We start from the raw sequence: 55,258 nt of genomic DNA, 5'->3' as shown, positions 1-55,258 counted from the left end.
CCAGCGTGTGAGCGTTGGAATCCCCCGGCTTTAGCCGTGGGGAGGAAGTCAACGTACCGCAGGTGTTCTTCTCCGGCTTGTTTAACATCGACACGATGGCCACCTGGCTTAGGTGGTTGAGCAAAATCATGCCGCTGGAATCGTGCACGGGTATTGCCCATCTCACTGATACGGGAGTAAGGCAGAATGGCTGAAGACACGGAACAATGGCTGGCTTCCCTGCTTCGTCTCGGTGAAGAGGAGAAGATGACGGATAAGCAAATCAAAATCATCCAAGCGGCTGTGGAAATGTTTGCAGAAAAAGGGTATGCCGCGACGTCGACGAGCGAGATCGCCGAGAGAGCGGGTGTGGCGGAAGGCACTATCTTCCGACATTACAAGACTAAGAAAGACCTGCTCATCCCCATTGTGGCGCCCATCATGCCGAAATTAGTGGCGCCGTTTTTGCGAGATTTTCAGAAGGTGCTACACACGGATTATGAACATTTCGATGACTTTCTCCGGGCAGTCATGCGAAATCGGCTGGAGTTTGCGATGAGGCATGCGCCCGTGCTGAAAATTCTGCTGCACGAGATTCCGTTCCATCCCGAGTTACAGGCGCAGTTCAAGGCACAGATTTTTCCGCAGGTCGCTGACAGGCTGGTTCATATCATTTCTCATTTTCAGGCCAAAGGGGAGCTCGTGCAGATGCCCCCGTTGGCACTCCTGCGTCTCATCGTGACAACCGTTGCCGGCTATATCCTCCTGCGTACACTCGTCCTGCGCGAGTATGACTGGAATGATGAAGAAGAGATTGAGCGGACCATTCAGTTCATCATGCAGGGTTTGAGGCCGCCGGTTGGGTGATTAGCGATCATTTCCGACGGCCGTATTGGTGTCGCGAGAACTGACGGATCATGATGGATAACAAAACAAGGTCCTCTTTATAAAACATATCCTGGTAACTAAAACCATACATCATTAAGGGTCATTGATAGCCTCTCTCTGCGATACACTCTTGGTGGCACTGGTCGTGGTTGGGCGTGCGGAGGCCGGCAGGGCTTGCCGTCTTTAGTTCAAGCTGGCGATCCAGTCGTCCACCGTTAGGACATCGGCTTGGCGCGGGAACACCTTTTCCATGAGGACGCGGTGTACCTCCGCATCCGCATCAAGACAGGCGTCGGAGAGGACGGTCAGGGCATAGTCTTTATCTGCGGCTTCACGCACGGTGGATAGCACGACACCACTGGTGGCGATGCCGGTGAGAATCAAGCGATCAATCTGTTTGGCGCGCAGGATGCTCTCCAGGCTGCTCCCGGCAAACGCGCTGACGCGCACCTTGGTCACGATGGGTTCCTCCGGTTGCGGCTGGAGGGACGGGTGAATCTGGGTGGCTTCTTCGCTCTGCGTCATGCCGCCAGTCTTCGCGATGGCGGAGAAGGCTTTGTTGCGCGGACTGACTTCTGGGTACCCTTCGCGAAACGCCACGCGTACGAAGATGACCGGAATCTGGTGGCGACGAGCGGCTTCGATGGCCTTCTGAAAGGGGACAAGTGCGGTCTCGTTGTCAACGAAACGCCCCACAATGCCGTTTTGCAGGTCCATCACTAAAAGGGCTGCGTTTTCTCGATCCGTTTGCATACGGTTTGTCCACTCCTTGTTGGCTGTGCTAGGATATCCCTTCTCTCGAAAGGATAATCCGCTGCGGCACCGGCGTCCAGTCGACCCCGTACCGGATTCATGCGCCAAGTTTTTTGTCTTGTACGTTTGTCCGTTTCCGTTCCCAGCGATATCGCATGTACTAGGGGCATGAAGCGAGCAACCGCATAAACCGAGCGACTACATCGAGCAGCCACATCGAATCGCTACAAACCGAGCGATCCCGGCAATCGAGCGACTCCGTAATCAAACAGGGTGCCCTGACCCGACAGGGCACCCGACAACAAACGGATACAGCCTCGCGGAAACCGTCGTCGCTCGCCTTGGGGTGCGACAGGCAAACAACTTAAAACAGGTGTGGCGGGCAAGGGCAGCCGGGATCGACCATCATGTGTTTCTTAACGGGTTTGTAGTAATGCTTAGGCACGTTGACGACTTTGTGCTTGTGGACGTAGATAATCGGATGAACGACCGGGACCTCCCGGGGAACACAGTGTTCCTTCACGACGTAATGCGGGTCGCATACGACGGGCGGGCAACCGTACGGATGGTGAGCGACGTAAGGTGGATGATAGTACTTCTTGATCTTCTTCATGACTTTGTGGTGATGGACGACCCCATGAGGAACATATCCATAGCTGGGTGCCGGAGCGTAGTAAGCACCGTACCCATAATAGTAAGGAGATTCGTGGTCGTCATCGTACGACGGAGGCGAGTCGTGCTCCGGCTCAGACTCATGCCAGTATTCATCGCGGTCTTTTTCCATTTACATCCTCTTCTCCTTTCCGGAAGATACACCACATATATGACGCCCCCATAAGCGAGTGTCCTAGTCATTCGTCCATTTTTACCGCGGTCGGCTTGGGGAAGCCAGCTTTGCTTGCATAATGCGCCGCTCATAAATCGATTCCAAGTTGCGGACAACTTAAATATGAGCACTGAATCAGGAACCCGGGGGCTGCCATGAAACCCATTCGATTTCTCCTCCTGACGATTGGCCTTGGGCTGGGCCTCGTTGTTGGCGATCCGATCGCTGACGCCCAAACAGGACATTCACCCCACGTAATAGCAACAAGAAAAGTTTTCCTCAAAATCGATACGCGCACCCGTCAGATGGAAGTGTTTTTGAACGGGGTATTATGGAAGAAATACCCTGTTGCCGTGGGCAAGCCAGATACCCCATCGCCCGTGGGACAGTGGGTTATCATCGACAAACAGGAGAACTGGGGATCCGGTTTCGGCACCCGTTGGATGAGGCTGAACGTACCCTGGGGGATTTATGGGATTCACGGGACCAATAAGCCCGCCTCCATTGGATATTACACCAGCAACGGTTGCATTCGTATGCAAAACCACGACGTAGAGGAACTTTACGGGCGGGTGCCGATTGGAACCCGCGTCTACATTCTTGGGAATCCGCTTTATCGTTTGCGTACTTTGAAAGAGGGCCACATTGGGGCGGATGTACAACTTGTGCAAGCGCGTCTAAAGAAACTTGGTTTTTACAACGGCCCGGTGAACGGTCGATTCGATCCGCGCTTGGAACGTGCCCTCAAGGATTTCGAAAGGGCGCACGGCTTGCCCGTGAACGGGATTGTTACGCGAAAAGATTATCAGGCGCTCGGGCTCGTGAAGTAATCAGGGATCGCTCATGAATTGCCGACGGCATCGCCGTTTCCGCCATTCGCTGAGAATCGCATTCCAACCTCCCTGGTTACTATACATAAGTAACTTACTTTTTCGTTAATTAAGGTGGTACACTGGAGGAAAGAGCTCACACGGGAGGACTTCCAATGTTGGCGGGACGAAGGAACCGACGCGTGGGCTGTCGAATTCGATGCGTGGTTAGAACGCTATGTACGGCAGTGGGACCTCTCTTCGTTGTTCCAGTACCGGACGCTTGCCCCGAATGTCGACTTGGCGGTGCCTCGTTACGGAAATGAGCACTTCATCCCCCTGTTTTACGCGATGGGCGCGGCGGATGACACGCAGACAGCGACGCTGCTGCACCGCAGTTACCGATATGGGAACTTGAGTCAGAGTGTCTGGCAGTTTGGTTGAATCCCCACTTGGGCGGAAGCGAGGAGGACACGGATGAAGCCGTGGGGGTCTCGAGGGAGATTACTCTGTCCTAACCGCATGCCCTTTGCACTGCAAGTTTCAAGAGGTGATGTGCGTGTACGTTTTTGTCTACGGGACCCTGCGCAAAGATGCCGGAGATTCAGCTCGGGGATTGGCGCGTGGCGCGGGCGCTCAGGGACGCCACGTAGCTCGTGTTTGCGTACGGATCGGCCATGGACACGGAGCGCATGGAGCAAGCCGGGGTGGCGGTGGACGTGTTGGTGTTTCAGGAACATCAGGCGATGCAAGGGACATGCGAATGTGGGGGATAAGGTCGATGAACAAGTGGTTCTGGCTGCGTCTGGGGGTCTCGCTGCTGGCGAGCCTCATCAGCCTGTATTGGAGCTTGGGGCTCGGCTGGCTGCCGTGCGACTTATGCTGGTATGAGCGAATCTGTATGTATCCGATTGCCCTCATCAGCCTGGTGGCTTTTCTTTGCCGCATTCCGTCCCGCCCGTACACGCTCACTCTGGCTGCCGTGGGTTCTATCCTCTCCCTGTACCATTACCTCCTGCAGGTGGTGCCCCAACTGGGCGCCAGTGCCTCTTGCACATCCTACGTCTCGTGCGCAACACCCGAGTTTGTCATCTTCGGCTTCATCACACCGCCGCTTTTGGCCTTTGTGGCGTTTTTGGTCATCCTGGCGGCCGACATCGCGAGCCGGCAATCCGCGCGGTAGGCGCGTCGCACTCACACCGTCTTAGGGGCGTGTCCGGAAAGAAGGCCTGACCCCTCTCCGGACGACTTCTTATGGGACACGGCGGGACCGGGCTTTGTCCAACTGGTGCACGGCCGCCTGCAGGGAGTCGGCCAAAACGGCGAGCGCCGCCTGCAAGGTCGGGTGGTGACTGAGCTTGGGCGGGTGGGCGGACAGCTCATGCAGTTGCTTGGCGCGAGTCCGCGGCTGGGCCAGGTCCGCCAACTGTTTCAGCCATTCGTACGCCTTGTCGATCTCGTCCGTCTCCACCGCTCGCCGCCGGATTGGTTGATGCACGGCTGTGGCCATCAGGAGCAGCCCGAGCCGAGAGATGGCCACCACAACCGGCCACAGCGGTTCCCAGGCGGATCGCTGGCGCGGAAGTTCGTGGACCGCGCTGTCAAACAGGGATCGTGTATTGACTAACGCGGCCTGGACCTTGCGGGCCTGGCGGGAAAGGTCTGCGTCGTCGCAATCCGTATTTCCCGCCATCCGCATCAGCTCGGCTTCGTGGCGCAGCGTCCGTGCGATAGCCGGGCGCAAACGGGTTGAGGAAGCCTGGGACCAGAGCACGAGGGCAAACACCAAGCCCAAGGCGCAGCCGACCAGGGTGTCGAGCAGTCGGGCCTCAACCAACGCCCCGACTGTTCCGGGTCGGCCGGCCTCTGCCAGAATCAGTGCCATCGGGGTAATGAAGGTCGCCGCGATGGCGTAGTTGCGTGGGATAATCAGTTCCACCAGGCACTGCAGCGCCATGACGACAAAGGCCAGTGCGACCGGAGGCAGACCGCCCGCGAGAATGGCGCCGGCGATGCAGACGCCGACCGAGGTGCCGATGGCGCGCTGCAGGGTGCGGTGCACGATGGCCATGACGGTGGCTCCCTGCAGCACGGACGAGCAGGACAACGGCACCCAGTAGGGTCGCACGTCGCCGAGCAGGCGACCGATGAAGGTCGCAATAAAGACGGCAATCCCGTTGCGCAGGGCGGCCGGCCGAGCCAACGAGTTGCCGCTGAGGGCGCTGCTGAGCACCGACTTCACACTCGGCGCCGCCGGGGCCAGTACCTCGCTGCCGGCAGCGGGTGGGTGCTCAAGGGCAGTCTGCGCTTCGGCAATGGCCTCGACCAAGCGGCGGAGCGCCGGGTGTGTGCCTGCACGCGGTGTTGCGAAGGTGTGGCCCGACGATGCGGCTGCCGACTGGGCCGACTCGGTTGCCGACGGTACGGCCGCCGAAGCCGCCGGTTGGGTTGCCGACCGGATTGACCCCTGAGCCGCGTTTTGCGATCCGGACCTCTCTCCGCCTTCAATCTGGGTGGCCAGCCGCTTGACCTCGCCCACCCAATCCGCCGGCACCCGGACGCCTGCTTCACCCTCTAGGGTGGCGCCGGCGAGGAAGATGCGGGTGGCGTGGTGGTGCCCCCAGAGTAGGCGGTCAATGTCGATGCGGCCACGCCGCCAGGGACCGCGGGCATGCACCAGCATCTCCTCGGCCTGGGTGAGCGCGAGGGTGGCGTTGTGGCGCGCGCTGTCGAGACTCGGGGTGTCCAGAGCTGCCAGGTAGTTGGCCACGTTCTTATAGGCTCGGACCAGTGCCTGCGTTTCGGGTCCGTGCGGGCGGATGAGCCAACCGCCCATCGCCAACACCCAGGTAAAACATCCGCCCAAGAGCAAGAGCCCCACACGCAGCAGCGCTTCGCTGGGATGGACCGGTAAGCCGGTAGCGACGCAGCAAACGAGCATGAAAAAGTACCCGCCGGGCGGGGGCACTCGCCAGGCACGGGCGCACAGGGTGGACGCGAAGCTGACGAAGCCAAGCGCCAGCGCCATGGTCCACACGCTTACGGCGGCCAGTGTCCCCAGGCCCAGCGCCGCCGCCAGGCCGAGGAGCACCGCAAAGAGCTTTTTTGCGCGCTTCGGGTACGGATCGTCATGAATGTACAGGGCAACAAACCCACCCATGGAAGCCAGCAGCCCCTTGTCCATCTGTCCGAACAGAGCGCCCACGACAAACGGCACGCCGACGCCGAGGCCGGCAATCACCGCTTTTTCCCACGGGTACGGGGATTTGCGAATGTGAAACGCGGCACGCAGACCAGGTGGCTGCGGCGGGGATGGAATCGGCCGTGAGGTATGGTTGTGGGAATCTGTGTTGTTCTCCGGCATCGCCGAGACCAGCCCCCCTTTCTATGAGTCGAATCGGCGTATCAACTCCGGGTCATCGTGGCGTACGTTGCCGACGCGCGGGTGCACCGGATAGGCGGTCATCTCTTCATCCGTCGGTGTGAGGACCGAGGCGGCCGCTTCGGCGTCGCGTAGACCGGCGTCCAGCCACACGCGCAGTGCCGACTCGTCGAGGATGACCGGCATGCGGTTGTGGATAGGGGCCATGAAGTCGTTGGGCTGACAGGTGATGATGGCGAACGAGGAGACCTTGCAGCCGTCTGCCGTCGTGAACGTGTCGTAGATGCCAGCCAGGGCAAACACCGGGCGCCGGGCGAGGTGAATGCGCAGCGGCTGCTTATCGGTTTGGCGCCATTCGTAAAACGAATCGACCGGGATGACGCAGCGTCGGTTGGCGAGAAGGGGTCGGAACCAGCGGCTTTCCAGCAGGGTTTCGGCCCGCGCATTGATGGGGCGCAGAGACCGTTTCGCGCCGGCAAAGCGCGGCACCAACCCCCAGGACACCGGACCGATTTTCCGTTCCCCACCGTGGCTGACGATAATCGGCACGTCCTGCGTCGGGGCGATGTTATAACGCGCCGGCCAGGAACCATCTCCGCTTACCTGAAAGTAGGCCAAGACCTCCGACCAGTCTTCAAACGCCTGGGTGAAGCGTCCACACATGCTCATCCCCCCTGACCCATTATAGGCGTCCGGGATCGTCTGGTAAAACCGCGGGGGCGGGAGATGGCTGAATGGGAGGTTTATGGTCATGAAAGGGTGGACCTGGGTCGCCGCTGGGTGTCCGCCTGGAGCTCCGCAAAGGCGCGCACCCAGGCGGGCTGAACCGCAACCGTGGGAGCCAAAGAGAATGGCTCCCTTTCACGTGCCTTAGGAGACATACACGTAGGTCTTGAGTGTCTTCCCGTTGGCTCGGATAATAACCGGCCACTTTCCGGGTGTGGTGCTGCTGCCCACCGTCCAGCTCCAGGTGACGAGGCCGCTCTTTGGCACGGTTTGCGCCCCCAGGCCACTGGCGTGGCTAGGCCCACTCTTGTAGTCGACCTCAATTGTCGCGCGCACACCCGGCTTCGTACGGATGGTGATGCTGGCTTTTTCCCTGGGGGCGACGCTCAGGTGCGACGAGACGATACTGAGCCCGCTGGTCGAACTGGTCGATCCGTTCGTCCTCCCGCTGCTTTTGTGGCTGGGGCTGCTGGCGTGGCTGCTCGAACTGCTCGCGCTGCTTGTCGATGGCGCCTGCCCGCTGCAGCCGCGGGTCGACTCATGGTGCTTCGCGGCCCAGCTGCAGGCAATCGACAGGTTATAGCCGTTTGATGTGACATACCCGCGGATGCTCCAGATGCCCAGGTGATGCTTTTGCGCGTACGCCTGGTCCGCCTTGAGTTCTGACAGGTGATCCGTATTTGGCGGATAGATATAGGCGACACGGGCGTATCCTTTGCGCACCACGTCCGCGTTGTACATGTCGTGCGGGGTGATGTACACGTACGCCAACAACCGTCCGTATTTATCGCGTGTGTAACCGGGGTGCCCTTCCTGCAAGTAGATGTGCTTGCCCACCGGCAGCCGGCTCTTGGCGTACTGGGCAGCCGACTGACCATATGGCTCCACCGGTTTGACCGGATCGACATCCTCGGGGGTGTCGATAAGGAGCATTCGAATCGTCTCGTCCTTGCCGTGCAGGCGGACGTGGATGGTGTCCCCGTCCACGTCGCGCGTCACCACGGCCGGCACGAGACCTTTCGGCGCGCTGGATGTGGTGGTTTTATGGCTCTGCGTCGGTTTGGATGAGGCCGTGACCGGGGTTTGATGCGTGGCTTCGGAATGGACCGCAGAGTCGTTCGACCCCTGCGCGTGAGACGCCGCGGCTTGGTTATGTGCGCTCGTGCGTGACGTCGCGGTTTGGTCCTGTGCGTTCGTGTGCGTGGCTGCCGAATTGGCCGTGTTCGTTGGGTTGGCCGTATGCGCCGCTTGGGTTGACCCAGCTGCCCCGCATCCGCTCACCAGCGCGGCGGACAATACGACAGCCGCCAGCCTGTCGGGCCACCGCCTGCGTCCGGACGCGATTTTTTCTCCTTTTTCTCTACGGAAGAACTGAGATACAATCCCCACTGCGCTTCTCCCTCCTCTCCCTTTTTATAGCATGTTTTCGCATCGGAGAGGAGAAGGGGAAAGTGGACCCTGCCCAGCGGTCGTAAAGCGGCGGCGCGACGATGCATCCTGTCCGCGCGCAGCGAGCCGGGCAGGCCCTTCCGAGGCGCAAGTCACTTCAAAGGGTGCACGATCCGTCCGTACACGCGGGGCCTTGTTCCTTTTCGCCCACGCGCACCAGTGCCGGACGCTGGTTTTGTTCCTCTTCCCATGCCTTGTTCAGCGTCTCCACAAACAACGCAATCGGCTGCGCGCCGGAAATGGCGTAGCGGCGGTTGATGACGAAAAACGGCACGCCGTGGATGCCCAACTCCTGCGCTTCCCCTTCATCGGCCCGAACTTCTGCTGTGAAATCGCCCTGTTCTAGCATCGCTTCGGTTTCCTCTTTATCGAGGCCCGCTTCCACACCGAGCTGGACGAGCACCTGACGGTCCCCGATGTGCAGGGAATCGGTGAAGTACGCCTTGAACAGCCGCTCCACCATCACCTCCCCGACGCCTTTCTGGACGGCGAATTGGGCCAATCGGTGGGCATCAAACGTGTTGGTGGGAATCATCGTGTCAAAGTGGTACGTCAGGCCGACGGCGGCCGCCCGTTCGGCCATCTTGGCGTTGGCTGCCTTGGCTTCCTCCAGGCTCATGCCGTACTTGGCAGCCAGCCGCTCGTGCACCGATACACCCGGGTTCACGGGAGCGTCCGGATCGAGCTCAAAGCTCTTGAAGACGACCTCCGCCTTGTCGCCAAGGCCTGTACTGCACAGCGCTTGCTCCAAGTGGCGCTTGCCGATATAGCAAAACGGACAGACAAAATCCGACCAAACTTCAATTTTCATTGGGACACCCCTCCTCGTGCCTAGTATACGCCCTCCCCGGGATCAGGGTACAATTGGGACAAGCGTGGAAAAGATAGCAGGTCGAAACAGACCGGCCCACGTTTGTACAAAACGCGATGAAACAACTCTTAAATTACTCGCTCATCTCGGACGAGAGATGCTAGAATAAACCCACGATATTGGAACGGTGACGCCGGCTCTGGGAATTCCCTCCTGGCGGCCGGCTGAAGAGGGGGCGTCGGGCATGCGGCGACGTTGGTTCACAATCGCACTGGGGATGATGGCATTCTTCATGGTCAGTGGGACCTGGGAACCGCTCTTTTTAAGCCGTGGGGTAGCCAATCCACCCGCAGCGAAAGCGTTGAATACGGTATCGGTTGCCCGGTCTGCGCCGGCCGCCTCGATTTCCACAGCCAGACCGCAGCTTGTGAAAACGGCCGCGGTGGTGCACGTGACGCGGCCTCGCGCCAGCGCCCCGACGCCGGACGCTAAGGCGAAAATTTATCAACATTTAGAACATCGGGACCGCTCGTTTATGCTATCTTGGCCGCAATTAAAGTCGGTGCAGCAGGCGGAGCAGGCGTTTGAACAGGCCGCCGCGGTCGATCCGTACGTGTATTGGAACATCAGCCGCTGGTCGGTGGAGTGTACCTGGCTGGAGGAGAAAGATGAGGAGAAAGATACGGTGCTGTACCGCGTGTCGTACCGGGAGTCGAAGGCGCAGAGCGATTGGGTGAACACGCGCGTCCACCAGGTCTTGCGGCAAATCCTCAAGCCCGGGATGCTGGACTTTCAAAAAGAAAAAGCGATTCACGACTGGATTGTCGAGCACGTCCAGTACGACCGCACGGAGACGAACTACACCGCCTATGACGCGCTCGCCAAGGGCCGGGCGGTTTGTCAAGGCTACGCCCTGCTGGCCTACCGCATGTTGAGTGACGCAGGGATTCCCACACGCATCCTGACCGGGACTGCGAACGGATCGCACATGTGGAATGAGGTGGAGCTGCACGGGCGCTGGTATCAGCTGGATGTGACCTGGGACGACCCGCTGGGGGACCGACCCAAGGACGTATACTATACCTACTTCAATTTGACGGACAAGCAAATGGCGAAAGACCACCACTGGAATCGGAGCCAGGGGAAGCCAGCGGTGACGGATTACCTTTCCGAATTACGGACATTGGAGCGGACAGACAAGGCGCACGCCAAGGTATACGCCTCGCTGCTGGCGGCTGTCCGCAGCCGTCGCTAAGGACCGAGCCTTGCATCGGGCAGTCCAAAGGAGTGGCCTTTCTCCGCGAATTTCTGTAAGGTGGATGGAGAAGCTTGGCAAGTGAATGCGCGAGGTGAGCCGAGTGGAAATGCATCCTTTGAGTGACAGCGCAGTGCTCCTCCGCTTCGGTGAGGTGATGGATGAGGCGGTTCACGCCCAGGTACTCCAGTGCATGTATGCCCTGGAGGCAGATCCGTTTCCGGGGTTTGTCGAGTGTGTGCCTGCATTCACGACGTTGGCGGTTTACTACCATCCGTGTGAGACGGATTACGCGCACGCGCGCGCGGCCATCCTGCAAACGCTGCAAAGTGCCGAACAGTTCCCCCTGCCTCCGGCCCGGGAGGTGGAGCTGCCGGTTTGCTACGGCGGCGAGTTTGGGCCGGATTTGGAGGATGTGGCCGCCCACAACCACCTCACGCCAGATGAGGTGGTCGCGATACATACGGCCGGCCGCTACCGAGTATATATGATTGGTTTTGCGCCCGGGTTTCCGTATCTCGGCGGGATGTCGGAGGAGATTGCCACGCCGCGGCTGAGTACGCCGCGCACTCACATCCCTGCTGGCACGGTCGGCATCGCCGGCGGGCAAACCGGCGTCTACTCCATTGAAACTCCGGGCGGGTGGCGACTCATCGGGCGTACGCCGGTGCGCTTGTTTCGGCCAGACTCCAATCCGCCCAGCCTGCTGACGGCGGGGGATATCGTCCGTTTTCGCGCCATCGATAAAGACGAGTATACTCGGTTGGCGCAGGAGTCGGGGTCCCTAGATACGCCCGATGTGACGAATTGGGTACGACAGTCGCAGCAGGCGTTCGCGGCGCCAACGGATGCAGCATCAAAACCCGCGGTTCCCGGGGACACGACATCCCTGCCATTCGACGAGATCAGCCACACTGCAGCAACTGGGGCGAATCCATCCGAGGAGGCCGACCAGCGGGCAGTCCAGACCCTGGTCAATTCGCCTGGCGGGTGTATCCATGTGCTGCAGCCGGGGATGCTGACGACGGTGCAGGACCTCGGACGGTACGGCCACCAGAAGTACGGCGTGATTGTCTCTGGTGCGATGGATTCCCTAGCCCTGCGCGTGGCGAATCTCCTAGTGGGGAATCCAGAAGACGCCGCCGGGCTGGAGATGACGGTGTTAGGCCCAAAGTTGCAATTTCCGGCGGATACCCTGATTGCCCTGTGTGGATTTGGCATGGTTCCCCACATTCGCGGCCAGGAAGTGCCGACGTGGCGGCCGGTGTTGGTGCGCGGGGGGGAGGTTTTGGAGTTTCGCCGCAGTGCGCGGGGGTGTCGGATGTACCTCGCGGCTCTTGGCGGGATTGCGGTGCCCAAGGTCTTGGGCAGCGCCAGCACGTACCTGCGGGCAGGCATCGGCGGGTTCGCGGGGCGGGCCCTCAAGGCCGGGGATGTGCTCCCGCTCGGTGCGCCGTCTGCGCTCGGGCAGGCCCGCCAGCAGGCGCTGACCGTCGCCGGCGAGGACGCGGCCGCGGGCACGGACAGGAGCCCGTTTGTCCTTGCCGCTTGGACCGTCAACCCGGGTCTGTTGCCGGACTATCGACCCCGGGCGTTGGTGCGCGTATTGCCGGGGATGCAAGCGCAGGCGTTCACTGAGGAGGCCCGACGACGGTTTGTCCAGGCGGAGTATACGATTACCCCGCAATCGGATCGGATGGGGTATCGGCTCCAGGGGCCGGCTCTGGAACTCACGCGGCCACTCGAGATGGTGTCCGAGCCGATTGCGGTCGGGGCCGTGCAGGTTCCGGGTGGCGGCCAGCCGATAGTCCTCCTGGCTGACCACCAGACGACGGGCGGGTATCCGGTTCTAGCCCAGGTTATTGACGTCGATTTACCGCTCTTGGCGCAGGCCCGGGCGGGGGAGTCGCTGCGCTTCGTCTGGGTGAACCTGGAGCAGGCCCGGGCGCTGCAGGACAAACGCGAGCAGGGAATGGCCGAGCTGCGGACCGCGTTGTCGCAGCCGACCGGCCTCTTCGCGGTCTGATTACATCCGGGTCATGCCTCGGGGTCATCACGTTTCTTCATCTTCATTCAGATATCGCCGCAGACAAGCCAGTGGAAAGGTGAGTGACGGATCGCCCTGCGAGCGGTCTGAGAAGGGACACGGAAAGGATGGGATGATATGCAGTATCGCAGGCTGGGAGCCAGTGGGCTGGAGGTTTCCGTGTTGGGATTGGGCACGAACGCGTTCGGATCGCGCGCGGATGAGGCGACTTCGATTCGTGTCTTGCATAAAGCCCTCGATGCGGGCATCAACTTTATCGACACGGCCAACATCTACAGCGGCACGGAGTCGGAGCGAATTATCGGCAAGGCGCTCAAGGGCCGCCGGCAACAGGCGGTGCTGGCGACGAAAGCAGGCATGAAGCGCGGCGATGGCCCCAATGAGCGCGGGTCCTCCCGGGTGCACCTGATGCGCCAGCTGGAAGAGAGCCTCACGCGGCTGCAGACGGACTACGTTGACCTGTATCAGATTCACCAGTTCGATCCGTACACCCCACTGGAAGAGACCCTACGCACGCTGGACGATATGGTGCAATCGGGGAAGGTGCGCTACATAGGCGCGTCCAACTACGCCGCCTGGGAACTGATGAAGGCCTTGGCCATCAGCGACGCGCACGGATGGGTACGGTACGTCTCGATTCAGCCTTCGTATTCGCTGGCGGATCGGACACCGGAGGCGGAGCTGGTGCCGCTTTGTCTTGACCAGGGGATCGGGTTGATTCCGTATTTTCCGCTCGCCGGCGGCATCCTCACCGGGAAATACCGGCGCGGGGGCGAAGCGCCGAGCGGATCGCGCGCGGATAAAGACCCGAACTTTGCCCGCCGACTGAACGACGACCGACTGCAGCTCGGGGAACAGGTGGCCGACTTGGCGGCCAGCCTCGGCTGCACGCCGGGGGCCCTGTCCTTGGCCTGGTTGATGACGAGGCCTGCTGTGGCGACCATCATTGTGGGGGCGACGCGCGAAGAGCAGGTTGCGGAAAACCTGACGAGTGTCGATTTGACCTTGTCTGCCGAAACCTTGGCGCAACTGGATGAGATGAGTGAGCGGTTCCGCTACACCCCGTTTGCCACATACCGGGCAAACTGAGCAAGCCGTACGCGGTGTATCCGTTGGGCTGCCGCCCCGCCGCTGGGTGGGAAGGCAGCCCTTTTAACCGAGGAAGGGGGAACGCAAATGTTTCGGTTGGATATGAACTGTGACCTGGGTGAGAGTTTTGGCGCGTATACGCTGGGCAATGACGAACAAATTCTGAATGTGGTCACCTCGTGCAACATTGCCTGTGGGTTTCACGCGGGGGATGCGACGACGATGCGCCGTACGGTGGAATTGGCGCTGGGGAAAGGTGTTGCCATTGGTGCTCATCCAGGATTGCAAGACCTGGTGGGATTTGGCCGCCGCAACATGGACATCTCGCCACAGGAGGCGTATGACATCGTCGTCTACCAGATAGGGGCGCTGGACGGGTTTGTCCGCGCCTGTGGCGGACGTATGCAGCATGTGAAACCGCATGGGGCGCTGTACAACATGGCGGCGGTATCCGCTCCGCTGGCGGAGGCGATTGCGAAAGCAGTGTACAAGGTCAACCCGGAGCTCATCCTGTTTGGCTTGTCAGGGAGTGAGTTGGTTCGGGCTGGACAAAAAATCGGCCTGCGTACGGCGAGCGAGGTGTTTGCGGATCGGACGTATCAAAAGGACGGCACGCTGACCTCCCGGCGGCAGCCGGATGCGATGATTCACGATACGGAAAAGGCGGTGCAACAGGTCATCCGCATGGTCAAAGAAGGCAAGGTGTTGTCGCAGCAGGGCGTGGACGTCGACATTCAGGCTGACACTGTGTGTATTCACGGCGATGGTCCGCACGCTCTTGAATATGCGGCGCAGATTCGGCGGGCGCTGGAGCAGGCGGAGATTCGGGTGGCCCCGATTGGCCAAGCGAACGTTGCCTGATTCGGCATCATTCGCCATTGATCTGCCTGCACGTCAAGCATATAATCACGAGTATGGTAACGAGTTGAAAATATGCCCATCCTCATGTCGAAAGTCGGACAACCTCATGCGTGCGTCCGACTTTCCCATTCCCACGCCTGTGCCTGTAGCGGATGGGCAGTCGCCGAGTGCGGCGCCGCACCGTTTCTGGCGGTCGCGAGACGAATCCGGCTGCAGGTCGGGGCTGTTTGTGTAGGAACGCTTGGCTTGTATGCCAACCGCCTCAAAGGAGGATGTGCAGTGAAAAAAGTCTTGACGTACGGGACGTTTGACCTTTTGCATTGGGGCCACATCAACCTGCTCAAACGCGCGCGCGCGTTGGGCGACTACTTGGTGGTGGGCCTGTCCACAGATGAGTTTAACGCGGAGAAGAACAAGAAAGCCTACTACAACTATGAAAATAGAAAGTTGATCCTGGAGGCCATCCGCTATGTAGATGAGGTGATTCCAGAAGTCTCCTGGGAACAAAAGGTGCGCGACGTCATCGAGCACAATATCGACATTTTTGTCATGGGAGACGATTGGAGGGGGAAATTTGATTTTCTCAAGGAGTATTGCGAGGTGGTCTATTTACCACGGACCATTGGCATCTCCTCGACGCAAATCAAACAGGACCTCCTCTCTGCCAACAATGGTTAGAGAATTGGCCGTGGAACTGTATCTGTTTTGGTTCCGCGTACTGTTTGCGCTTTGCAGCGTGTTTCCGATACAGGATAAGGTTACGTTTGTCGATACGTTCGGTGACAACTGCCGGTTTGTCTATGAGGAGTTACGGCGGCGCGATACGGGCAAGCGCGCCGTCTTCCTGACTGCGTCCAGGCGGACCATGGGGGCTGAGATTCCGGGTGCGCTCGCGATTCCGTTTACGGCCCGGAAACCATGGCACCTAGTCCGGGGTGTGTACCACCTTGCCACGTCACGGTTTGTCATCGTCGATAACTATTATGGATTTCTGGCGGCGGTTCGATTCCGGCCGGGGGTCGAGTGCATCCAGTTGTGGCATGCGGCTGGCGCCCTGAAGACGTTTGGCCTCCGGGACGAAAGCGTCAAGCATCGGACCGCCCGCGCAAAGCGGCGGTTTTGCCGGGTTTACAGCCAGTTTCACAAATTGGTGGTCGGATCGGACGCGATGGCCTGGCAGTTTGAGCAGGCGTTCGGCTTGCCGGCGGAGCGCATGCTGCGAACCGGGGTGCCGCGGACCGACAAGTTTTTTGACGCGGGGCACCGGGAGCAGGTGGTGGCGCGCCTGCGCCGTGAGAATCCGGCACTCGTTGGACGCAAGGTGATTCTCTACGCGCCGACGTTTCGCGACGGGGAGCTGAATTCGTTTCGGCTGCACTTGGATATCGCGGGCTTAAGAAGGGGGCTGGGTGAGGAGTACGCCCTGATTCTGCGCCTGCACCCGGCGATGAAAAGCCGCATTCCGGACTTGGACGCGCACAAGGGCTTTGCCTTTGACTACTCCGACTACCCGGATGTCAGCGACTTGCTCTTCTTGGCGGACTATCTGATTACGGACTACTCGTCCATTCCGTACGAGTACGCCCTGTTGGGCCGGCCGATGATTTTCTATCCGTACGACCTCTCCACCTACACCCGCCATCGCGGACTGTGGACCGATTATGAGGCGGCGGTACCCGGTCCGGTGGTGTTTTCGACGGCGGATATCGTGCGGGTGATTCGGGAAGACGCGTTTGACCGCCAGCGGGTGCAACAATTTGCAGCGATGTGGAACCAATATTCGCAAGGGCAATCGAGCAAAAACCTGTTGGACTATCTGCTCGCGGACGGAGAGTCTTACGCGGCGCCGGCTGCGGTCCATTCAGACGCCCTGGGTGTCGGCCAATAGATGTGAAGCGGTGGGGAGGACAGCGCGTTTGCACATGAAGTCATGGATCTCGAAAATGGGACGCAGGCGTTGGCTGCAGAGTGGGCTTCGGGTCTACTTTCAAGCGTTCTCGCAGCTGCCTGCGGACAAGCGCCTGGTCGTCTTCGAGAGCTTCATGGGGCGCCAATACAGCTGCAACCCGCGGGCTATCTATGAGTACATGCGGGAGAACTGTCCAGGTTTTCGCCTCTTGTGGAGCGCTCATCCGGATGCGGTGCCGTTGTTCGCCGAGCATGGGGTTCCCTATGTCCGGCGCTTCTCGCGCGCATGGTGGCTGGCGATGGCGAGAGCCGGCTACTGGGTGACCAATAGTCGGCTGCCCTTGTGGATTCCGAAACCGCGCCATACGGTATACCTTCAGACTTGGCACGGAACGCCACTCAAGCGCCTAGCGGGCGATATGGACGAGGTTCATATTCCGGGGCAGACGGATGAAGGGTACAAGCAGGAGTTTTATCGCGAGGCGGCCAAGTGGGATTACCTGGTCTCACCGAACGCGTATTCGACCGCAATTTTTCGACGGGCCTTTCGCTTCACCGGCGAGGTGATTGAGTCCGGGTACCCGCGTAACGATTATCTCTACACCCACCGCGATGAGGCGACCGTGCGCAAGATTCGCCAGAGGCTGGGGATTGCGGACGGGCGAAGGGTTCTGCTCTATGCACCGACCTGGCGTGACAACGAGTACTACGACGTCGGCCGTTACCGGTTTGGGTTGAAGATGGATATGGCCCAGATGCAGGAGCGCCTTGGCGATTCGTTTGTGCTGCTCTTACGCTTACATTATTTGGTGTCCGAGCAGCTGGACCTGTCGGCGTACAAGGGTTTTGCGTTGGATGCGTCGAATTATGAAGACATTCGCGATCTCTATCTAATCTCAGACCTGCTTATCACAGACTACTCGTCGGTTATGTTTGATTACGCCAATCTGCGCCGACCGATGGTGTTTTACGTTTACGATATGGAGACGTACCGCGACCGGCTGCGGGGCTTTTATTTTGATTTTGAGCGGCAGGCGCCTGGGCCATTGGTGCGCACCACGGACGAACTCATCGCCGCAATCGAGGCAGCGCAAGCCCGCGGGTTCCAAGCGACCCCGGAGTTGCAGTCGTTTGCGCAGCGCTTCTGCAGTCTCGAGTGTGGCGAGTCTGCCGAACGGGTCGTCAAGCACGTCTTTGGAGAGAGGAAGACAGCATGCGTTCAGCCGTAACGGTTTTGATGGAACACATTCGCAATTTGTACCTGATTCGCCGGCTGTCGCTGTTTGAGCTGAAGAGCGACAACAGCAACCAGTACCTCGGCATTCTCTGGGAAATTATAAACCCGATGATTCAGATAGCCATTTACTGGTTCGTGTTTGGCTACGGCATTCGTGGCCGCCACCCCGTTGGCCATATCCCTTTCATCCTATGGATGCTGGCCGGGATGACCGTCTGGTTTTTCGTCAACCAGGCCGTCTTACAGGCCTCAAAGTCGGTCTACACGCGCATCCGCATGGTGGCACAAATGAATTTCCCCATCAGCGTGATTCCGACCTACGTCATTACCGCCAAGTTCTATCAGCACCTGATGCTGTTAGCCGTCATTTTCATCATCTTTCAGTTCACACCGTACCACGTCTCTGTGTATCTGGTACAGTTGCCTTACTACATGTTTGGTCTGCTGGCGCTGTTGGTTTCCTTCTCGCTCATCACCTCAACGTTGGCAACGGTGGTCCGCGATGTGCAAATGATCGTCCAGTCGTTGGTGCGTATCCTGCTCTATCTGACACCGCTCTTATGGGACCCCAGTCACCTACCGCACTTGGTGCAGGTCATCATGCGGCTCAATCCCTTGTACTATATCGTCGAGGGTTACCGCTCCGCCTTGCTCGGCACGTCCTGGTATCTGGTCGATCACGCCAGTTATACCGTGTATTTTTGGGTTGTCGTCATCCTATTTTTTGTGTTTGGATCGATGGTGCATCTCAAGTTTCGAGCGCATTTTGTCGACTATATGTAAAGTGCCATGCCTGAGATGGATGTGAAAAATATGGAACACGCAGTCATTGTCGAGAACGTAACAAAAAAATACAAGCTGTTTAAGCGCACATCCGAACGCCTGTTGGATATGATTCTCCCTGGTGGCTACGGCGAAGACTTTTATGCCCTGCGCAACGTCAGCTTCACGGCGGACAAAGGGGACGTCATCGGTATCGTGGGCGTGAACGGATCGGGCAAATCGACCCTGTCCAACATTATCGCCGGCATCCTGCCACCGACCAGCGGCACGATTAAGATTGACGGCCAGGCCTCGCTTATCGCCATTTCGTCCGGCCTGAACAATCAGTTGACCGGCCGTGAGAACATCGAGCTGAAGTGCCTGATGCTTGGCTTCAGCAAAAAGCAGATTCGCGCCATGGAGCCGGACATTATCGAGTTCGCTGATATCGGGAAGTTTATCGACCAGCCGGTTAAGACCTATTCGAGCGGGATGAAGTCGCGCCTGGGCTTTGCCATCTCGGTCAATATCGATCCGGACGTCCTCGTCATTGATGAGGCGCTGTCGGTGGGTGACCAGACTTTTGCCGACAAGTGTCTGGACAAGATGAACGAGTTCAAGGAGCGTGGCAAGACCATCTTTTTCATCAGCCACTCGATTGGCCAGGTGAAGAGCTTCTGCGAAAAGGCGTTGTGGCTCGAATACGGTGAGGTGCGTGGATACGGGACGGTCGCCGAAATCATCCCCCAGTACGAGAAGTTTCTCAAGGAGTACCGGGCGATGTCTGACAAGGAGAAGCGTCAGTACAAGGAGCGCGTGATGCGTAAGCAGCAGGGGGAATTCTTGCAGGCGGCGGTAAAATAAACAATCGGCCGGCGAAGAAACGGGTTTTCGCCGGCCGAAACTGGTTTCCGGGCGTTACACCGCATGGACGAGCAGGGCGTCCACCCTATCCGGTTCCCAGGTGATCCAGGAGTTGCTCTCGGGATCGATGGAGGCCAAGCGCAGCCATCCATTCTTCACCTTGAGGCAGAACTCTGGATCGTGCCGGAGCAGGCGTTCGATGTGCGCCCGCGGCGCCTCGATGACGACGAGCAGTCGGAGCGGCCGGTGAAACAGCACCCCATCCGACGCGGCCACGGACTGCCATGGTAGCCCGGTCAGGAGGTCACTGCTGTTGCCTTGCATCACTCCGATGCCACCGGTCACGGTTTGGGTGGCTTTATTCCCACTGCCATGCACGTGCGGGGCGACGGTGGACGCGTAGTACTGCAGGTTGATCCACTGAGCCACGGTGACTGGGCCGCCGATGATGGAGGCCAGGCAATCCCCGTCCGGGTCAACGCGCCAGTCGTAGCTGTGGAGAAATGCCCGTCCGTGAAGCTCGGCGGACGCGGTCAAGCGCCGGCTTCCGATGACGAAGCTGGCGTTACCTGCCAATCCCCACTCCGGGCGAATTTCACTCCAATCGGTGGCGCGGCGGTTCATTTCGCGGACAGGGTTTAACACCGAACTGGCGTGTGGAAGCTTTTCCATTCGCTCGACGTTTGTATGCCAGCGCGCTTCCTGCAGCGCACGGGTGAGCATCGCCTTTGCATCTCTTGCTGCGTGAGGCAGATCCGGGATATCGAGCCATCGCAGTTCATCCGTGGTCGTCACGTGTTCGGCTGCCACGAAGACGGTGTCTTCCGGAATACATATTCCCTCCCGAGCGAGCCCGTCGCGCACCTCTGGCAGATTGCACAGGGCGGCGAACACGCGGGCGTTGAAGCTCCCGGCCGCACCGCCGCAGGCGCCGCAGTCGAGGGCGGCCGCGTGCGGATTGTTCACGGTCTGACTTTCGTGGCCGCAGACCACAACCAAAGGAGCAAACGACGTCAGGCCGACGGAGCGTAATAGCCCGCCCACAGCGTCCACCATTTCTCGGGCGGTCATTCCCACCGGAACGCCCGACGCCCCGGTGGTCACGTCCCTGGCGGTCGCGTCCCTGGCCGACGATGCGCGAAACAGCGACAAGCGCGTGGGTGGCTTCTGTTCCACCAGCTCATCCGCGAGACGCAGGAGGCGACCGGTTCCAGACGGTGCCACCGTCCGCAGCAGCGTGCTCATGCCGAGCCACGGCCCGCTGAGTTCAGGCAAGGCCAAGCTCGCCAATACGTGTTGCTTCGTCTTCTTGAACATCCGGCCCACGAACCGGGCGGCGTTACGCCGCTGACGGTATGCCATGACCGACTCCGCATCGGCGGCGGACTCGCGGACCTCCACCTCTGGTGCCACGATGGGCGGGCACGACGGATGGGCGTACACGCTGTCCAGCGCTCGCGTGCGGATGGGAAGGTTGAAGAAGCCGGCACACCCGTACGTTTCAAAGGGACCGGATTGTTCGATGTGGCGGCGGAAGGCATCGGATCGGACGTCGATGCAAAACAGCAGTTGCGCCACCGCCGGTTGCGCCGGCTCCGCGCTCGAATGGGTGCACAGGGACTCCCGGAGGTGCGCTTCATACGTCTCTTCCCACGCCTCCAACCAGATGTGCCAACGGTCGATCCGTACGAATCGATCGATCCACGCGAGGCCAGCCCGCTTCGCCTCCGGATGCAAGTCCCGCCAGGCCTTCGGCGTAATCCCGCCCCAGCGGCACCACGCGTGTAAAAGCGGTAGCACCGCGTTCGCTGCGGTATCTGCCGGTTCGCGTAGGGCATCGAGGAGGGGCAGATACGGCGCGCAAAGCGCCCACTCCAGGGACAGACGGACGGCCAGGTATTCGAGCAGCCATGCCGTGTCGAGGCCCGCTTGCTGCGAGTGCCACCACAACATCCCGCCCCAACCGGGCAGCGCGAGCAGGTGCGCCCGGAGATACGCCTCCACATCTTCTGTCACGCCCAACTTGTCGAGCGCCTGCAACAGTCCCTCCGTGGCCTCCTGCGGCCAACCGTCGAGCCGCTCCCGTTCCTCTTTGCTCAGGGCGGGATCGACCGAGACCAGGTAGCGCCAGGCACGGTACAAGCCGCCCTCGCGGCCTGGCAAGCGCCACAGTGCCTCGCCTTCGTCCAAAAAGAGTTTGCACCATTTGATCATCTGTTGGTCCAACCGTGCACCCAACGTTTTCAGTTTAGCGCTCACAGGCTTTCGCACGGGCTCACGGTCAGGCGCGATGCCGCTTTGAACCGCGTCTTCGGCCAGCCGGAGGAGTTCTGGAGAGGCGGCCTCCGCCGACCCCTCGTCGGTCGCTTCCAACGACCCATCCACACTCCAAAGCAGGGCCCGACACAGCCGCTCCGCCTGTGGCCGCGGCATGGGCAGGGGCTGCTTGTCGAGCCATCGCACCAGCCGTTGCTCGGCCAGATCACGCTGGATTTCGCCACGCTCCAGCGCGGCGCTCACAACGGCGGGTGATGGATACAAGAAAGTCCCTTGGGTCTCGTAAAGCGTCTCCGCCACCGCGGCGAAAGGCAGGTGTTCCAAGTTCGGCCACGGATGGCGGGCGATGAAGGTCGACAGGGGCCAAACGGGCGCGATGGCGTCGGCTGCCCGCCGGACCTGTTCCTGGATGGAGGCGCCATCCCGTTCGTTCCATATCGCGACATGGTCCCGTTCGACTCGTTCCAGGGTAAGTACGGTTTTACTCATCAAAGGCTCCCCTCCTTCACATAGGTCGCCAGATAGCGCGGATGGGGTTCCATGGCTTCCAACCGTGGTTCGCCGAAGTGCACCAACCACATATACAGGCGCGCAAACGCCCGCGATCCCGGCCGGGCGCTGAGCAGTGCGAAACCGAGCGCACCGCCAGCAAACAGCAGGAAGGCGAAGACCGGCAGGGCATCCGGCGGGGCCCACGCAGTCGATAAGGCGTCGCGGACAAACCCGGTCAGCCACGTGCGAACGCCTTCGGCCGCCAGGACGGCCAGGATGATGGCGCCGACGCCCAACCACCGGCCTTCCCGGACGGCGAACAGCTGCCGCCATCCGAGCATCGCGCCGGCGCCGAGGAACAGTGCGCTGAGGAGGCGGGCCGGTTCACCGGGCGCAATGGCCCAATACGCGCCGCCCAAGACCACCGCCAGGACGAAACCAAATACCAGCCACGAGCCCGGTCGAGCGGCCGATGCGGCCGTTCGCCGTTGGGGTCGCGGTACTACGGATCCGGATCGCAAAAAGAGGGTCGCTTTGAAAAAGCCATGCAAGACCAGGTGGACGACGGCAGCGTCGTAAGCGCCGAGGGCGCATTGGCAGAGCATCAGGCCCATTTGCGCCATCGTCGATGCCACCAGCTGCCGTTTGTAGTCCACGTGCACGAGCAGGATGCCCGTGCCCAGGAGCACGGACACCCAGGCCAGCACCAGCAGGGCCACGTGCGGCCCCATACCACTCCTGTCAAACAGCGGCGCTGTGCGGGTCAACAGCAGTCCGCCTGCGTTCACCAAACCGGCGTGCATGACGGCCGACACCGGAGTGGGCGTCACCGCCGACTCCATCAACCAGCGCTGAAAGGGCCAGCCACCGGCCTGAATCAGAGCGGCCAGGATGAGCAGCCCGCTTATGCCCACCCGCTCCCAGAGGGCGATTTGCGGCGCGTGGGCGAGCGCGATCGACATCCTCCAGGAGCCGCTCACTATCCCGAGCCACAGCGCTGCTGTTCCGACCGCCGCTGCGCTAAGGAGAAACCGTTTCGCGCACAGTACGGCGACTGCCCGCGCGGGGGCCCATTCACGTTTCAGTGCCACCAACGCGGTGAGGCAGGCGCCCATGAGCGTCCAGCCACAGGCGAACACCGCCAGGTTATCGCTCATCCACGTGACGGTCGCCGCGCCGGTCACCCATGTCAACCCCGCGAAGTAACCCCGGTACGCGCGATCCCCATGCAGGTAACGTACGGAAAAGGTTTGTATGATCACGCTTAGGAGGGAGATGTACAATGCCATGAACCATCCCAACCTGTCGGCGCGCCACGGCCCCCATACCGTCGCCGAATCGGTGGCGCTGACGCCTGCCAATGACACGGCGACTGGCAACCAGAGCAGGCGAACGTGCGGGTTCACCCAACGCTGTGGCACGCGGGGGGACACGAGTACCATTGCGCTGGTCAACACGACCGCCCAAGCCCCCAACCAGGCCACAAGAACTGCTTGCTGCATTCTCGTTCCCCCTCTCCCAAAATCCTGCCCTGAAAAGCGTGTGCGGGGCATGTAAACGCGCAGCCCGCGAGCTGAACCATAAAACCGGCACAATAAAAAACCGGCGCGGTCCACTCGGCACCGCCCTCATTGGCGCAAAGCGCCGAGAAGGCAGTACGCGATGGGCCCTCGCCGGTTTCTCTTCATCCCATCTTGCGGATGGTCTTCAGAACTCCCGTGCGGTTACCCGTTGCCGGTTATCCTTCAACGCACCCACATGGGGGTGTTTTGAAGGACACCCAGCAGCAGGTGGCCACTTATTCTCGGGTATCTCCATTGGTCAGTTTCTTTTCCAAGTTGTCGTTGAGTCGGAATACCATGATGCGTTCGCCCGTACGCGTGCTCAGGTCGGTGTAAAAACTCCTGACCTCTTCGCCGGTGATCTGCCCGATGATTTGTTTCAGATCCTCGATGCCGGATTCCACCAGGCTCGTACGGTTGCGTTTCACCGACAGCATGCCCTCGCGGGATTCGCATAGGGCATATTCCGCTGAACTGAGGATCCCCTGCAGGGACACAATGATGAGGTCCCGCAAAATGTCGGTTTTCACCGACACAGAGCCCCGGCCGAGATAGTCTTTTTCCCATTTGGTCAGGGCCTTGCTGATTTCTGATTCTATCCAGCCTTTGGACCTGTTCACTAGTGCGTTCTCTCCTTGATCACGAACGCGATCACGTTCAATCCACTCAGCGGGTGACTCCGAATGGTGTGCGTGTTGCATGGGTTCACGGTGCGCAGGCAAGCAAGACTAATTGTATCGGAAAGGGCTCGTCTGTGACAAGAGGACGCGCGGATGGTTGCGCGGATAGTTGTGAACTTGAATGGTCGAATCGGGGGACTGCGCCAAATTAGGCCCGTGCGGGTGACCGCTTCAGTTCCTGCGTGCTATGATGTGGCATACACCAATTCCATCGGTGATGGAGCTCACCACAACCTCCTCGCGAAGGATGATGGCTCCTGCGGCGGCCTATGGACGGGCTGCTGCAGGGGCCATTTTTCCTTTTTCGCATTCCGGCAGGGCCAACGACCGGCGCGCTGTATCCTCACAGCGCACGTGTCGATCGGCACGCCCCATCGGAATCGAAGGGCGCCCGTAGGCCGCGCAAACGGAACAGCGCAGGCCTCCCGCAGGCGGCGCAAACGCGGAATTTTCGCGCAAACCCAGGTGGTGTTTGTCCCACCCCGGACAACCGCCTTGTCCGTCGTTGTCTCCCCACGCATAGTCTATCTCACGTTTGCCTGGCCAGGCGCGAAAATGAACGTGGGGGGACACGCGGATGTTCAGTTTAGCAGCGGCGGACTTTGTGCGCTTTTTGTCTGCGTTGGTCGTGCTCTTGGCGGCCGCCAATGTGCTCGGCTATGTCGCGGAAAAACTCGCGGTGCCACGAGTCATCGGGGAGGTGGCAGGCGGACTTTTGCTCGGTCCCACTTGTCTCGGATTCCTGTTCCCGCAAGCGTTCCACTGGCTGTTCCTCGGTTTTTCATCGGAGAGTGATTTGTTTGGGCTCGTCTATCAGTTGGGGATGATTCTGCTTTTGTACACGGCCGGACTGAAGTTCCAGTCCCGCTTTGCCAAAACGGACGTAAAAATCGGCATCGCGATTATCATCGGATCGACCGTCATTCCGTTCATCGTCGGTTGGTTGTCGACCTACCTGTTCAACCCAGCGCAATTTCTTGGACCCGCGCACAATGTGATCGCGCTCAAGATTGTCGTGGCAATTTCCATCGCAGTTACGTCCATTCCGGTCATCGCCAAAATCTTCTCAGACCTTGGCATCATGCACTCCCGGTTTGCCAAAATCGTCGTCGCTATCGCCGGGGTGCACGACCTCATCCTCTGGGTGGCCTTGGCCATCGCCTCCGGCATGGTATCCGCGGGTACAGGCCACATCGATCCCTGGACGGTATCCAAGAGTCTCATCATCACCTTTGCTTTTCTCGCCGTATGCATCGTAGTGGTGCCGTGGGGACTGCGCCGCATCACTTCCAAGCGGGCCAATTTCTTGTTTCGGGCGTCCTTTCTCGGGTACTTTCTGGTCATCCTGTTCGCCTTGGCGGACATCGCCGGGTACCTGAAGGTCGATGTCATGTATGGGGCACTTCTGGCCGGTATCGCGACCAAGTTTGCTCTGCCCGAATCCCTGTACAAGCGCTTGGAGACCGGTATTAGCGGCATCTCCTTCGCGTTCTTTATCCCACTCTACTTTGCCATCGTCGGGTTGCAGCTCAACCTGGCCAAACATTTCAGTGTCGGGTTCTTTATCCTCTATCTCATCTTTGCTACGATTGTTCAGAGCGTGGTGGTATATGTCACCTGCCGCCTGGTCAAGACCGATAAACGGACCAGCTTCAACTTCGCGGCCGCGATGAACGCGCGCGGCGGACCGGGCATTGTCCTCTCGTCGGTCGCTTTTTCGCTCGGCATCATCAATCAAGACTTTTTTGCCATACTCGTCATGCTCGCGCTGATGACGTCGTGGATGGCTGGATCGTGGCTGCGCTACGTGCTCCGCAAGGGCTGGCCGCTGATGCCGGGCGATGAAAACCTGGTTCTCCGCCGGGCGCAGGAAGAGGTGGTTTTGGACGGTACGCTTGTACCGGTACAATCCCATACTCATCGCAAAGTCTGATTGAAATACGCGCGTCGAATCGGCGTCTTAGACCCGCGCTGGGGCGCCGATGGGTCTCAAGGAATAGGCGAGACAACACGCTGCACTCTGTGGCTTCGGCCCGAAAACTCCCCATCCGATATTGCTCGTTGTTCATTGATAGTCTTCCCTATCCTAAAATGTACGTACAAATATATTGACATCCATCCCTTATCCCCTCAAAATACATAGTAGATGTACGCCGTCTTGGAACGCGTTCGTGTTTATTGTACGGACAAATTGCCTTTTGGGAATCCGCTTTCCTTTCGGCTGATTTGCCCCCTCGCACTTCGCTCCGCGGCGTTGCATGTTTCGCTGCGTGTTTCATGGTTATCGAATTCATGCGTTACGGATGCACGTAATAGTAACCGTAGAACAGGTAGGTGAACGCACGTTGCCATACGCGATTGGTATTGATTATGGAACCCAGTCTGGGCGCGTCCTGCTGCTCAACCTCGAGACCGCCCGCGAAGAGGCGGTTTCGGTGGTGCCATATCGGCACGGGGTGATTGACGACGCCCTGCCGGACAGCGGCGTCGATCTCGCCCCTGACTGGGCCCTGGAACACCCTCAGGATTACCTGGACGTCCTCTATCAGGGGATTCCGGACGTCCTGAAACTGACCGGTGTCTCCGGGCGTGAGGTGGTTGGGCTTGGCATCGACTTTACGTCCTGCACCGTACTGCCGGTGACGGCCGACGGCACGCCGCTGTGCCTTTTGCCGGAGTGGCAGAACCGCCCCCACGCCTGGCCCAAGCTGTGGAAGCACCACGCTGCCCAGCCCATCGCCGACCGCATCAACGAGTTGGCGACGGCCCGCGGCGAATCGTTCCTTTCCCGCTACGGCGGGCGCATCTCGTCCGAGTGGTACTTCCCGAAACTCCTCGAGGTATTCGAGCAAGACCGAGAGGTGTACAACGCCTGTGCGGCCTTCGTCGAGGCCACCGACTGGATTGTCTGGCACCTGACCGGCAGGCTTCGGCGCAACAGCTGCACCGCCGGCTACAAGGCGATGTGGTCGCCGGATGAAGGATTCCCGTCCGGCGATTTCTTCACCGCGCTCAACCCTGAATTTGTCGATCCGTTCGCGAAACTGGGCCACGAGTTTTATCCGCTTGGCACAACGGCTGGTTACATTCGGCCGGAGGTGGCGGAAAAACTGGGCCTCTCGCCACAGGTGGCGGTGGCGGTCGGCAACGTCGATGCCATGGTGTCGGTCCCGCCGGTCGGCGTGAAGGCGCCCGGATCGTTCGTGATGGTGATGGGCACCTCCATCTGCCACCTGGCCGTCACGGATGAGGAGGTGCGACTGCCGGGCATCACCGGCGTCGTCAAGGATGGTGTATTACCTGGCCGCTATGGTTACGAGGCCGGACAGGCGGCGGTGGGCGACATGTTCGAGTGGTTTGTCAAACACCACGTGCCCCCGCGTGAGTTAGCCGCGGCGGAAGAGGCGGGCGTCTCCATTTATGAGCACCTTGAGGCGCAGGCCAAGGAGTTGGCCATCGGGGAGAACGGGTTGATTGCGCTCGACTGGTGGAACGGGAACCGCAGCATCCTGGCGGACGCCCACCTGACCGGCTTAGTCATTGGATACACCCTGGCCACGACTCCGGCGGAGGTGTACCGCGCGCTGCTTGAGTCGACCGCCTTTGGCACTCGACGCATCGTCGAGAACTTCGGCGAGCACGGCATCCCGTTCCATGAGCTCGTCGCCTGCGGTGGACTGGCCCACAAGAGCCCTCTGTTGATGCAGATATACGCTGATGTGATGGGCCTGCCCGTCATCGTCCGCGACTCACGCGAGGTGCCCGCCCGCGGCGCCGCCATGTTTGGCGCGGTGGCGGCCGGATCGAAAAACGGCGGGTTCGATACGATTGAAGAGGCGAGCGACGCCCTGGCGGCTCCGGTAGCTCGCCGCTACGAGCCGAATCCGGAGGCGCACGCGAAGTACAACCGGATTTACCAGCTGTACAAGGAGCTTTACACCTACTTTGGCCAGGACAACGTCCGCCTGATGCATGAGTTGAAGTCCATTCGCTTGCAAGCGGCCAAGTGACCCTGCGCTGGACAACAGGAGGAGAAAAACATGCGCAAAGCGAGCTATCAATTTTGGTTTGTGACGGGCAGCCAGCACCTCTATGGCGAGGAGGCGCTGCGCCAGGTGGCGGCGCATAGCGAAGAGATGGTGCGCGCGTTGAACGCGGGCGGCAAACTTCCGTTTGAACTGGTGCAAAAACCGGTTGTGGCGACGGCCGAGGAAATCCATTCACTTATCCTTGAGGCCAACCGGGATGCGTCCTGCGCGGGAATCATCACCTGGATGCACACGTTCTCGCCGGCGAAGATGTGGATTGCCGGGCTGCTTAGCTGCCAGCGTCCAATTCTGCACCTGCATACGCAGTTCAACCGTGACATTCCGTGGTCTGCGATTGATATGGACTTTATGAACCTCAACCAGTCCGCCCACGGGGATCGGGAGTACGGGTTTATGGCCGCGCGCCTGAAGGTGGCGCGCAAGGTGGTTGTCGGCCACTTTGCTGACGAGACGGTACAGTCGCGCATCGGCGCCTGGATGCGCGTGGCGGCCGCGCACCGCCTGAGCCAGGGCTTGAAGGTAGCGCGCTTTGGCGACAACATGCGCGACGTGGCGGTCACCGAAGGCGACAAGGTGGAGGCGCAGATCCGCTTCGGCTGGACGGTGGACGGCTACGGCATCGGCGATTTGGTCGATGTCATCCAGGAGGTCTCTGACGCCGAGGTGGAGCGGCTGCTTGGCGAGTACCGCGAGCTGTACGAGATCCCATCTTGGGTGGCGGACGACGCGGAGAAGTGGCAGCGCGTGCGCGAGCAGGCGCAGATTGAACTCGGCCTGCGCCGGTTCCTCGACGCCGGCGGTTACGAGGCGTTTACCACCACCTTTGAGGACCTGCACGGCATGACCCAGCTGCCCGGTCTGGCGGCGCAGCGGCTGATGGCCGACGGTTACGGGTTTGGCGGCGAGGGCGACTGGAAGACGGCGGCTCTGTTGCGCGTGTTCAAGGTCATGGCGGACCTCAAGGGCACCTCGTTCATGGAAGATTACACCTATCACCTGGAGCCGGGCAACGAGCTGCTCCTGGGCGCGCACATGCTTGAGGTCTGCCCGACCATCGCGGCCGACAAGCCGCGCTTGGAGGTGCACCCGCTGCTCATGGGCCACAAGGCCGATCCCGCCCGGCTGGTCTTCAATGGCCGCGCGGGCCGCGCGGTGGCTGTCTCGGTGGTCGACTTGGGCCATCGCTTCCGGCTGGTGCAAAACGAGGTGGAGGCGGTGCCGGTGCCGCACGACATGCCCAACCTGCCGGTGGCACGCGTCCTCTGGCGACCAGAGCCGTCTTTGGCCAGCGCTGCGGAGGCCTGGATTTACGCGGGCGGCGCGCACCACACGGTGTTCTCCTACGAGGTTACGGCCGAGCAGGTGCAGGACTTTGCCGACATCCTCGGCATCGAGTGCGTGACCATCGACAAGGACACCAACCCGCTCGAGCTGCGCACGCGCCTGCGCCTGGACGACGCCGCCTGGAAGCTGGTATAACGAAGTGGGCTTGAAGAAAGTGGCCTGAAAGCATTGAGCGCGAGTAGAGGCCCGTTGCTAGAGTTAGATACGCGGTAAATCCGCACCAATTCGACCGGCCGGGTACTCCCCGGCCGGAATTTCACAAGTTTCCCTTTGGAGGCGGATGACATGCTGGAACAGCTGAAGCAAGCGGTGCTTGAGGCCAACCTTCAACTGCCCAAGCACCAACTGGTAAAATTCACGTGGGGTAACGTTAGCGGCATTGACCGAGAAAGCGGCCTGTTCGTCATCAAACCGAGCGGCGTACCGTACGAAGAGTTGAAGGCAGAGGACATGGTGGTGTGCAACCTGGAAGGTGAAGTGGTGGAAGGTCACCTGCGCCCCTCCTCGGACACCCCTACCCACGCTTTGCTCTACAAGTCGTTGCCGACGATTGGCGGCATCGTTCACACTCACTCGCCTTGGGGAACCGTATGGGCGCAGGCCGGCAAGCCGATTCCGGCGCTCGGCACCACCCACGCCGATTATTACTATGGAAGCATCCCGTGCACGCGGGCGATGACCGACGATGAAATCGGCGGCGACTACGAGTACGAGACCGGACGCGTGATTGTTGAAACTCTCGGCGACACTGACCCTTTATCTATGCCGGGTGTGCTTGTCCGCAGCCACGCGCCGTTTTGCTGGGGTAAGGATGCGGCCGACGCCGTGCACAACGCGGTGGTCCTGGAGGAGGTCGCCAAGCTGGCGTACCACGCGCTCGCGCTCAATCCAAACCTGGCGCCGATGCAGCAGAGTCTGCTTGACAAGCACTACCTGCGCAAACACGGCAAAAACGCCTATTACGGCCAGCGCTAGGCGCAACCCGAGCGGCCCATTTCACTGGGCGATCCGCCCGGAATGGCGGCAGACGGCCTGGATACCGACGGGCTCCTTCTGCTGCCGGCTCCGTCTTCGGCACGGGCTCCCTATGCGGAGGACAGCGCGGGGGCTTGCGCAATCCGGCGGGCCTGGGCCCCGGTGACACAGCAAGAGCAGAGGATGTGATGGCTTGGCTCTCTCAGTGACGAAGCGGCCAGCGGCCTTGTTGTTTGATTTGGACGGTACCTTATTTCAGACGGAGACCCTGTCGGTGCCTGCCTACGAGCGCACGTTTGCCGATCTGCGCAAGGAAGGTCTCTGGCAGGGGCCGACACCGCCCGTTGAGCGGTTCCTCGGCAGCCTCGGTCTCCTCTTGGACGAGATCTGGCAAAACGTGATGCCGGAAGCGGACTCGGCCACGCGGCGGCGCGCTGATGTGCTTTTGCTTCAGCACCAGTTGAACGGGCTTAAGCAGGGGGAAGGTCAGCTTTACCCCGGTGTGGCGGAGACGCTGCAGGGGCTGGTTGACTTGGGTTGCCAGCTGTTTGTGGCCAGCAACGGGCTCGAGGCGTACGTCAAGGATGTCCTTGCCGCCACCGGGATCGCTCCGTGGTTTACAGGTATTTACAGCGCTGGTGAGTACAAAACCGCCTCCAAGGTGGAATTGGTACGGCTTTTGCTTGAGCACCACGATATTACGTCGGCCTGGATGGTCGGAGATCGCCAATCCGACGTGGAGGCGGGCAAGCAAAATGACCTGTTTGTCGTCGGCTGCGATTACGGCGGCTTCCACAAACCCGCTGAGTTGACCGAGGCGGACGTCATTATCCATACGTTTGCTGACCTATTGCCCTTGGTGCGAGACGCGGAATAGGGAGGGATTTGCATGCTTGCAGCCGAAGCCTGGATGGGCCGTCCGGTGAAGTGCGCTTGCGGCCAGACCCATGAAGTGCCGATTGAGCAATTGGTCATTGGCTTGGATATGTTGTCGCGCCTCGTTGCGTATGCGGGATCGCAGGCGGCAAAAAACTGGCTGGTCGTCAGCGACGTGAACACCCACGCCATCCTCGGTGCCGCAGTGGAGCAGGTCCTTGCCACGGATACACGCCAGGTCCATCGCCACGTGTTTTCCGAGGCGCATGACCTACTGCCAGACAGGCCCCAGATTAACCAGGTCCGCCAACGCATCGAGGAGACCCATGCGGATATCCTGGTTGCGGTCGGTAGCGGGGTCATCAACGATATTACGCGCTACGCCAGCTTTGCCGAGCAGCGGCCGTACATCATCGTGGCCACCGCGCCGTCCATGGACGGCTACGCCTCGAGCGTGGCGGCGCTCCAGTTTGACGGCCTGAAAACCACCCTGCCGGCGCACACGGCGAAAGCCATTTTTGCCGATCCGTCCGTCCTCGCGGCCGCTCCCTGGGAGCTGATTCAAGCCGGGTTTGGCGACTTGGTCGGCAAGACGATTTCGCTCCTGGACTGGAAGCTGGCGCACTATCTGTACGACGAGCCGTTTTGCCCAGCCGCATACGAACTGGTGCAAAAACCGCTGAAGGCGTGCATTGAGTCGGCTGCAAAGCTGCGCGAGCGGGACGCGGGGGCGGTGGAGGCGCTGTTCCTGGGGCTCGTCAACGCGGGGGTGGCCATGGCGATGGTCGGCAACTCTCGCCCTTGCAGTGGCAGTGAGCACCACCTGTCTCACTACTGGGACCTGTTGGCCTATAAGGGCCGGCGTGCCCACGCTTCGCACGGCCACCAGGTTGGGTACGCGACCCCGTGGATGATGCGCTTCTACCGACGGCTGACTGAGCTGGATACGCTCGTCGAACCCAAGCCACGGCGTCTCGACGTCGCCTGGCACGAGTGGGTTACCTCCTTCTACGGCGAGGGTGCCGAGACGGTGGAGGCCGCGCAGCAGCGCAAGGCCAAGTGGCTGGCGGAGAATCACGAACGCTGGACCCGCTGGCGCCTAAACGCGATTCACGCCGCCTTACAGCCGGAGTTTGGCTGGTTCCCGCAGGTGGAGGAGGCGCTCTCCATCATGGGCTTGGCGGACGCCGGCGAGCGGCTCCAGGTGGACACGACCATCCTGCGCGAGACGTTCCAGCACGCCTGGGAGCTGCGCGATAGGTACACCATTTTCGACTTTCTGGCCGGTCAGGGCCGGATGGACTGGGCCGTACAAGCGGTGTTGGGGTAGAATAAGGGGATTCAAATTTGGTTGGTATCGTTGGAGAGGTACGATGAGCCGCGTGCGGACGTACTGTCGGTGTGACGGGTAGTTAGGGATTGGGCGGCAATTGGACCTTGCGGTAACAGGTCATGAATCGATAACTTGGCCAGGGAGGGGCAGTTTGTGGAGAACAACAAGAAGACATCGAAGCATCTGCAGGTGAGCGACACCATACGTGAGTGGATACAGGATGGGCGCTTTCAGCCTGGAGACCAACTGCCCACGGAAATCGAGCTGGCTGAGGAGTTTCAGGTAAGCCGCCACACCATTCGCCAGGCGATATCATCCCTGACCGCCGCCGGCTTGGTGACCCGCGTCCAGGGGCGTGGTACGTTTGTCGCGCAGCCGCATGTCTCTCGCGACACACAGCCCACGCGGATGATTGGCGTACTCACAACCTACATCAACGATTACATTTTCCCTCATATCATTCGCGGGATTGAACAGGAGTTGAGCCAGGCCGGCTATTCGGTCCTGCTGTTCAGCACTTCAAATGATTTCTCGCGGGAACGCGACGCCCTGCGCCGCATTTTGGATACTCAGGTGGACGGATTGATTGTCGAGCCCACCAAGAGCGCGCTCGCCAATCCCAACCTGGACTTGTACCTACAAATCTTGGAGCGAAACATCCCGATGGTCATGCTCCACGCTTCGTATCTCGAACTGTGTACACCTACCATCCGCATTGACGATGTCGGGGCGGCTCAGGAGCTAACCACACACCTGTTGGACCTCGGCCACCGCCGCATTGGTGGCTTATTCAAGTCGGACGACATTCAGGGCAAATTCCGCATGCGGGGCTTTCTGAAGGCGCTGAAAGCCAAAGGGGTACTACCGACGTCGCGGTTTATTAGTATGTATGAAACAGAAACCCGCCGCGACGTTCTTGAGAGTTTTGTGCAGCGTATCCTATCTACTTCGCCGGAATCCCGTCCAGAAGCGTTAGTATGTTACAACGATGAAATTGCTTTTGAGCTACTCGCCGCACTCGTTCGGCACGGAATCCGAGTACCAGAAGATATATCCCTCGTCGGCTTTGACGATGCTCCTTTAGCCAGCATGGCGGAGGTTCCTTTAACGACTATGACGCATCCGAAGACGGAAATGGGTTATACTGCTGCCCGGTTTATGTTAGAGGCGCTGCAGCATGCCAATTCCATGGACCGTGGTGCGGGTGATTATGTATTAGAGTCGCAACTGGTCAAACGTACATCAACGAGAAAAGTTAATGGGGAGAGTAGTCTTCCAGTTGGAACTGGGACGTCTCAGGGATAGTTCTCTAGATAGCGCCCTTCGTCTCTGTCCTCGACACATGTAAACGGTTTCTATAGAATGAATTATAAATCTCTTCAGTAATTCAAACTTCAGTAATTGAAAAGGAGTGGGTAGTGTGGTCAAATGCAAGGCGACGATTACCCTCGATTCCCATTACAAACTGGCCGACGTCGACCCACGCATTTATGGCTCGTTCATCGAGCACCTTGGTCGTGCCGTCTATGGTGGTATCTATGAGCCCGGACACCCGACCGCCAACGAGCAAGGGTTCCGTCAGGACGTGGCCGACCTGGTACGCGAGCTGAAGGTTCCGATTGTCCGTTACCCCGGTGGGAATTTTGTGTCTGGATACAACTGGGAGGACGGCGTGGGTCCGGTGGAACAGCGTCCGGCGCGGCTCGATCTCGCCTGGCGTTCCACGGAACCGAACCGGGTGGGTACGAACGAGTTTGTTGACTGGGCGCGTCTGGTGAATACGGAAGTCATGATGGCCGTCAACCTGGGAACGCGTGGCATCGATGCCGCCCGCAACCTCGTCGAGTATTGTAATCACCCGTCCGGATCGTATTGGAGTGATTTGCGCATCGCCCACGGCTATCGCAACCCGCATAACATCAGGGTCTGGTGCCTGGGTAACGAGATGGATGGTCCGTGGCAGATTGGCCACAAGACGGCGGACGAGTATGGCCGTCTGGCTGTCGAGACGGCGAAGGCGATGAAGTTGGTCGACCCCAATTTGGAACTGGTGGCCTGCGGCAGCTCCAACCGGCACATGGCCACCTTCCCCGAGTGGGAACGCATTGTCCTCGACCACACCTATGAGCACGTGGACTACATCTCTATGCATACGTACTATGGCAACCGCGACGGGGACACCCTGAACTTCCTGGCCCAGTCGCTGGACATGGACGAGTTCATCAAGACGGTGGTCGCCACCTGCGATTACATCAAGGCGAAGAAGCGTAGCAAGAAGACGATGTATCTCTCCTTTGACGAGTGGAACGTGTGGTTCCACTCGAACGAGGCGGATAAGCAGATTACCCCGTGGACGGTGGCGCCGCCGCTGTTGGAGGACATCTACACGATGGAGGATGCCCTGTTGGTGGGTGCTATGCTCATCACTCTGCTCAAGCACGCCGACCGGGTGAAGATGGCCTGCCTCGCGCAGTTGGTCAACGTCATCGCCCCCATCATGACGGAGAATGGCGGTGCGGCATGGAAACAGACGATTTTCTATCCATACCTGCACGCCTCGGTGTACGGCCGGGGAACGGTCCTGCACACGCTGGTGGACAGCCCTAAGTACGACAGCAAGGACTTCACGGATGTGCCATACGTGGATGCGGTAGCGGTCTGGAATCCGGAGCAGGATGAGGTCACGTTGTTTGCGGTGAACCGTAACCTCGAAGAGTCGCTTCCACTAGAGTGTCGTCTGGGCAGCTTTGCAGGCTACCGGGTGGCCGAGCACCTGGTATTGCGCCACGACGATTTGAAGGCGACGAACACCAGTGACAATCCGAACAACGTAGTGCCCACCAAGTCGCAGCAGACGGTGCAGGACGGTGAGACCCTCCAGGCCGAACTGCAGGCGGCCTCGTGGAACGTGATTCGGTTGGTGAAGTGGTAAGCGTTCCCATTAGAAAACCATATTCGGTCTTGCACCAGTCGGCCCATGGCGATTCAAGCAATAGGACGTCATGGGCATTGTTGTGACTAATATTCGGGAAAATGCAGCTAAATATCATGGCGCTGTTGGACGGTTCAATCCATCTCTACGAATAAACCTGATGGTACACATCAATGTACGAACCATGATCGAATGAAAAATATATTTGTCCGTACAAAATGATTGACTCTTAGCTATGTACCGGCTATTATCAATGTAAGCGTACCACAATCGGTGATTGGGCTACTTTTCACCTCACATTACCTACATTCCAGGTAGCGTCATATGTTCGTACAAATATGGAGGTGGGACCGATAATTGCTAACCAATCTTCTGTTGGTCTAATCGAGTTTAACGGAAGGTAACGTTTAAGCGGTGCTTCTCCGTCGATACCCAAATAAGTTTGTAGGCTGGAAGCTTTAGGAAAGCGATTTCGCAAACGTTTTACTTAACGACGACCTGAATGGGGGCAAGTGTACATGCAAAAGATGCGTCGTTTGTCTGCACTGATGTTAGCTGCTGGTGTCCCAATTGCCTTGGCTGGGTGCGGCGGGACCAACTCCGGGACGAATGCCACGCAAGATACGTCCGGCTCGAGCAAAGTTGTGAAAATCACTGAGATGGATTATTTCACGGACAGTAAGGGTTCCAAAGGGATGGACAATCTCATCAAAGAATTTGAGAAGACCCATCCGAACATTAAGATTGAACGGAATCCAGTTCCGTATGAGCAATTGCTGCCGAAATCGCTGCAGGAAGCCACCACGCATACGCTGCCGACGATCTTGGTTACAGACAACTTGAACATCCCGACCATGGTGTCTGCGGGAGCAATCATACCGTTTTCTAGGGTCGGGAGTGTTGACAAGTCCCAATACTTGAGTGGACCTCTGTCGACGGTAACTTACAATGGCGAATTGTACGGCCTACCGCTGGGAACCAACGACCTTGCCTTGTTCTATAACAAGTCCCTGTTTGCCAAAGCGCACGTATCACCGCCGAAGACTTGGGACGAACTGTTGAAAGTTGCCCAAAAGCTCAAGTCCTCGTCAACGTACGGCCTGGCTTTTTCAGCTCCAAAGGACGAACAGGCGACATGGCAATTCGCTCCATTTCTGTGGACGAACGGCGGCAACTACGCCCACTTTGATTCACCACAGGCCGTTCAGGCGCTCCAGCTCTGGACGAACCTTGTGAAAACAGGCGGAGCGTCCAAGTCGGTCGTCAACTTCAGTCAAACCGAGGTTTATAACGAGTTCGCAGCTGGTCGGGCAGCCATGATGGTGATGGGGCCGTGGGAAATTCCGCCGTTGAAACAAACCAAGATCGACTACGGCGTGGTTCCGCTCCCGACACCCAAGGCAGGACAGACGCCCATCAGCCCAATCGGTGGTGAAGACTGGACTATCACCTCAAACGCTACACCGGAACAGCAGAAAGCTGCTTGGACGTTCATCCAGTGGACTCAGCAGAAAGAAACGTTGTTAAAGTTTGACGAAGCGATGGGTTATATCCCAGCTCGGAAATCGGCGTTGACTGAATTTGAGCAGGAAAATAAAGACTATGCCGTGTTTGCCAAGCAGCTGGAATCGTCCAAAGCCTTAACGAGCGGCTTGCGCGATAAGCTGCCAAATGTCACGGACGCTGTGACGACGGCCATTCAGCAAGCGTTGACCGGTGAACAGACACCAGCACAGGCAGCTAAGCAGGCTGAGACGCAGATCAAGTCGATACTCGGCTAATTAAACCCCTGCCGGAGGATCACCCGGGCAAGGCTGCGGGTGATCCCTGGATAACGATTGAATTCTACTGCTAAAAGAAGGTGACCCGATGTCCACATTGCGATACGGGGGCGCGGCGTCGACGAGTGAGGTTCGGACTGCGGATCGGACACGAGCACGGAAGATAAGAAGAAACACTGGAATACGTCTCTTGTTCTTGCTTCCGGCTGTTGTCTATCTGCTTGGCATCTTTCTCGTGCCGGTCATTTACAACCTCGTGATGAGCTTTAAGAATTACACTGCAGCTTCGATTAACGGAGATGCGCCCTTTATCGGGTTTCAAAACTATGTTCAGCTCTTTCATATGCCTGTGATGGGCAAAACGCTCATTAACACGATTGAGTTCGTTGTCGGCTCCATCGTCTTTCAGTCGATCATTGGTATGGCATTAGCCCTACTGTTCAATCGAAAGTTTCCATTGAGCCGCCTCTTGCGCACGCTCATGTTGATTCCGTGGTTGTTACCACTCATCGTGTCTGGAACCGCCTTTAAATGGATCTTCGATCAAAACCATGGGGTGCTGAACGCAGTACTAATGCACCTGCACATCATACATTCTCCGTTAGGCTGGCTTGTGTCGCCGAATCTGGCGTTGATATCGGTGATCATCACCAACATTTGGGTTGGCATTCCCTTTAATATGGTGCTCTACCACAGCGGTTTGCAAAACATCCCGGAAGAGCTCTATGAAGCAGCAGCTCTCGACGGGTGTAATAAATGGCAACAGTTTTGGCGCATCACGATTCCATCCTTGAAATCGGTCATCGCGATTGTCCTCATGCTGGGGCTGATTTACACGTTGAAGGTGTTTGACGTGATTATGGTGTTGACGGGCGGCGGTCCTGCGAATGCGTCTCAGATTCTGTCTACCTGGTCGTATGACCTCTCCTTCCAGAACATGCAGTTTGGTCAGGGTGCTGCCGTCGGGAACATCATGATAGCCATTTCCTTGATTTTCTGCTTTATCTACATGCGGGCCACGCGCCAGTCGGAGGTGAACTGAGGTTGATGAAGAAAAAGATTCACCTGACCATTCTGGCTCTGTTGGTGACTGCGGTCATGTTGTTCCCTCTCTATTGGACGATTATTTCGTCCTTAGAGACCAATGAACAGATTTTCCATGACCCGCCGTATTTCTTCCCGCCAACGCCGAAATTCCTTACTTATGCGCACGTGTTTACGACACAGTTGCCGCATCTCCTGACGAGCTTAATCGTTGCCGGGGGAACAACCCTGCTCTCTCTTTTCGTCGCAGCACCGGCGGCTTACGCGATTACCCACTTTCGTCTGCGTGGAGCAAGCATCTTGATTGTCGGCTTGTTGATTTCGCAGATGATCCCGGGTGTCTCGCTGGCCAACGCGCTCTTTATTCTGTTCAACAAGGTTGGTTTGTTGAACAACTACTTCGGTCTCATCCTGGCCGATTGCTCGTTCTGTATTCCGTTCAATATCCTGATTCTCCGGGCCTTTATGGAATCCATTCCAAAGGATATCTCGGAAGCGGCTTTGGTGGACGGGGCAGGCGAGATACGTACCTTTGCCAACGTAATTCTGCCCATCAGTAAATCTGCGTTAATCACCGCAGGCCTGTTTGCGTTCCTGTTTGGGTGGGGTGACTTCTTGTTCGCAGTCACGATGATGACGGAAAACTCCATCCAACCGATTACCGTAAGCCTATACTCGTATATCAGTCAGTACAGTCAATCTTGGAACGAGATGATGGCCGCCGCCGTCTTGGCCTCGATTCCGGCAGCGTTCCTACTCTTGGTTTCGCAGCGTTACATTACTGCAGGCATGACCAGTGGTTCCGTAAAGGGCTAACGATTGCAAACTAGTTGACCTTGGATTCTTGGCCAGGAGGCGAAAACATGACAGACGTGAAGACCCACACCCCCGTTTCCGTCCGCATTCACGATCCGTTCTGGTCCCCCAAGCAAAAGCTTGTTCGGGATGTCGTGATTCCGTATCAGTGGCAAGCCCTCAATGACCAGGTGCCGGGCGTGGAACCCAGCCACACTATCGAGAACTTCCGTATCGTCGCCGGCGAGGCGGAGGGCGAGTATTACGGGATGGTGTTCCAGGACAGCGACTTGTACAAGTGGCTGGAGGCGGTTGGCCATACGCTGGCTAACGAGCGGGACCAGGAGCTGGAACGCAAAGCGGACGAGGTCATCGATCTGCTCGCCCGGGCGCAGCAACCGGACGGCTACCTGAACACGCACTATACCCTAACCAAGCCCGACAAGCGGTGGACCAATTTGCGCGATGACCACGAGCTGTACTGCGCGGGTCACCTTATTGAGGCGGCGGTAGCGTACTACGAGGCGACGGGGAAACGTGCGCTGCTCGATATTGCCTGCCGGTTTGCCGATTACATCCATCAAGTGTTCGGCCATGGGCCAGGACAGATTCCTGGCTACCCAGGCCACGAGGAAATCGAGCTGGCGCTGGTCAAGCTGTACCGCACCACCGGTGAGAAGAAGTACCTGGACCTGGCCCTGTATTTTGTCGAGGAACGCGGCCAGCAGCCGCACTATTTCCAAATCGAGGCGGAAAAGCGGGGCGAGACAGAGCCGTTTCGTTTTGGATTCGAGTACTCGCAATCACACCTGCCCATCCGAGAGCAGACAGAAGCCATCGGCCACGCGGTGCGGGCGATGTACTTCTACACGGCGGTGGCGGACGTGGCTATGGAGACGGGGGATGAATCGCTGCTAGCGGCCTGCCGCCGGCTCTGGCAGAGCGTTGTACAGAAGAAGCTGTATGTGACAGGGGGCATCGGATCGTCCGCGGATAACGGAGAGGCGTTCACGAAGGATTACGACCTCCCGAACGACACGGCCTACACCGAGACGTGCGCGGCCATCGGGTTGGTGTTCTTTGCCCAGCGCATGCTCCAGGCCGATCCACGGCGCGAGTACGCTGATGTGATGGAACGGGCGCTGTTCAACGGCGTCCTATCCGGCATGTCCCTGGACGGCCGGCGCTATTTCTACGTCAACCCGCTCGAGGTTTGGCCCGCGGCCTGCGACTACCGTGCGGATATGCACAGCGTCAAGCGCGAGCGGCAGGGCTGGTTTGGGTGCGCCTGCTGTCCGCCCAACATCGCTCGTCTTATCGCTTCTTTGGGGCAGTACGTCTATACCACCGACGCCGCGAAGGACACCCTGTATGCCCATTTATACATCGGATCGACCGTGACCGCGGAGCTAGCCGGACAATCGGTGACCGTGAAACAGGAGTCGGAGCTGCCGTGGCAGGGGCGTGTTCGCTTCACCATCCAAATGGACGATCCGGCCGCGTTCACGCTGGCGCTACGTCTGCCGGGGTGGTGTGCGAATCCGGCGGTACGTGTAAACGGAGAAGTGGTGGACCTGGCGACTACCATGCGGGACGGCTACGCGCATCTGAGCCGGACTTGGACGCCGGGCGACGTGGTAGAACTGGAGTTGCCCATGCAGCCCCTGCGCATCTTTCCGCATCCGGAGCTGCGTGAAGACGCCGGCCGGGTGGCGCTACAGTACGGGCCCATCGTGTATTGCCTGGAGGAGGCGGACAACGGCGCAAACCTGCGCGACATCACGCTACCGCGGGGGTCGGAGGTCACCGCAGAGTACCAGCCGGATCTTCTCGGCGGTGTGGTCACCCTGAAGGCGGTGGGTTATCGCAGTGACGCTCCGGCGACGGATGCCCTGTACTCGTATGCGCCTACGGGGCGGATTCAGACGCAACTGCGCGCTATCCCGTATTACGCTTGGGCCAACCGCGAGCCCGGCGAGATGACGGTCTGGATTCGCGAAGCGTAGTTCGAACGGTATGGTACGATACGGCGCCTTCACTAGGAAATAGCCCCATACGAATCAGCCCCGCCGCGAAATGTGGTGGGGTTTTCTTGCCAAGAAGTTCGGCAGTGTACCCGATGAAGTTGAATGCGTGTCTGGTTTGACGGTTACAAATTGAGGGCGAAATTAGATTCCATGCCTGCTGGGGCAGGCCACCATCAGCAAGATAAAAATGCACGCATGTGGCTATTTTTACGATAGAAGAACGTAAAAGGTGGGTAGAGTTGCGAGTACAAGTTGACGGTTACGCCCGTTCGCTCTTTTCGTCTAGGGCACGTTCGATGTCGAAGATCCGAGCTTTCATGTAGGTTTGTTCCGACTTCAGTCCCCTAATCTGGCGTCGTAAGTCCGTGAATCCCGCTTCCATTCGGTTATCCATGTCCTGTAGGCGCTTGTCTACGTGCTGAAGAATGTCACGAGCGAACCTTGCAAGCATGTCTTCGATGCGTTTGTTCTGTTTTGCGAACATCTCGTCGATGCGTTTGTCCTGCTTCGCAAACATTTCGTTCATACGCTCGTTTTGTTTTGCGAACATCTCGTCGATACGTTCGTCCTGCTTCGTAAACATCTCGTTCATACGCTCGTCTTGCTTCGCGAACATTTCGTTCATACGCTCGTCTTGTTTCGCGAACGCTTGGTCAAGGTATTGCCTCGTTGCTTCGTCCATCCCGTTCCCCCCTCCAAGTATGTACAGTCTACCACAAAAAAGAACGCCACGGTGACGCTATTCATGCTGATGCAGTAGAGAAACTACACTCGGCTTTGAAAAATTGCTAAAGAGTTTTGTGAGCAGGTGGAGGTGTTTCTCATACGTCTGTGTTCCCACAGGGGCATGAGACGCGAGGGAGCCTTTCGATTCTGGAACAACCACCTGTTCGTTTCTTCTACATTATCTCTCGGGAGGCGGAACCAAACAAAGCCAACACTTCTGTGACCATGCCCCGGTTTGCGCCGTCGCAGCTGATGGTGCGGCGTACGGGGAAGTGCTCGACTTCGGCAGCCGCATACGCGGCGGTCGTGAATTCGGTCGCGTGATTGGAGATGAGAACCGGGATACCACGCTCACCGAGTTGGGTGGCCAAGCGCGCCAAGTCAGCCTGATCATGGGTTGTGAACCCGTCGGCGGCGTAGTCTGTGAAATTAGATGTCGCCGAGAGCGGAACGTAGGGCGGATCGCAATAGATGACGTCTCCGACGACGGCTTCTTCCATTACCTGCCGGAAATCAGCGCATTGCAGGGTGGCCATCTGCAGCTTCTGAGAAAAAAACTTCATCTCCTGCTCGGGGAAATAGGGTCGCTTGTAGCGGCCGAATGGAACGTTAAATCCCCCACTCGAGTTATACCTGCACAGCCCGTTGTATCCATGCCGGTTCAGGTAGACAAACAGGGCAGACTTGCGCCACGGGTCTTGAGTTTCGTTAAACTCGGATCGTAGTTCGTAGTAGCGCTCAGGGGTGTTGTTCGCATCGGTGAACAGTTTTTTGCAATAGGATATGAAGTCCTGTCCATGCTGTTTCAGAGTTGCGTAGACCTGAATGAGGTCCGGATTGATATCGGCCAACACATATTCCTCAAAGTCTGTGTTTAGGAACACGGCTCCCGAGCCCACAAACGGCTCTATGAGTCGTTTTCCTTGCGGCAGACGTGCACGTATCCGTTCAACAATCCGGTGTTTTCCACCGGCCCACTTCAGAAATGGCTTCATCGAGAACTCCTTGTCCTTCGGTATCTTAGATTACAGTGTATCATGGAGGCGAGACGTTCAGCTAACTGAAGCTGTCCAGCTGAGTAGACACCCGAGACCGAGCGAACTGAACACGTATACAGCCGCCAACCGCTTGTTCAGACGCATCAAGCGAAGGGTCTCCACAGATAGGGTGGAAAAGGTCGTGAATCCGCCGCAGAAGCCTGTGCCGAGGAACACCCACCAGTTAAGGTCCTGTTGGCCCGGCCTCAACTCTCGAAAAAAGAGACCCAGCAACAAGGCGCCTGTCACATTGATGACCCAAGTCCCCCATGGAAAGTCGGAGCGGGCAACTTTGGCAATCCGCTGCCCAATGCTATATCGGAGTACGGATCCCACCGTCGCCCCGGCGCAGACAACTACCCCGGTCGTCAGGGTCATGGATACACCTCCCCGGTCTCGGTTGGTTCGGAGACAGCTTTAGCTCCAAACAACCAGTCTGCCAACCGCTCACCGACGAACGCACAAAGGATCCCGCCCGAAATGGTGGCCGCCATGTAGATTACGGTCAACGCGAGACTCGTATGAAAGAGTTGAATGATATCCATCGAAAACGTGGAGAACGTCGTGAAGGCTCCGATGAACCCCACGCCAATTCCGAGCTTCAGCCATTCTTTGAGCTCTTTCTTGTCTGCCATCACGAGGAAAAAACCGAGCGCCAATGAGCCACTCACATTGATGAGCAGCGTGGATAGAGGAAAGCCATTCGATGTTTGGATGACATTCTCCAGGACTAGACGACTTAGACCTCCAATCGCCCCAAAGACGGCAATGGCCAGGATGTTCATCTGTGTTCTCTCCCTTCCTGGAAAAATCAAAAAGGCTCCTACGGACAGACAAACTCCATCCGTAGGAGCCATTAGCCTTCACAGGCGGTTGATGGTGAGCTCCATCACCCCATACACAGTTACAGTATATGGGCTAGTGCCGCACACATGCACAGTTATGTGAAAATCAAAAAGGCTCCTGTGAACATCTGCCATTCACAGGAGCCATCATCCTCGTCGGATTTTGCGGTGAGCTCCATCACCGATGATTCCGTTTGGTTTCAGTATATGACTCATCCGACGATGAGTGACGGCGTTTGACCCGTCGCATCATGGCGGCGCGTTTCCGATGGAGTGAGGCGCGTGGAGTGAGGGCGTGGTCATTGATTCAATCGTGACCGCATCCGCACCCACACGCATCCTCTTTGCCCCGCGCCTCCTGAATGGCTTCCCATCCCTCTTTAACGACAAAGTAGACCAACGCCAGTGCGGCGATGGAATCAATCCACCACCAACCGAACAAAGCGGTCAAGACGACACCGAGGAGAACGGTCCAAGCCATGTAGGCACAGACAATGCTGCAAGATCCATCTGCTCGCAGCGCTTTGCTGCCAATTTCACGCCCGATGCGTTTTTTAGCCCATGACAAATACGGCATGAGGATACCCGAGACGATGGCCAAGCCAATGCCCAAGTAGCTGGATTCAGCCCCTTGATGGGTCCAAAGTTTGTCAACCGACGCAATGAGGATGTATATCGCCAGCAACAGCAAGGCGATTCCGACTACCCAAGATGACGCCTTCTCCGCCCGTTCCACCCGTTCGAGGCTGGCTCCGCCTGCCTCAAGGGTCAGTCGCCATAACAAGACCGCCCCGGCAATCAGCTCGATAATGCTGTCCACTCCGAAGGCCACCAGAGCCAAGGAATGGGCAAGGAGTCCAGCGCCGATAGCAACACCGGCTTCGATAATCATCCAAAGGATGGACAGTGCTTCAATAGTCACGCCCTTTTTGACAGACGCAGCATGAGAAAGCATGTCCGTGTTCTCCCTTCACTGGATACGGGTAATTCTAGTATACGTCAACCGAGAAGAAGGCCAATATCCTCTCCATATATACGCGTCGAGTGGAAAATCGGGGCGGTGGTGGCGGTTGCTCCCTGGTCGATTTTGGACGAACATGTGTTCGGTGACGCGCTCTGTCACCCTCCCGCCTTAATCTTTTATCGCAAGGGACATGACGCTAAGTTTTGGTATGATTGTAGCGTCTATGGAATTGGACGCCAATGTGCAATTTCTCAGTGGGATTGACCAGCATTCGGGCTCAACAACGAAAAAGGGCAAACGGAAGGTGGGTGAACGTGTGTGCGCTTACAGCTGACGCTGCGTCCGTTGGGATGTGACGAATTCACCGTGCCGCTCCGGTATAACGAATTCGTCCAAGCCGCCGTCTACCGTATGCTTCCGGAGGATTTTTCGACGTTTCTGCATGACACCGGTTACACGTTGTTGAAACGGTCCTTTCGTTTCTTCACGTTTTCGCGCTTGTTGGGCAAATATGAAATCCTGCGGAACGAGGGACGGATTCGCTTTCACGGGCCGGTTCGGCTGGTCATCCTCTCTCCTCTTCAAGAAATCGTCGAAGCCATTCATCAGCAACTGGTTCGCGATGGGACATTGCGCATCGGCAGCGAGGTGCTGGAATTGACAGACGTGATGTCAACGCCAAACACGGTGACTGAGTCGCGTCTGACGGTTCGCACGTTATCGCCCGTGACCGCTTATTCGACGATGCTGCGTCCGGATGGGCGCAAGTACACGGTGTATTTCCATCCACGTGAGTCCGCATTTGCGGAGGCTATACAGGAGAACATGCGCAAAAAGTCGAGGATTGCGCGAGACCTCTTAGGCATGCCTATAGATATTCCGGAACAGTCGTTTCCGTTTGAAGTGTCGCCGGTCGGCCGTATGCAAAAGTCCGTTGTTACTTACAAAGGCATCAGTGTGCAGGGCTTTTCCGGCCGGTTTGAACTTAGCGGGTCGCCGTCGTTACTATCGCTGGCGCTCGAACTTGGAATCGGAAGTAAAAACAGCCAAGGTTTCGGTTGTATCGAGCGGGTGACCGCGACGGCCGATGTGGAAGGTAGGGAGAAGCGTGCTTATTGAACAGCTCATCCGCTTAGGGAAGCCATTTGTGGAAGGGGGGCTGACACCCGCACAGATTCTCGATCAGGTCTCCGATGTCGGGGAACCCGAGGCGAAGGGATTCCTCCAGCGGGTTCTGGTGGCAGAGATTGATGCCGATGGTGGTGCGCTTGCGGTTGGTCGCAGCGAGTGGGTGTTTCGGCGTTCGGAGGCGCGGGGAAAAAAGACTGTTGAGGTTCTAGAACCGGACATGGAGAAGGCCCGAACCGCGCCGTTTGTGATTCCGTCAGGGGGAAATCCCGTGGTTCCGCAGGGACGATACGGGATTCCCGCATACCTGTTCTACGACAAAAACGTGCAGGGGTTTCAAAAGTCGACCGACAATGTGGCTCGCTATTTACAAGGACGTATCGAGCGGACCAGCTACTTTGTGCAAGAATCTGCGCCCCCCATCGACACCGTCGTCCTTGCACAGCGCATCTATGAATTCTTCCAGACCAAAGGGTTTGACGATGGAGGTAAGTGCAATGGCCTTCTCGTTCTTGCCTGGGTGAGTCCAGAGGGACTCTATCGCTATGAACCGGCCGGATATATGCCGCGACCCGGAGTCGAAGGGATCTTGCGAGCGAGTGAACTGCATCCAGACAAAGTGATTGTCGCGAATCTGGAGCGGATCGCCGATTTGTTTTGGGAGTCGAAGATTGCTGAAGGGGAAGAGAAAGGGAGACGCAGTGGCCCGGACGCGGTCTGTTCCGTGTGCAACGCGCGCGGCGAGGTCCTCTCCGCCTACTCGAAGGCATGGAACTGGTTCACCACAACGTGGGTGGCTCCGCTTCCGGCGGGCGTCGATGATGCGAATCTGGTGGATGGGGTGGCGTTATGCCCGAGCTGCTACCGCGCGCTGACCTATGGAAGCCGCCTGTTTGACCGATTGACGCAGCGGTTGCCGGTTTCCTTGGCGCGTGAGGTGTTCGTTCCCGCGTTGAACGCAAAGGCGCTCAATCAACGGCGACGCGCGGGAGGAGACAAGTTACCAACGGTGTATGGTGGGGTTTTGGCGCTTCCCTTTCTGGATGATGTCCTCGCCAACGAGAGGAGCCGCAGCGCTTTTGTCCGCAAATTATCACGCATGGCGTCCGGTTCTGCCTACGCGGGGGAGAGGGGGCGAGACCTGCACCTCAAAACGATTACGGGATTGGAAATGTGGTTGCCAGACTTGGACGAGACCCAACCTTATGGGCTTACCATCCTCTATTACTCAGGCGAGCCGAGTCGAGCTGACATTCATCTGCGCGGTGTTATCGATGACGTCATGCCGAGTGTGGCCGCAGCGGTGGATGAGTTGGCGCACGAGACGTATGCCGAGAGTGAGGTGTGGCGGGAGCAGTTGCTAGGGGAGGACAATGTCGACCGCCTGCGCCACGTGCTTCTATCGCTTCCGGCTCTGTTGGCGCGGGCGTACGGGCCTTCGCACATTTGGACGACGCTGACTGCGGTCTTGCATGGGGAACCCTTGAGTCGGCAAACGTTCGTGCGTTTGGTCGCGCACCGGCTGCGGGATTTGACGGCTCGTTACAGGCAACACCTCGGCGATCTGCGCGAGGAGATCCTGTTTTTTCTCTACTTTGATCTATTTCTTTCACGGTATATGGAACAAGTGGTCAAGAGGGGAGAGATACGAACCATGAGGCATTGGGAGTCGTTGATGGCGGTATTGAAAGCGGCCAGGCAAACCCCACCCACACTTGAAGACCATGAGGAACTGGGGTTTGCCGCAGGTTACTTGATGCGCGAGTTTGGTAGGCGGTATTACGCGCGGTTGGAAAAAGATTTTCTGGAGACTCGTGTGATTACGTTTGGGAATCAGATTACGCCGGACGTTGTGTTGAAACACGGTCTGTTGCAGCTAAAACCGCAGGCGGCTCGGCACCGCATCGGCGTGTGGGACCTCGAGGGGTTGCTGGGGACGGTGATGGCGGGATTCTTGCAATTTCGAGACGAACTGAGCAAACGCCCGGACGAGTTCTTGACGGCGTTTTGGGCGGGATACTGCCTGCATCGTCCGGAAAAGGCGCAGGAGGGCAAGGAGGGGGAGCTGAAGACGGGGGAAGAAGGGTAATTGGCTTGGCCTTGGCGGCCGGACTCCACCCATTTGTTCGATACGGTTTTGGAAATGTGGGCGGTTTTCTGGTGTATATGGACAAGACGACCTTAGGGGGTAGCTACAATGGGGGTTCGCAGCAGCGAGTTGTTGTTTATCAAGAGTGTGAAGGACGGCATTCCCAATCGCGATCCGCTGAACGAAAGTGATGCCCGTCGGCTGTTTGACGAGGAGGATGGTCGCATTTCTCTGTCCGACGTCAGTATCAAGCGTGATGTCCGGGACTATGTGTTGGCTCGATACCCGGATGGGGGTCCTGAGAAAGACCGTTTTATCTTTGTCCGTGAAGAGAAGACAGAGGACGGCAAGTTGCTGGGGCGGGGGAGTCTGGCTACCCGCATCCAAGAGGCGTCCGGGCGCAGCGGTGCCATGGAAGTGGTGTTAAAGCAAAGTGCCTTTGATGTTCGGGTATTCGGGGCGGTGTTCAGCGTTTCGAAAAAATCCTTTCAAGTAACGGGGCCCGTGCAGTTTGGTTGGGCGCACTCCTTGCATCCTGTTGAAACACGTTATGTCCAGGGCACGGTTGTGATGCCGAGCGCCGATGTGACCAAGAAAAACGACAGCGACGAGTCCGAGGGCAAGCAGCAGGGGACCATTTGGACGACCTACACTTTGCCATTCGCTGTGTTTTTGATGCCGGGCGTCATCAACGCCCAGCTGGCTGAGCAGACGGGCATGTCGGAAGCCGATACGGATTTGCTCCTGGAGGGGCTTTGGAAAGGTACCCAGCATCGGCAGGCTCGCGGGCGTGGGCTGCAGCAGCCGCTATTCCTGCTCCACGTCGAGTACAGCGATGCCTTTTTCCGCATCGGGTATCTGGATGAATATGTACGCCTACTCCCCGAGCGTGAGGCTTGGCGTTCGCCTCATCCCCCGACTTCACTACAGGAAGTTACGCTGGACGTCACGCAGCTGGGCGAGGTGCTGGACACGTATCAGGATCGAATTGCCCGTGTACGCCTGTGGGTGCATCCGTCTTTGGCTTTACGCGGAGAACTGCCGGCAGAAACATGTCCGTTGTGGTGAGGCATCGGCGATGAATGTGCTTGTCTTCGATTTACGAGGAAGCATGGCGCACTTTCGCAGACCGGATACAACCGCGACGCACGCGTCTTATCCGTTTATCCCGCGCACGGCGCTGCGCGGCTTGCTGGCGGCCATTCTCGGTCTTGAGATGTTTGAGGGAGAAGCATGGGCGGGCATTGAGCTGCTGGCTCCCGTACAAACGTCCGTACAGGAAGTGTCGATGCTTGGAAAAGGATACCTGACGAGCGGCCCAGCGATGAATCGTCCGACCGCCATCGAACTTGTGGTAAATCCTGCCTATCGAATCTACTACCATGGGGCATGGCAGAGTGAACTGGCGCGCCGGATTCGCGAGGGATTCAGTCACTATCATACCTATCTCGGTAGTGCCTACTGCCTCACCAAGCCGACGTACGTGGGTGAGTGGGACTTGTCCGAGTTCACGCCCCATCCGGACGAAGTGTACGTGGCACGTACCGTGGTGCCCACGCATGCCATTGCCCGGCTCGCGCTTGATACACCGATGCAGCATGTGGGGGTAGCCCGGCCCGTAAAGCACTACGGCCGTATCGGCGGTGTACATTATGAGTACTTAGGGGAACGCAAGTTTCGTGGTTCGATTCACCTAATTTACGAAAAGCAGGCAGGATCTATCGTGTTTACGCCCACCAAAGGCCCGTTGTCACCGCCCTTGCGTTTTGTGCAACTCGAAGACGAGGTGGTCTGTTTGTGGTAATTCCGTTTGACGAATGCATCGCACGTCCACCGATGGGAGCTCTGACATTTCCGCTGGTAACACACCTTGATCATGTCGCTGAAGGGATGGGGAGGTTAGATGGGGCCCCCCTCGAGCGGCTTTCGTACCTGGCCGGGTGGTTGCACGACATCGGCAAAGCTCATGCGAAGTGGCAATGGTATATCCGGGAGCCCGGTGGGCGCAAGGGGCCCCCACACGCGGTCTACGGAGCCGTTCTGTTTGCCTATGTGGCTGAGCATCTGATGAAGATATGGCAGCCAGGGCCGGATGATGAACCGGCATGGATGGCGCACATTCAGTGGCTGTGTCGGGACATCATGGATCATCATGGACGACTCCGGAACCTTACGGGGGATGAGCCTCCTTGGTCTGGGCGTACCCTTCAGTGGCGCGCGATGGATTTGGCATCCGTCCGAAGCGGGCTGGCTGGGAAATTCCCCGAGCTAGCATCCCTTTCTTTCAAAGCTGCGGATCTCGATCAATGGGCAGCGCGCTGTCGCAGAACTTGGTATCGGTGGTACGACACGTGGGCCGAAGAATATGAGGCCCAACGCTATTCCCGTCAGCCGGCCGAATGGGCCGTGGATTGCTTACGCCTGAACACCTCCGCGCTCATCCGTGCGGATCGCTTCGACGCGGCTGGACTTCAGCCACGTGTGCTGACACAAACGGAAATTGATGCAGCATTGGACCACCTGGTTGCGCATGTCGAACAGACCATCCGCGTGCGCGCGGAGACGAACGTTCAGCGCCTGCGCGCCGAGATTGCCCGTGAAGCCCTCAGGCGGTATCAGGCATCGAACGATGCTTCCGTGTATGTGTTGAAAGTGCCTACAGGATACGGAAAGACATTGACTGGCCTACGTGTGGCTCTAGAGATAGCGCGGCATCGACGGTGTGAGCGCATTGTGTATGTCGCGCCCTACCTGTCTTTATTGTCCCAGTCCGCGCAGGTGATTGCAGAGGCCACAGGCCTGGATGTGATGGTCCATCACGGATTATCATTGGCAGACGTGTTCTCGGATGCGGAGACCGAGACGAGCCCGCATGGCGCCGCGAGGGTCCCTGACAGGAATGTGGCCGAACCGGATACTGCTCGCCATCGTCCTGGTGCAGAGGAGGACACACCTCCTGGGAAATTCGGTGATGAGCATGTCTTGCTTCTTTTAGAGTCCTGGCAGGCCCCGGTCGTTGTAACCACGTTCAATCAGTTTTTCCGCGCCTTGTTTCCTGCTCGGGCGCAGGATACCCTGCGACTGCCCGCGCTGAGAAAATCCGTTGTGTTTATCGATGAACCGCAGATTATCGATCACGCCGTATGGGCTCCATTTCTCGCGCTTTTGCAGGCGGTGACGAAGAAGATGGGGGCTGTGTGCCTGTTCTCCACGGCGACGTTACCCCCTTTACAGCCCGGAGTGGATGTTCGTCCCGTGCATTTGGAGCCACCGGATATGAACTATCCGCAACGCTATCGTCTCGTGTATGAGGCGCAGACATGGAGCGAGCTGGATGTCACAGAGGTGCTTTTTTCTCGGGAAAGAAACACGCGTTCGCTCGCGGTGATGATGAATACCATCGGGGACGCGATAGTTGTTTTGGAGTCGCTCCAGGAAGCCCTCGCTGGGTTTCCGAATAAGCCCCGCCTGTTCGTGTTGCACGGGCTGATGACGCCTCTTCACAAGCGCGTCCGGATTGCCCAGATTCGTGACGCGCTCGACCATGGGGAACGCGTCTGGATAGTGACCACCCAAGCGCTGGAGGCGGGCGTAGACCTGAGCTTTGACGTCGTCTACCGCGCCCTCCCTATTTTTCCATCCGTCGTTCAGGCGGCGGGACGTGTCAATCGTCACGGGGAGAGCCGAGACCCTGGACGGATACACGTGTTTCGTTTTGTCCGTGGGGGCAAGCAGGATACGCGGCCCTATGTCTATCGAGACGCGATAGTCAGGGAAGAGACCGATGCGAGTATGGCGTTAGTGGCCGATGGCACCGAATCCGCTTTGTACCGCGAAATTGATGATTTTTTCGCCCGCGTATTACGCAGACGAGATGGACAGGCCGCCTTGGAACTGCTGCGAAGGGCGGCTCAAGGGGAATGGAGTCAGGTTGCCGGATGGGCGCCGTTCACCGACGATGGGTGGAGGATACCGGTATTTGTCCCATGGGGCGACGACGTTTGGATGTCTGGGTTCGATGGGCGCGTACAATGGCTCATGGAAAGGTTTTCTTTCGGCTCTGCGGCGGACATCTATGAACGTTACAAAGATTTCGCCTGGATGCGAGGACTCACGATGGTTGAGCGAAAGCGGTTTTTAGGCCTGTTGCAACAATTTATTGTCGATGTACCCCCACGACTTGCACATGCCATCACAGCAAATTTTGTCGATGAAATCGCCATCAAACGCGTGGCAGACATCGAGGCTTACGACGAGCAGACTGGGTTTGGGCGAGCGGCGATACACGGAGCGACGGACTTGTTTTTCGCATAAATGTGTCCGAACTCGGTGGAATATGGTGGGTTCCGTGGAGGTGAACCGATGGAAGACGGTCTACGCATTGGGGGCACGCTCGTCTGGTATTACACCATTTGTCCACGGGAAGCTTGGCTCATGGCACACCAAATTACGCCCGACGAGGACGATGAGCAACTCGTTATCGGTCGGGTCTTGCATGAAATGCGGCAAGCCCGCGGCGCCAAAGAGGTAGAGATTGGGGCATCGAAGGTCGACCTGCTACGCACGGAGGGTGGCGCCTTGATTGTCACAGAGGTCAAAAAGAGTGCGAAAGCCAGCCAGAGTGCCCGCATGCAAATGCTTTATTACCTTCTGGAATTGAAGGAGCGGGGAATCGAAGCCATGGGGGAACTGGTTTTCTCCGAAGAGCGACGTAAGGAGGCCGTCGTGCTTACGCCAGAGGAGGAGTTGCGGCTCAAAGCACTCATCCAGGAGTTGCGCGGGGCGCTCAGTCAACCCATTCCACCGGCACCCGAACGGATTTCGTATTGTCGCAGATGCGCATATGCAGAGTATTGCTGGGCGTGACTTTCCGTAGACCAACGAGGGGATGGACCATGTCTCGAAGTGTGTACTTATTTTCAGATGGGTGTTTGCGCCGTAAAGATAACACGCTTGTGTTTGAAGGCGCCGAGGGGAACCGGTATCTCCCTGTACAAAATATTCAAGAAATATACTTGTTTGGGAATGTAGAACTCACCAAAAATCTTCTCGAATTTTGTTCCCAGAAGGAAATCCTTCTGCACTTTTTTAACTCGGAGTACGACTACTATATGGGAACGTTTTATCCACGAGAGCACTTCAACGCAGGCTATGTGACAATCAAACAGGCCGAAAGCTATCTCCATCCAGATAAACGGATGGACCTGGCGCGTCGTTTTGTCGAAGGTGCAGCAAAGAACATGTTGGCGGTTCTACGTTACTATCACAACCGAGGCAAAGATGTTGCTGAACGCATGGAGCTGATTGAATCTCTTTTGGACCGCGTCGGAGCGACTTCAAAAGTTCCACAATTGATGGCTCTCGAAGGGAATATCCGAGAACATTATTATCAAGCGTTCGATGCGATTCTGGAAGACGAGAATTTCACATTCGAGCGTCGTACACGGAGGCCGCCGCGCAATGAGTTGAATACACTCATTAGCTTTGGGAACGCCGTTTTATATTCGACGGTTCTTCGCGAGACCTACAAAACCCATTTAGACCCTCGCATTGGGTATCTCCATACCACGAATTTCCGTAGATTCAGTCTGAATTTGGACGTCGCGGAAATATTCAAGCCGATTCTTGTTGATCGGGTCATTTTCACCGTGATTGGAAAGCGCATGATTGCGAAACGTGATTTTGAGACGAAACTTCAAGGTATCATGCTCAAGGACAGTGGTCGCAAGACATGGCTGACCGAGTGGGCTAAGCGTCTGGACACGACGATTCGTCACCGTAGCGTCGGACGGGAAGTTTCCTATCGAACGCTAATTCGCATGGAACTTTACAAGATAGAGAAGCATGTCGTTGAAGGAATTGAGTATCGGCCCTTTGTCTCGCAATGGTGACGCACAACACCGACACGGGAATCCATACCATGCTACGGTCCGCAATTGCGCAGGTGATGTCTAATAATGTTTGTCATACTGGTGTATGACATTGGGGAACGTCGTGTTACGAAGGTCTTAAAGAAGTGCCGCGAGTATTTAACCTGGGTTCAAAACTCCGTGTTTGAAGGCGAAATCACCCGAGCTAACCTGTATCGGTTACAACGCGAGCTCGATCGGATTATTGACGATGAGGAGGATTCTGTCATTTTCTACATTCTGCGTACGACCCGATATTCGGAGCGGATTATCCTCGGACGCGAAAAAGGCGGATTCGATGAGATCCTTTAAGGTTCAACTGTTCAATGTGGACACTTCCCCTTCATAAGAGGGGGTTTGTGCCTGAGACCTTTCCTCGACGGTAACTCGACGTGTCGTCGATCTCCCTAACTACAAAAAGGCCGGGGGATCGACGACATTTTTTCGTCAAAACCGGGATTCAACTTGCGGCAAAAATCCCGTTTTTGTACGTTTGTATGTGGAAGGTTTGACATACGTCTGCTTTTGGTATAGAAGTAGATAAAGGATATTTCGCGGTTTTGCGCCCAAAATGGGTTTGTAGGGTACCTATGAGGATTGGAAACTGAAAAACTTTGACGCCCTGGTCCTCCGGGTGACGCTGAGTTTGTAGGGTACCTATGAGGATTGGAAACCCCCTGCCCCTTTGATCCTTTTGCGGGTGTCTCGCCGGGTTTGTAGGGTACCTATGAGGATTGGAAACCGATG

The 55,258-nt window shown here is 58.1% G+C and carries 46 protein-coding genes, 1 pseudogene and 3 riboswitches; of the genes and pseudogenes, 33 read left to right on the top strand and 14 right to left on the bottom strand.

The window, feature by feature from the left end:
- Positions 1–186: 186 nt before the first annotated feature.
- The gene (locus H522_RS0113935) at positions 187–846 is read left to right on the top strand and encodes a TetR/AcrR family transcriptional regulator (RefSeq protein ID WP_026962803.1); all 660 of its coding nucleotides are present in this window, start codon (positions 187–189) and stop codon (positions 844–846) included.
- Positions 847–1,050: 204 nt separating this feature from the next.
- Here H522_RS0113935 and H522_RS0113930 read toward each other — a convergent pair whose 3' ends face one another.
- Both H522_RS0113930 and H522_RS20680 read right to left on the bottom strand, forming a co-directional pair.
- Positions 1,051–1,620: a cysteine hydrolase family protein gene (locus H522_RS0113930; RefSeq protein ID WP_026962802.1), complete on the bottom strand. Its 570-nt coding sequence runs from the start codon at positions 1,618–1,620 to the stop codon at positions 1,051–1,053.
- 364 nt (positions 1,621–1,984) lie between these two features.
- On the bottom strand, positions 1,985–2,404 hold the full coding sequence (locus H522_RS20680; protein ID WP_051344289.1) for a hypothetical protein: 420 nt from the start codon (positions 2,402–2,404) through the stop codon (positions 1,985–1,987).
- Between the two features lie 197 nt (positions 2,405–2,601).
- Here H522_RS20680 and H522_RS0113920 point away from each other — a divergent pair, with 197 nt between their 5' ends.
- The 3 genes from H522_RS0113920 to H522_RS21765 all read left to right on the top strand — a co-directional run bounded on the left by H522_RS0113920 (position 2,602) and on the right by H522_RS21765 (position 4,438).
- Positions 2,602–3,276 carry a L,D-transpeptidase family protein gene (locus H522_RS0113920; RefSeq protein WP_026962801.1) on the top strand — a complete coding sequence of 225 codons (675 nt, stop codon included), beginning with the start codon at positions 2,602–2,604 and terminating at the stop codon, positions 3,274–3,276.
- Between the two features lie 114 nt (positions 3,277–3,390).
- Positions 3,391–3,699: a class III extradiol ring-cleavage dioxygenase family protein gene (locus tag H522_RS0113915; RefSeq protein ID WP_026962800.1), complete on the top strand. Its 309-nt coding sequence runs from the start codon at positions 3,391–3,393 to the stop codon at positions 3,697–3,699.
- 337 nt (positions 3,700–4,036) lie between these two features.
- A complete protein-coding gene (locus H522_RS21765) occupies positions 4,037–4,438 on the top strand; it encodes a disulfide bond formation protein B (RefSeq protein WP_051344288.1) in 402 nt (133 codons plus the stop codon).
- Positions 4,439–4,507: 69 nt separating this feature from the next.
- Here the strand turns inward: H522_RS21765 and H522_RS0113900 are convergent, their stop codons facing one another.
- The 4 genes from H522_RS0113900 to H522_RS0113885 all read right to left on the bottom strand — a co-directional run bounded on the left by H522_RS0113900 (position 4,508) and on the right by H522_RS0113885 (position 9,623).
- Positions 4,508–6,619, bottom strand: a complete 2,112-nt coding sequence (locus H522_RS0113900) for an FUSC family protein (protein ID WP_026962798.1) — start codon at positions 6,617–6,619, stop codon at positions 4,508–4,510.
- Positions 6,620–6,640: 21 nt separating this feature from the next.
- A complete protein-coding gene (locus H522_RS0113895) occupies positions 6,641–7,300 on the bottom strand; it encodes an SOS response-associated peptidase (RefSeq protein ID WP_026962797.1) in 660 nt (219 codons plus the stop codon).
- A 207-nt stretch (positions 7,301–7,507) separates the two neighbouring features.
- The gene (locus H522_RS20675) at positions 7,508–8,752 is read right to left on the bottom strand and encodes a thermonuclease family protein (RefSeq protein ID WP_051344287.1); all 1,245 of its coding nucleotides are present in this window, start codon (positions 8,750–8,752) and stop codon (positions 7,508–7,510) included.
- A 157-nt stretch (positions 8,753–8,909) separates the two neighbouring features.
- Positions 8,910–9,623, bottom strand: coding sequence for a DsbA family oxidoreductase (locus H522_RS0113885; protein WP_026962796.1), 714 nt, complete (start codon positions 9,621–9,623; stop codon positions 8,910–8,912).
- Between the two features lie 244 nt (positions 9,624–9,867).
- On the opposite strand from H522_RS0113885, the gene H522_RS19525 reads away from it, so the two are divergent.
- From H522_RS19525 to tagH, 9 genes and pseudogenes are all read left to right on the top strand, one after another.
- Positions 9,868–10,878 carry a transglutaminase domain-containing protein gene (locus H522_RS19525; RefSeq protein ID WP_051344286.1) on the top strand — a complete coding sequence of 337 codons (1,011 nt, stop codon included), beginning with the start codon at positions 9,868–9,870 and terminating at the stop codon, positions 10,876–10,878.
- Positions 10,879–10,987: 109 nt separating this feature from the next.
- A complete protein-coding gene (pxpB, locus tag H522_RS22405; protein ID WP_342664403.1) occupies positions 10,988–12,904 on the top strand; it encodes a 5-oxoprolinase subunit PxpB in 1,917 nt (638 codons plus the stop codon).
- A gap of 138 nt (positions 12,905–13,042) precedes the next feature.
- Positions 13,043–14,014: an aldo/keto reductase gene (locus H522_RS0113870; protein ID WP_026962794.1), complete on the top strand. Its 972-nt coding sequence runs from the start codon at positions 13,043–13,045 to the stop codon at positions 14,012–14,014.
- 87 nt (positions 14,015–14,101) lie between these two features.
- Entirely contained in the window at positions 14,102–14,875 is a 774-nt protein-coding gene (locus H522_RS0113865; RefSeq protein ID WP_026962793.1) for a LamB/YcsF family protein, read from the top strand.
- A 279-nt stretch (positions 14,876–15,154) separates the two neighbouring features.
- A complete protein-coding gene (gene tagD, locus H522_RS0113860) occupies positions 15,155–15,553 on the top strand; it encodes a glycerol-3-phosphate cytidylyltransferase (RefSeq protein WP_026962792.1) in 399 nt (132 codons plus the stop codon).
- 10 nt (positions 15,554–15,563) lie between these two features.
- On the top strand, positions 15,564–16,763 hold the full coding sequence (locus H522_RS19520) for a CDP-glycerol glycerophosphotransferase family protein (protein ID WP_245578123.1): 1,200 nt from the start codon (positions 15,564–15,566) through the stop codon (positions 16,761–16,763).
- A 55-nt stretch (positions 16,764–16,818) separates the two neighbouring features.
- The gene (locus tag H522_RS0113850; protein WP_035454067.1) at positions 16,819–18,012 is read left to right on the top strand and encodes a CDP-glycerol glycerophosphotransferase family protein; all 1,194 of its coding nucleotides are present in this window, start codon (positions 16,819–16,821) and stop codon (positions 18,010–18,012) included.
- Positions 17,997–18,803, top strand: a complete 807-nt coding sequence (locus tag H522_RS0113845; RefSeq protein ID WP_026962790.1) for an ABC transporter permease — start codon at positions 17,997–17,999, stop codon at positions 18,801–18,803. Before H522_RS0113850 ends, H522_RS0113845 begins: the two co-directional genes overlap by 16 nt.
- A gap of 30 nt (positions 18,804–18,833) precedes the next feature.
- A pseudogene (tagH, locus tag H522_RS0113840) lies at positions 18,834–19,628 on the top strand (teichoic acids export ABC transporter ATP-binding subunit TagH); the annotation flags it as partial.
- 72 nt (positions 19,629–19,700) lie between these two features.
- Here tagH and H522_RS0113835 read toward each other — a convergent pair.
- From H522_RS0113835 to H522_RS0113825, 3 genes are all read right to left on the bottom strand, one after another.
- Positions 19,701–22,412: a DUF2309 domain-containing protein gene (locus H522_RS0113835; RefSeq protein ID WP_026962788.1), complete on the bottom strand. Its 2,712-nt coding sequence runs from the start codon at positions 22,410–22,412 to the stop codon at positions 19,701–19,703.
- Positions 22,412–23,917: an NADH dehydrogenase subunit 5 gene (locus tag H522_RS0113830; protein WP_026962787.1), complete on the bottom strand. Its 1,506-nt coding sequence runs from the start codon at positions 23,915–23,917 to the stop codon at positions 22,412–22,414. Before H522_RS0113830 ends, H522_RS0113835 begins: the two co-directional genes overlap by 1 nt.
- A 296-nt stretch (positions 23,918–24,213) precedes the next feature.
- On the bottom strand, positions 24,214–24,597 hold the full coding sequence (locus H522_RS0113825; RefSeq protein ID WP_026962786.1) for a Na-translocating system protein MpsC family protein: 384 nt from the start codon (positions 24,595–24,597) through the stop codon (positions 24,214–24,216).
- Positions 24,598–24,861: 264 nt separating this feature from the next.
- Positions 24,862–24,924, top strand: a riboswitch (Fluoride riboswitch).
- 310 nt (positions 24,925–25,234) lie between these two features.
- Here H522_RS0113825 and H522_RS0113820 point away from each other — a divergent pair.
- From H522_RS0113820 to H522_RS0113765, 12 genes are all read left to right on the top strand, one after another.
- Positions 25,235–26,590 carry a cation:proton antiporter gene (locus tag H522_RS0113820; protein WP_026962785.1) on the top strand — a complete coding sequence of 452 codons (1,356 nt, stop codon included), beginning with the start codon at positions 25,235–25,237 and terminating at the stop codon, positions 26,588–26,590.
- A 370-nt stretch (positions 26,591–26,960) separates the two neighbouring features.
- Complete coding sequence (locus tag H522_RS0113815) at positions 26,961–28,667, top strand: ribulokinase (RefSeq protein WP_051344290.1); 1,707 nt, start codon at positions 26,961–26,963, stop codon at positions 28,665–28,667.
- Positions 28,668–28,697: 30 nt separating this feature from the next.
- On the top strand, positions 28,698–30,185 hold the full coding sequence (araA, locus tag H522_RS0113810; RefSeq protein WP_026962783.1) for an L-arabinose isomerase: 1,488 nt from the start codon (positions 28,698–28,700) through the stop codon (positions 30,183–30,185).
- A 150-nt stretch (positions 30,186–30,335) separates the two neighbouring features.
- The gene (gene araD, locus H522_RS0113805; protein WP_026962782.1) at positions 30,336–31,025 is read left to right on the top strand and encodes an L-ribulose-5-phosphate 4-epimerase; all 690 of its coding nucleotides are present in this window, start codon (positions 30,336–30,338) and stop codon (positions 31,023–31,025) included.
- Positions 31,026–31,218: 193 nt separating this feature from the next.
- Entirely contained in the window at positions 31,219–31,902 is a 684-nt protein-coding gene (locus H522_RS0113800) for an HAD family hydrolase (protein WP_026962781.1), read from the top strand.
- 12 nt (positions 31,903–31,914) lie between these two features.
- Positions 31,915–33,231 (top strand): sn-glycerol-1-phosphate dehydrogenase, encoded by a 1,317-nt coding sequence (locus tag H522_RS20670; protein ID WP_026962780.1) that lies wholly within the window; start codon positions 31,915–31,917, stop codon positions 33,229–33,231.
- 156 nt (positions 33,232–33,387) lie between these two features.
- Positions 33,388–34,539 (top strand): GntR family transcriptional regulator, encoded by a 1,152-nt coding sequence (locus H522_RS19510; protein ID WP_051344284.1) that lies wholly within the window; start codon positions 33,388–33,390, stop codon positions 34,537–34,539.
- 115 nt (positions 34,540–34,654) lie between these two features.
- Entirely contained in the window at positions 34,655–36,166 is a 1,512-nt protein-coding gene (gene arfA, locus H522_RS0113785; protein ID WP_035454047.1) for an arabinosylfuranosidase ArfA, read from the top strand.
- Between the two features lie 518 nt (positions 36,167–36,684).
- On the top strand, positions 36,685–37,947 hold the full coding sequence (locus H522_RS0113780) for a sugar ABC transporter substrate-binding protein (protein ID WP_026962778.1): 1,263 nt from the start codon (positions 36,685–36,687) through the stop codon (positions 37,945–37,947).
- Positions 37,948–38,035: 88 nt separating this feature from the next.
- Entirely contained in the window at positions 38,036–38,989 is a 954-nt protein-coding gene (locus H522_RS0113775) for a carbohydrate ABC transporter permease (RefSeq protein WP_051344283.1), read from the top strand.
- A gap of 5 nt (positions 38,990–38,994) precedes the next feature.
- Complete coding sequence (locus H522_RS0113770) at positions 38,995–39,807, top strand: carbohydrate ABC transporter permease (protein ID WP_026962776.1); 813 nt, start codon at positions 38,995–38,997, stop codon at positions 39,805–39,807.
- Between the two features lie 47 nt (positions 39,808–39,854).
- Positions 39,855–41,792: a glycoside hydrolase family 127 protein gene (locus H522_RS0113765; protein WP_026962775.1), complete on the top strand. Its 1,938-nt coding sequence runs from the start codon at positions 39,855–39,857 to the stop codon at positions 41,790–41,792.
- A gap of 280 nt (positions 41,793–42,072) precedes the next feature.
- Here the strand turns inward: H522_RS0113765 and H522_RS0113760 are convergent, their stop codons facing one another.
- From H522_RS0113760 to H522_RS0113740, 5 genes are all read right to left on the bottom strand, one after another.
- Positions 42,073–42,495, bottom strand: a complete 423-nt coding sequence (locus tag H522_RS0113760) for a hypothetical protein (protein ID WP_026962774.1) — start codon at positions 42,493–42,495, stop codon at positions 42,073–42,075.
- 217 nt (positions 42,496–42,712) lie between these two features.
- The gene (locus H522_RS0113755; protein WP_026962773.1) at positions 42,713–43,534 is read right to left on the bottom strand and encodes a Dam family site-specific DNA-(adenine-N6)-methyltransferase; all 822 of its coding nucleotides are present in this window, start codon (positions 43,532–43,534) and stop codon (positions 42,713–42,715) included.
- A gap of 57 nt (positions 43,535–43,591) precedes the next feature.
- Complete coding sequence (gene crcB, locus H522_RS19505; protein WP_035454041.1) at positions 43,592–43,954, bottom strand: fluoride efflux transporter CrcB; 363 nt, start codon at positions 43,952–43,954, stop codon at positions 43,592–43,594.
- Positions 43,951–44,361, bottom strand: a complete 411-nt coding sequence (locus tag H522_RS0113745) for a fluoride efflux transporter FluC (protein ID WP_026962772.1) — start codon at positions 44,359–44,361, stop codon at positions 43,951–43,953. The genes crcB and H522_RS0113745 overlap by 4 nt, the downstream gene beginning before the upstream one ends.
- 55 nt (positions 44,362–44,416) lie before the next feature.
- Positions 44,417–44,479, bottom strand: a riboswitch (Fluoride riboswitch).
- Between the two features lie 73 nt (positions 44,480–44,552).
- Positions 44,553–44,613: riboswitch (Fluoride riboswitch) on the bottom strand.
- 115 nt (positions 44,614–44,728) lie between these two features.
- Complete coding sequence (locus tag H522_RS0113740) at positions 44,729–45,376, bottom strand: cation diffusion facilitator family transporter (RefSeq protein ID WP_026962771.1); 648 nt, start codon at positions 45,374–45,376, stop codon at positions 44,729–44,731.
- Between the two features lie 327 nt (positions 45,377–45,703).
- On the opposite strand from H522_RS0113740, the gene cas6 reads away from it, so the two are divergent.
- The 8 genes from cas6 to cas2 all read left to right on the top strand — a co-directional run bounded on the left by cas6 (position 45,704) and on the right by cas2 (position 54,823).
- Positions 45,704–46,504 carry a CRISPR-associated endoribonuclease Cas6 gene (gene cas6 / locus H522_RS19500; protein ID WP_051344282.1) on the top strand — a complete coding sequence of 267 codons (801 nt, stop codon included), beginning with the start codon at positions 45,704–45,706 and terminating at the stop codon, positions 46,502–46,504.
- Positions 46,494–48,602: a TM1802 family CRISPR-associated protein gene (locus H522_RS0113730; protein ID WP_026962770.1), complete on the top strand. Its 2,109-nt coding sequence runs from the start codon at positions 46,494–46,496 to the stop codon at positions 48,600–48,602. The genes cas6 and H522_RS0113730 overlap by 11 nt, the downstream gene beginning before the upstream one ends.
- Positions 48,603–48,710: 108 nt before the next feature.
- Positions 48,711–49,670 carry a CRISPR-associated protein gene (locus tag H522_RS0113725; protein WP_026962769.1) on the top strand — a complete coding sequence of 320 codons (960 nt, stop codon included), beginning with the start codon at positions 48,711–48,713 and terminating at the stop codon, positions 49,668–49,670.
- A gap of 10 nt (positions 49,671–49,680) precedes the next feature.
- The gene (cas5, locus tag H522_RS0113720) at positions 49,681–50,406 is read left to right on the top strand and encodes a CRISPR-associated protein Cas5 (protein WP_026962768.1); all 726 of its coding nucleotides are present in this window, start codon (positions 49,681–49,683) and stop codon (positions 50,404–50,406) included.
- Positions 50,400–52,916: a CRISPR-associated endonuclease Cas3'' gene (locus tag H522_RS0113715; protein WP_026962767.1), complete on the top strand. Its 2,517-nt coding sequence runs from the start codon at positions 50,400–50,402 to the stop codon at positions 52,914–52,916. The genes cas5 and H522_RS0113715 overlap by 7 nt, the downstream gene beginning before the upstream one ends.
- Positions 52,917–52,964: 48 nt before the next feature.
- A complete protein-coding gene (gene cas4 / locus H522_RS0113710) occupies positions 52,965–53,468 on the top strand; it encodes a CRISPR-associated protein Cas4 (RefSeq protein WP_026962766.1) in 504 nt (167 codons plus the stop codon).
- A gap of 29 nt (positions 53,469–53,497) precedes the next feature.
- A complete protein-coding gene (gene cas1b / locus H522_RS0113705; RefSeq protein ID WP_026962765.1) occupies positions 53,498–54,493 on the top strand; it encodes a type I-B CRISPR-associated endonuclease Cas1b in 996 nt (331 codons plus the stop codon).
- Positions 54,494–54,559: 66 nt separating this feature from the next.
- Complete coding sequence (cas2, locus tag H522_RS0113700) at positions 54,560–54,823, top strand: CRISPR-associated endonuclease Cas2 (protein ID WP_026962764.1); 264 nt, start codon at positions 54,560–54,562, stop codon at positions 54,821–54,823.
- Positions 54,824–55,258: the final 435 nt, after the last annotated feature.

The organism is Alicyclobacillus herbarius DSM 13609, from assembly GCF_000430585.1.
In the GTDB taxonomy this organism is placed as follows: Bacteria; Bacillota; Bacilli; order Alicyclobacillales; family Alicyclobacillaceae; genus Alicyclobacillus_G; species Alicyclobacillus_G herbarius.
Note: the sequence above shows the minus strand (reverse complement) of the source record. Positions and strands in the feature narration are given on the sequence as shown.

Bases quoted from the DNA above. Each gene is read 5' to 3' on its own strand.
- H522_RS0113935 (WP_026962803.1), top strand. From the start codon at position 187: ATGGCTGAAGACACGGAACAATGGCTGGCTTCCCTGCTTCGTCTCGGT.
- H522_RS0113930 (WP_026962802.1), bottom strand. From the start codon at position 1,620: ATGCAAACGGATCGAGAAAACGCAGCCCTTTTAGTGATGGACCTGCAA.
- H522_RS20680 (WP_051344289.1), bottom strand. From the start codon at position 2,404: ATGGAAAAAGACCGCGATGAATACTGGCATGAGTCTGAGCCGGAGCAC.
- H522_RS0113920 (WP_026962801.1), top strand. From the start codon at position 2,602: ATGAAACCCATTCGATTTCTCCTCCTGACGATTGGCCTTGGGCTGGGC.
- H522_RS21765 (WP_051344288.1), top strand. From the start codon at position 4,037: ATGAACAAGTGGTTCTGGCTGCGTCTGGGGGTCTCGCTGCTGGCGAGC.
- H522_RS0113900 (WP_026962798.1), bottom strand. From the start codon at position 6,619: ATGCCGGAGAACAACACAGATTCCCACAACCATACCTCACGGCCGATT.
- H522_RS0113895 (WP_026962797.1), bottom strand. From the start codon at position 7,300: ATGTGTGGACGCTTCACCCAGGCGTTTGAAGACTGGTCGGAGGTCTTG.
- H522_RS0113885 (WP_026962796.1), bottom strand. From the start codon at position 9,623: ATGAAAATTGAAGTTTGGTCGGATTTTGTCTGTCCGTTTTGCTATATC.
- H522_RS19525 (WP_051344286.1), top strand. From the start codon at position 9,868: ATGCGGCGACGTTGGTTCACAATCGCACTGGGGATGATGGCATTCTTC.
- pxpB (WP_342664403.1), top strand. From the start codon at position 10,988: ATGCATCCTTTGAGTGACAGCGCAGTGCTCCTCCGCTTCGGTGAGGTG.
- H522_RS0113870 (WP_026962794.1), top strand. From the start codon at position 13,043: ATGCAGTATCGCAGGCTGGGAGCCAGTGGGCTGGAGGTTTCCGTGTTG.
- H522_RS0113865 (WP_026962793.1), top strand. From the start codon at position 14,102: ATGTTTCGGTTGGATATGAACTGTGACCTGGGTGAGAGTTTTGGCGCG.
- H522_RS0113850 (WP_035454067.1), top strand. From the start codon at position 16,819: ATGGGACGCAGGCGTTGGCTGCAGAGTGGGCTTCGGGTCTACTTTCAA.
- H522_RS0113845 (WP_026962790.1), top strand. From the start codon at position 17,997: ATGCGTTCAGCCGTAACGGTTTTGATGGAACACATTCGCAATTTGTAC.
- H522_RS0113835 (WP_026962788.1), bottom strand. From the start codon at position 22,412: ATGAGTAAAACCGTACTTACCCTGGAACGAGTCGAACGGGACCATGTC.
- H522_RS0113830 (WP_026962787.1), bottom strand. From the start codon at position 23,917: ATGCAGCAAGCAGTTCTTGTGGCCTGGTTGGGGGCTTGGGCGGTCGTG.
- H522_RS0113820 (WP_026962785.1), top strand. From the start codon at position 25,235: ATGTTCAGTTTAGCAGCGGCGGACTTTGTGCGCTTTTTGTCTGCGTTG.
- H522_RS0113815 (WP_051344290.1), top strand. From the start codon at position 26,961: ATGCACGTAATAGTAACCGTAGAACAGGTAGGTGAACGCACGTTGCCA.
- araA (WP_026962783.1), top strand. From the start codon at position 28,698: ATGCGCAAAGCGAGCTATCAATTTTGGTTTGTGACGGGCAGCCAGCAC.
- araD (WP_026962782.1), top strand. From the start codon at position 30,336: ATGCTGGAACAGCTGAAGCAAGCGGTGCTTGAGGCCAACCTTCAACTG.
- H522_RS20670 (WP_026962780.1), top strand. From the start codon at position 31,915: ATGCTTGCAGCCGAAGCCTGGATGGGCCGTCCGGTGAAGTGCGCTTGC.
- H522_RS0113780 (WP_026962778.1), top strand. From the start codon at position 36,685: ATGCAAAAGATGCGTCGTTTGTCTGCACTGATGTTAGCTGCTGGTGTC.
- H522_RS0113775 (WP_051344283.1), top strand. From the start codon at position 38,036: ATGTCCACATTGCGATACGGGGGCGCGGCGTCGACGAGTGAGGTTCGG.
- H522_RS0113770 (WP_026962776.1), top strand. From the start codon at position 38,995: ATGAAGAAAAAGATTCACCTGACCATTCTGGCTCTGTTGGTGACTGCG.
- H522_RS0113765 (WP_026962775.1), top strand. From the start codon at position 39,855: ATGACAGACGTGAAGACCCACACCCCCGTTTCCGTCCGCATTCACGAT.
- H522_RS0113760 (WP_026962774.1), bottom strand. From the start codon at position 42,495: ATGGACGAAGCAACGAGGCAATACCTTGACCAAGCGTTCGCGAAACAA.
- H522_RS0113755 (WP_026962773.1), bottom strand. From the start codon at position 43,534: ATGAAGCCATTTCTGAAGTGGGCCGGTGGAAAACACCGGATTGTTGAA.
- crcB (WP_035454041.1), bottom strand. From the start codon at position 43,954: ATGACCCTGACGACCGGGGTAGTTGTCTGCGCCGGGGCGACGGTGGGA.
- H522_RS0113745 (WP_026962772.1), bottom strand. From the start codon at position 44,361: ATGAACATCCTGGCCATTGCCGTCTTTGGGGCGATTGGAGGTCTAAGT.
- H522_RS0113740 (WP_026962771.1), bottom strand. From the start codon at position 45,376: ATGCTTTCTCATGCTGCGTCTGTCAAAAAGGGCGTGACTATTGAAGCA.
- H522_RS0113725 (WP_026962769.1), top strand. From the start codon at position 48,711: ATGGGGGTTCGCAGCAGCGAGTTGTTGTTTATCAAGAGTGTGAAGGAC.
- cas5 (WP_026962768.1), top strand. From the start codon at position 49,681: ATGAATGTGCTTGTCTTCGATTTACGAGGAAGCATGGCGCACTTTCGC.
- cas4 (WP_026962766.1), top strand. From the start codon at position 52,965: ATGGAAGACGGTCTACGCATTGGGGGCACGCTCGTCTGGTATTACACC.
- cas1b (WP_026962765.1), top strand. From the start codon at position 53,498: ATGTCTCGAAGTGTGTACTTATTTTCAGATGGGTGTTTGCGCCGTAAA.
- cas2 (WP_026962764.1), top strand. From the start codon at position 54,560: ATGTTTGTCATACTGGTGTATGACATTGGGGAACGTCGTGTTACGAAG.